This window comes from Vibrio sp. Y20_XG_PY13 (assembly GCF_024181925.1).
GTDB classification, from domain to species: Bacteria; Pseudomonadota; Gammaproteobacteria; order Enterobacterales; family Vibrionaceae; genus Vibrio; species Vibrio parahaemolyticus.
This window is the reverse complement of sequence record NZ_JAMZAL010000002.1, coordinates 1-57,671: the sequence shown is the minus strand read 5'-3', so window position 1 is coordinate 57,671 and position 57,671 is coordinate 1. Positions and strand designations below refer to the sequence as shown.

At 43.8% G+C, this 57,671-nt stretch carries 46 protein-coding genes and 1 pseudogene; 22 read left to right on the top strand and 25 right to left on the bottom strand.

Annotation, left to right across the window (positions count from 1 at the left end; genetic code table 11):
- Positions 1–73 precede the first annotated feature (73 nt).
- The 5 genes from NL646_RS05440 (at position 74) to NL646_RS05420 (ending at position 5,473) form a co-directional block, all read left to right on the top strand.
- Positions 74–1,588, top strand: coding sequence for a hypothetical protein (locus NL646_RS05440; protein WP_079857513.1), 1,515 nt, complete (start codon positions 74–76; stop codon positions 1,586–1,588).
- 1 nt (position 1,589) lies between these two features.
- The gene (locus tag NL646_RS05435; RefSeq protein WP_005477634.1) at positions 1,590–1,934 is read left to right on the top strand and encodes a DUF2523 family protein; all 345 of its coding nucleotides are present in this window, start codon (positions 1,590–1,592) and stop codon (positions 1,932–1,934) included.
- A gap of 4 nt (positions 1,935–1,938) precedes the next feature.
- Entirely contained in the window at positions 1,939–3,324 is a 1,386-nt protein-coding gene (locus tag NL646_RS05430; protein WP_253663950.1) for a zonular occludens toxin domain-containing protein, read from the top strand.
- 685 nt (positions 3,325–4,009) lie between these two features.
- Entirely contained in the window at positions 4,010–4,624 is a 615-nt protein-coding gene (locus tag NL646_RS05425) for a hypothetical protein (RefSeq protein ID WP_031419348.1), read from the top strand.
- Positions 4,625–4,768: 144 nt separating this feature from the next.
- A complete protein-coding gene (locus NL646_RS05420; RefSeq protein ID WP_031419346.1) occupies positions 4,769–5,473 on the top strand; it encodes a phospholipase D family protein in 705 nt (234 codons plus the stop codon).
- A gap of 33 nt (positions 5,474–5,506) precedes the next feature.
- Here NL646_RS05420 and NL646_RS05415 read toward each other — a convergent pair whose 3' ends face one another.
- From NL646_RS05415 to matP, 5 genes are all read right to left on the bottom strand, one after another.
- Positions 5,507–5,872, bottom strand: coding sequence for a regulator (locus NL646_RS05415; protein WP_253663949.1), 366 nt, complete (start codon positions 5,870–5,872; stop codon positions 5,507–5,509).
- Positions 5,850–6,050 (bottom strand): DUF3693 domain-containing protein, encoded by a 201-nt coding sequence (locus NL646_RS23350; protein ID WP_322114523.1) that lies wholly within the window; start codon positions 6,048–6,050, stop codon positions 5,850–5,852. The genes NL646_RS05415 and NL646_RS23350 overlap by 23 nt, the downstream gene beginning before the upstream one ends.
- A gap of 85 nt (positions 6,051–6,135) precedes the next feature.
- On the bottom strand, positions 6,136–6,459 hold the full coding sequence (locus NL646_RS05410; protein WP_025517180.1) for a hypothetical protein: 324 nt from the start codon (positions 6,457–6,459) through the stop codon (positions 6,136–6,138).
- A gap of 112 nt (positions 6,460–6,571) precedes the next feature.
- Positions 6,572–6,883 carry a DUF3634 family protein gene (locus tag NL646_RS05405; RefSeq protein ID WP_005494983.1) on the bottom strand — a complete coding sequence of 104 codons (312 nt, stop codon included), beginning with the start codon at positions 6,881–6,883 and terminating at the stop codon, positions 6,572–6,574.
- A gap of 10 nt (positions 6,884–6,893) precedes the next feature.
- Entirely contained in the window at positions 6,894–7,343 is a 450-nt protein-coding gene (gene matP / locus NL646_RS05400; protein WP_253663948.1) for a macrodomain Ter protein MatP, read from the bottom strand.
- 210 nt (positions 7,344–7,553) lie between these two features.
- Between matP and NL646_RS05395 the strand changes: the two genes are divergently transcribed.
- Positions 7,554–9,191 carry a Lon protease family protein gene (locus NL646_RS05395; RefSeq protein ID WP_025499821.1) on the top strand — a complete coding sequence of 546 codons (1,638 nt, stop codon included), beginning with the start codon at positions 7,554–7,556 and terminating at the stop codon, positions 9,189–9,191.
- Positions 9,192–9,261: 70 nt separating this feature from the next.
- Positions 9,262–9,780 carry a bifunctional 3-hydroxydecanoyl-ACP dehydratase/trans-2-decenoyl-ACP isomerase gene (gene fabA / locus NL646_RS05390; protein WP_005390081.1) on the top strand — a complete coding sequence of 173 codons (519 nt, stop codon included), beginning with the start codon at positions 9,262–9,264 and terminating at the stop codon, positions 9,778–9,780.
- A gap of 113 nt (positions 9,781–9,893) precedes the next feature.
- Here fabA and rmf read toward each other — a convergent pair whose 3' ends face one another.
- The 14 genes from rmf to NL646_RS05320 all read right to left on the bottom strand — a co-directional run bounded on the left by rmf (position 9,894) and on the right by NL646_RS05320 (position 31,038).
- Positions 9,894–10,067 carry a ribosome modulation factor gene (rmf, locus tag NL646_RS05385; RefSeq protein WP_005494976.1) on the bottom strand — a complete coding sequence of 58 codons (174 nt, stop codon included), beginning with the start codon at positions 10,065–10,067 and terminating at the stop codon, positions 9,894–9,896.
- 171 nt (positions 10,068–10,238) lie between these two features.
- Positions 10,239–11,963: a DUF3466 family protein gene (locus tag NL646_RS05380; RefSeq protein ID WP_140166409.1), complete on the bottom strand. Its 1,725-nt coding sequence runs from the start codon at positions 11,961–11,963 to the stop codon at positions 10,239–10,241.
- Positions 11,964–11,970: 7 nt separating this feature from the next.
- A complete protein-coding gene (locus tag NL646_RS05375) occupies positions 11,971–13,890 on the bottom strand; it encodes an ABC transporter ATP-binding protein (protein ID WP_253663947.1) in 1,920 nt (639 codons plus the stop codon).
- A complete protein-coding gene (locus NL646_RS05370; protein ID WP_031792309.1) occupies positions 13,868–14,110 on the bottom strand; it encodes a glutaredoxin family protein in 243 nt (80 codons plus the stop codon). Before NL646_RS05370 ends, NL646_RS05375 begins: the two co-directional genes overlap by 23 nt.
- A 28-nt stretch (positions 14,111–14,138) precedes the next feature.
- Positions 14,139–16,262: a bifunctional 23S rRNA (guanine(2069)-N(7))-methyltransferase RlmK/23S rRNA (guanine(2445)-N(2))-methyltransferase RlmL gene (gene rlmKL, locus NL646_RS05365; protein WP_230768193.1), complete on the bottom strand. Its 2,124-nt coding sequence runs from the start codon at positions 16,260–16,262 to the stop codon at positions 14,139–14,141.
- A 496-nt stretch (positions 16,263–16,758) separates the two neighbouring features.
- Complete coding sequence (locus NL646_RS05360) at positions 16,759–17,301, bottom strand: cell division protein ZapC (RefSeq protein WP_005494967.1); 543 nt, start codon at positions 17,299–17,301, stop codon at positions 16,759–16,761.
- Positions 17,302–17,469: 168 nt separating this feature from the next.
- Positions 17,470–18,480 (bottom strand): quinone-dependent dihydroorotate dehydrogenase, encoded by a 1,011-nt coding sequence (gene pyrD, locus NL646_RS05355; RefSeq protein WP_253663946.1) that lies wholly within the window; start codon positions 18,478–18,480, stop codon positions 17,470–17,472.
- 308 nt (positions 18,481–18,788) lie between these two features.
- A complete protein-coding gene (locus tag NL646_RS05350; protein WP_253663945.1) occupies positions 18,789–23,630 on the bottom strand; it encodes an NAD-glutamate dehydrogenase in 4,842 nt (1,613 codons plus the stop codon).
- Between the two features lie 201 nt (positions 23,631–23,831).
- The gene (locus tag NL646_RS05345) at positions 23,832–24,050 is read right to left on the bottom strand and encodes a DUF2835 domain-containing protein (protein WP_077280458.1); all 219 of its coding nucleotides are present in this window, start codon (positions 24,048–24,050) and stop codon (positions 23,832–23,834) included.
- A 65-nt stretch (positions 24,051–24,115) separates the two neighbouring features.
- Positions 24,116–26,722 carry an aminopeptidase N gene (gene pepN, locus NL646_RS05340; RefSeq protein WP_253663944.1) on the bottom strand — a complete coding sequence of 869 codons (2,607 nt, stop codon included), beginning with the start codon at positions 26,720–26,722 and terminating at the stop codon, positions 24,116–24,118.
- Between the two features lie 231 nt (positions 26,723–26,953).
- Positions 26,954–27,619, bottom strand: coding sequence for a hypothetical protein (locus tag NL646_RS05335; protein ID WP_021448557.1), 666 nt, complete (start codon positions 27,617–27,619; stop codon positions 26,954–26,956).
- Between the two features lie 194 nt (positions 27,620–27,813).
- Positions 27,814–29,820 (bottom strand): carboxy terminal-processing peptidase, encoded by a 2,007-nt coding sequence (gene prc, locus NL646_RS05330; RefSeq protein ID WP_025633050.1) that lies wholly within the window; start codon positions 29,818–29,820, stop codon positions 27,814–27,816.
- A 17-nt stretch (positions 29,821–29,837) separates the two neighbouring features.
- Positions 29,838–30,467, bottom strand: coding sequence for an RNA chaperone ProQ (proQ, locus tag NL646_RS05325; protein ID WP_005458274.1), 630 nt, complete (start codon positions 30,465–30,467; stop codon positions 29,838–29,840).
- A 97-nt stretch (positions 30,468–30,564) separates the two neighbouring features.
- Complete coding sequence (locus NL646_RS05320) at positions 30,565–31,038, bottom strand: GAF domain-containing protein (RefSeq protein ID WP_005494950.1); 474 nt, start codon at positions 31,036–31,038, stop codon at positions 30,565–30,567.
- 92 nt (positions 31,039–31,130) lie between these two features.
- On the opposite strand from NL646_RS05320, the gene NL646_RS05315 reads away from it, so the two are divergent.
- From NL646_RS05315 to rsmF, 4 genes are all read left to right on the top strand, one after another.
- Positions 31,131–32,927, top strand: coding sequence for an ABC transporter ATP-binding protein (locus NL646_RS05315; protein ID WP_253663943.1), 1,797 nt, complete (start codon positions 31,131–31,133; stop codon positions 32,925–32,927).
- 24 nt (positions 32,928–32,951) lie between these two features.
- Positions 32,952–34,199: a paraquat-inducible protein A gene (locus NL646_RS05310; protein ID WP_005486416.1), complete on the top strand. Its 1,248-nt coding sequence runs from the start codon at positions 32,952–32,954 to the stop codon at positions 34,197–34,199.
- Complete coding sequence (mam7, locus tag NL646_RS05305) at positions 34,192–36,840, top strand: MCE family putative adhesion factor MAM7 (protein ID WP_015296763.1); 2,649 nt, start codon at positions 34,192–34,194, stop codon at positions 36,838–36,840. The genes NL646_RS05310 and mam7 overlap by 8 nt, the downstream gene beginning before the upstream one ends.
- A gap of 130 nt (positions 36,841–36,970) precedes the next feature.
- Positions 36,971–38,407, top strand: a complete 1,437-nt coding sequence (gene rsmF, locus NL646_RS05300) for a 16S rRNA (cytosine(1407)-C(5))-methyltransferase RsmF (protein WP_253663942.1) — start codon at positions 36,971–36,973, stop codon at positions 38,405–38,407.
- Between the two features lie 282 nt (positions 38,408–38,689).
- On the opposite strand, the gene NL646_RS05295 is transcribed toward rsmF, so the two are convergent.
- Entirely contained in the window at positions 38,690–39,523 is an 834-nt protein-coding gene (locus NL646_RS05295) for a S1 RNA-binding domain-containing protein (protein ID WP_005494938.1), read from the bottom strand.
- A 191-nt stretch (positions 39,524–39,714) separates the two neighbouring features.
- Here NL646_RS05295 and NL646_RS05290 point away from each other — a divergent pair, with 191 nt between their 5' ends.
- Positions 39,715–41,067 carry a hypothetical protein gene (locus NL646_RS05290; RefSeq protein WP_005457111.1) on the top strand — a complete coding sequence of 451 codons (1,353 nt, stop codon included), beginning with the start codon at positions 39,715–39,717 and terminating at the stop codon, positions 41,065–41,067.
- A gap of 17 nt (positions 41,068–41,084) precedes the next feature.
- Here the strand turns inward: NL646_RS05290 and NL646_RS05285 are convergent, their stop codons facing one another.
- The gene (locus tag NL646_RS05285) at positions 41,085–41,582 is read right to left on the bottom strand and encodes a DUF4442 domain-containing protein (RefSeq protein WP_005457113.1); all 498 of its coding nucleotides are present in this window, start codon (positions 41,580–41,582) and stop codon (positions 41,085–41,087) included.
- Between the two features lie 382 nt (positions 41,583–41,964).
- Here NL646_RS05285 and NL646_RS05280 point away from each other — a divergent pair, with 382 nt between their 5' ends.
- On the top strand, positions 41,965–43,017 hold the full coding sequence (locus tag NL646_RS05280) for a 3-deoxy-7-phosphoheptulonate synthase (RefSeq protein ID WP_005457114.1): 1,053 nt from the start codon (positions 41,965–41,967) through the stop codon (positions 43,015–43,017).
- A gap of 34 nt (positions 43,018–43,051) precedes the next feature.
- Complete coding sequence (locus tag NL646_RS05275; RefSeq protein WP_005457116.1) at positions 43,052–43,534, top strand: YajQ family cyclic di-GMP-binding protein; 483 nt, start codon at positions 43,052–43,054, stop codon at positions 43,532–43,534.
- A 128-nt stretch (positions 43,535–43,662) separates the two neighbouring features.
- On the opposite strand, the gene NL646_RS05270 is transcribed toward NL646_RS05275, so the two are convergent.
- The gene (locus NL646_RS05270) at positions 43,663–44,583 is read right to left on the bottom strand and encodes a bifunctional precorrin-2 dehydrogenase/sirohydrochlorin ferrochelatase (protein ID WP_015296766.1); all 921 of its coding nucleotides are present in this window, start codon (positions 44,581–44,583) and stop codon (positions 43,663–43,665) included.
- A gap of 461 nt (positions 44,584–45,044) precedes the next feature.
- On the opposite strand from NL646_RS05270, the gene NL646_RS05265 reads away from it, so the two are divergent.
- The 5 genes from NL646_RS05265 to NL646_RS05245 all read left to right on the top strand — a co-directional run bounded on the left by NL646_RS05265 (position 45,045) and on the right by NL646_RS05245 (position 50,299).
- Complete coding sequence (locus tag NL646_RS05265; protein ID WP_005457119.1) at positions 45,045–46,073, top strand: amino acid ABC transporter substrate-binding protein; 1,029 nt, start codon at positions 45,045–45,047, stop codon at positions 46,071–46,073.
- Positions 46,074–46,301: 228 nt separating this feature from the next.
- On the top strand, positions 46,302–47,507 hold the full coding sequence (locus tag NL646_RS05260; protein WP_253663941.1) for an amino acid ABC transporter permease: 1,206 nt from the start codon (positions 46,302–46,304) through the stop codon (positions 47,505–47,507).
- 1 nt (position 47,508) lies between these two features.
- Positions 47,509–48,606 (top strand): amino acid ABC transporter permease, encoded by a 1,098-nt coding sequence (locus tag NL646_RS05255; protein ID WP_015296768.1) that lies wholly within the window; start codon positions 47,509–47,511, stop codon positions 48,604–48,606.
- A gap of 23 nt (positions 48,607–48,629) precedes the next feature.
- Positions 48,630–49,379 (top strand): amino acid ABC transporter ATP-binding protein, encoded by a 750-nt coding sequence (locus NL646_RS05250; RefSeq protein ID WP_005457131.1) that lies wholly within the window; start codon positions 48,630–48,632, stop codon positions 49,377–49,379.
- Between the two features lie 251 nt (positions 49,380–49,630).
- Positions 49,631–50,299 carry a Bax inhibitor-1/YccA family protein gene (locus tag NL646_RS05245; RefSeq protein ID WP_005494926.1) on the top strand — a complete coding sequence of 223 codons (669 nt, stop codon included), beginning with the start codon at positions 49,631–49,633 and terminating at the stop codon, positions 50,297–50,299.
- 86 nt (positions 50,300–50,385) lie between these two features.
- On the opposite strand, the gene NL646_RS05240 is transcribed toward NL646_RS05245, so the two are convergent.
- Positions 50,386–50,760: a hypothetical protein gene (locus NL646_RS05240; RefSeq protein WP_015296770.1), complete on the bottom strand. Its 375-nt coding sequence runs from the start codon at positions 50,758–50,760 to the stop codon at positions 50,386–50,388.
- Positions 50,761–51,168: 408 nt separating this feature from the next.
- Between NL646_RS05240 and NL646_RS05235 the strand changes: the two genes are divergently transcribed.
- Complete coding sequence (locus NL646_RS05235; RefSeq protein ID WP_005377396.1) at positions 51,169–51,498, top strand: TusE/DsrC/DsvC family sulfur relay protein; 330 nt, start codon at positions 51,169–51,171, stop codon at positions 51,496–51,498.
- Between the two features lie 2 nt (positions 51,499–51,500).
- On the opposite strand, the gene yccX is transcribed toward NL646_RS05235, so the two are convergent.
- Positions 51,501–51,773, bottom strand: a complete 273-nt coding sequence (yccX, locus tag NL646_RS05230) for an acylphosphatase (protein WP_005486991.1) — start codon at positions 51,771–51,773, stop codon at positions 51,501–51,503.
- A gap of 91 nt (positions 51,774–51,864) precedes the next feature.
- Here yccX and NL646_RS05225 point away from each other — a divergent pair, with 91 nt between their 5' ends.
- The gene (locus NL646_RS05225) at positions 51,865–53,268 is read left to right on the top strand and encodes a methyl-accepting chemotaxis protein (protein WP_005490568.1); all 1,404 of its coding nucleotides are present in this window, start codon (positions 51,865–51,867) and stop codon (positions 53,266–53,268) included.
- 183 nt (positions 53,269–53,451) lie between these two features.
- Entirely contained in the window at positions 53,452–54,645 is a 1,194-nt protein-coding gene (locus NL646_RS05220; RefSeq protein ID WP_023667224.1) for a class I SAM-dependent methyltransferase, read from the top strand.
- A 57-nt stretch (positions 54,646–54,702) separates the two neighbouring features.
- On the opposite strand, the pseudogene NL646_RS05215 reads toward NL646_RS05220, so the two are convergent.
- Positions 54,703–57,671: pseudogene (locus tag NL646_RS05215) on the bottom strand (Calx-beta domain-containing protein); the annotation flags it as partial.

The window sequence follows — 57,671 nt, the reverse complement described above, 5'->3', positions numbered from 1 at the left end:
CTTTGTGAGTGGCATCAATACTCACTAATCAACGGATAAGGGAGCTTCGGCTCCCTTTTTTAATGGTGCAAATGTGAATAAGTCACTCTTTTTACTTTTGTTTTCGTGCTTGTTCTTATCACTTAATGCAAGCGCGGCTCAACCAACCTATAAGGTTTCAGACGTTTCAGCTTATCCCGATTGTAAGTTGCTATTGGGTATGAGAGTTAACCCTGCCTCTTATGTCTCTTGTTATGAGAATAAGTTTGTTAACTACAAGGATTTTTCTACTAAGTCCTGTTATTTGAGGCATGGCAAATACGTTGTAGATATTATGTGTCACACAACCAGTGCTTCTTGGCCTCTTTATCATGCTGCCGGATTCTTTCAAAATTCAGCTCAATGTCCACCTGACTATGAAAAAGTAGAAGACGAGTACGTCGTGTCGTGTGAACCCATCGTTCCTGCTTGTGAGTATGGAGAGAATCCTGATGGCTCATGCATGGATGCTTGTCAGTTCAAACAGTCCATTGGCGATACGGTGAAATTGTATTGGCACCCTGCTGTCTACGGCGAACTGGTGACGGGCGCGTGTTACGGTGACTACGGTGCCACTCGATGCGAAATGACCAAAAACGAATCCACCATTATTTGTACTGGCGTTCCTGATGGACAGTACACGCCCGACTCTCAATGCTCTCTGCGCTTTGCTTACACTGGACGTCAGTGTGAAGGTGGCACACTTTTCTGGGGCGTGAATGGGCCAGACGAGCCAATCATTCCACCGGATACGCCAGAAGACCCAACCCATGACCCTGACGACCCAACAGGCGAGATTGAAGACCCAAGTGTCCTACCCGATGATTCAACCAACACGGTCAATCCCGGTGTCGTTGATGATAAACCGGACGTAGAAGACCCTGACACGGATGAATCGACAGACACGGCAGTCCTTTCTGCTATTAAAGGGCTTAACGTGGATGTGAACAAAGGCATTCATGATCTTAACGTCGATATCAACCAGTCACACGCTGATATCACCAACGCGGTTATTGATGTGAAAGGCTCTTTGGTCGATAACACCCAAGCCATTCAAGAGCAGCAAATCAATGACAACAAAATTTATAACAACACCAAGGCACTCATCCAACAGGCCAACGGCGATATCACTACGGCGGTGAACAACAATACCAACGCCACTATTGGTATTCGTGACGATTTAAAAGGGCTTGGTGATTCTGTGGGCGAACTCGATAGCAGCTTAAATGCGATTGAGGGTCTATTGACTGGCTCAGAGTTTGGTACACCTACGGGTACCGCTATCACTGGCGAAATCTTCACGGCAGAAGACTTTGCCAACCTGCAAACCACGATAGATGAAAAAGCCGAATCCATTCAAGGCTATGTGGATGACATCAAAGGCTTAATCACTATCGGCACCAACTTCAATAACGGCACATTGAGTGACAAGTCTTTCAATATCAAAGGCGCAACCGTTGAATCAGGACTACAGCGTTTTGATGCGGTATCGGGCTACGTGCGCCCTGTCGTGCTGTTCATTTGTGCCTTAATCGCCCTTTGGGTTCTGTTTGGTAATCGGAGTAAATAACATGGAATACATCTACTCAGCATTAGAGTTTATTGCCAACATTGGGCAAACCTTTCTCGACTTCTTTGATGTGGCGATTGAATGGATAAAGAACGCATTTGAATATGGTGCGATGTGGCTTATCTCAGTATGGCTCGATATCAAGATTGCCTCGATACAAATTGCACTCAAGATTGCGCAGCTGCTGCTCGAAGAATATGGCGTCTATACGCTTGTCGAAGACCGCTTTAATGCGCTTCCTTCTGACGTCCGTTATATCTTGACCGAATACGGCGTCACCTCTGGATTACGTGTCATCTTTGATGCGTTCGCTACGTCTTTAGTTATGCGTTTCTTTAACTGGTGATTGAATGGCTACTTCATTTCGATACGGTCACGGTGGCTCTTACAAATCGGCTTGCGCCGTGTGGTTTGACTTACTGCCTGCACTGCGTGAAGGTCGAATTTGCATTACCAACATTCATGGCATGCAGCCACTTGAAGTGATTGAACAACGCCTTGGTGAGAAGTTTCCTGATACAGCTCGGCTCATTCGCATTAGCTCTCGCAATCCTGAAGGCTTCGAGCTTTGGAAATACTTTTTCTGTTGGGCGCCCATTGGGGCGTTCATCCTCATTGATGAGTGTCAGCAAATCTTCTCGGTCAATGCAGGTTTCAAAATGGCGAACATACACAAGCGCCCTTTCACTGACTTTGAGCCTCACTTACCGGAAGGATTTTCCGAGCTGTTTCACTCTCGTTGGCTAACGATTGATACATCCAGTTTGGACAATGGCGAGATAGACGATTGCCAACGCACACGTTTTGATGAGCAAGGACGCATCATCTATCCCGAGAACTTTAACAACGCCTTTATGGAGCACCGGCACTACAACTGGGACATTGTGTTGCTTACGCCTGACTTTGCTCAAATCCCGAAAGAGTTAAAAGGTGTTGCGGAGTTGGCCAAGCAACATAAGGGAAAAGATGGGATCTTCTTTTCCAACCGCAAACCGCGCATCTTGGAACATGACCCGACTCGAACGGTCACCAAACCAAGCAAAGACGATGTGGTTTATAACCTCAAGGTGCCGCTTGATGTCCACCTACTCTACGCCTCGACCGTCACGGGGCAAATCACCAAATCGGGACTTGGAAAGAACATCTTTCTTAATCCGAAATTCTTAGCAGCTATGGCACTGGTCGTGCTTTCATTTGGGTACTTAGTTTATGCGCTTATTGGTATGGTTTCTGATTCTGAGACGACAACTGCGGAAGGAACGCAGCTTCATCAAACTTCGCAGCAAAGTGGCGTTTCGACTTCGCAAGGTCAAGCACGTCCTGGTCAAAGTGGTTCGCCTGGTTCTGTCATGGGTTCTAGTGGTTCTGGCTGTACGGGTTCTGGTTGCGGGAATGAGTCTTATCATGACGTAGGCACTGTTCCGGCTTGGTTCCCACTGGCGAACTCAGAAAGCATCTATGTCTCTGCGGTGGAGCGTTGGCACAAAGCCACCTCGATACACGTCAACGTGCATTTTGAGGTTGTCACACCGCGCGGTGTGACTTACCTCGATGACGGATTCCTAAATAAGTTGGGCGTCAAGATGGAATATCTGGACGATTGCCTCGTCCAGCTGTCTCGCGGTGCATCCAATTTCTATGTCACGTGTTCGCCGTATGAGCAATATGTACAACGGCAAGAGCAAGATATTGAACTCAAACCCGTTGGCGGTTTGTTTAGTGGAGACGAAACCTAATGAATGAATACGTAACGCATGGACAGCTCGTTGAAATCATCGAGTTGTTTGATCATCTCTCGATAGTGAATGCAGTCATAGTAGTGCTCGTGTATGACCTTTCCAGATACCTCCTAGGCAAACTGGTCGACTACTTCAATTAAAGGCACGGTGCCAGCCCCGCAGGGATAAGGAGTTGCGGAGCGACGACGAGGCACCAAGCCGCCCACCTTAGCAAAACCTAGCCTCATCACTTAATCGGCGCGGTTAGCAGCCCAAAGCCACTTGGATGCTGCCGCCCTCCTTCCTGCTAGACCAGCCTTGCAGAGACTAGCCACACCAAAGGCGCGTTAACCTACTGGAACGCTGCATACTCACAACGCCAAAGCTTTGCGAGTGTCGAGCAATGCTTATTCTTCTTTTCTGGGTTCTCTCCGACGGACGCGCGGAGCAAGTGAGGACGGGCTAGGACGATTGCGCGACGTGCGGCGGGAGGTCAAACCCCCGAATCTGTATTACGGGGGTAAATTCCACCAAGCCTCAACAGTTTTGATGGATCGTTAGAATCCAATAATTTACTTGGTTATTATGCAAGTAAATTATGTTATTGAAACTATCTAGGTTGTAATGATTTAGACCTTAAGATAGTTTCATAAAAGATCACAGAAAATCATTAGATTATCCCCCCATTTATAAGGAGAGTGTTTTGACCATTTTTTACGACCCACCATATGATTCGCCGATTGAAGACACATTCGCCAAGTTTGCTTCAAAGTACTTAAAGCAAGAATTAGAAATGGACTCTCAGGTTGTGGTTAAAACAATCTGCGGAACATTCAGATTAGATTTCGTAGTAACTGATGGTAAAGGGAGAAAAACTGCTATTGAATGCGATGGCAAAGAGTTTCATGAGGGTAGCAGGGATGAATGGCGAGACGCGATGATTCTAGGCTCTACTGATATTGAAGAAATTTATCGAATCAGAGGTAGTGAAATTAATTTTTCTATAGAAGATGTATTTTATATTTTGTCCATATGGAGTCCTTGGTTATTTGATGAAAGACAAGCATATAACATGGGTTGTATTGCCACAGAGGAACTAACTAAAAGTTCGCCATTACCTACAGATAGTACTTTTTCGCTTAATTATATAGATGATAACAATCAAATGAGCTGTTTCTATATCGTAAAGAGGCATAAAAATATACCTAAAGGAAATCGACAGTTCTGGCAAAAAGCATTTGAATATGCTCAACATGTTGGTGGTGGTGACTTAGATGATGTAATCGCAAAATTTAGATCATCTTACTTAAATGGATAACAAATCTTAGTCTTTGCTATACACGCAACAAGCGCTTCGAGAGGAACTTCCAACACTTGGCATTTTTCTACTTATTTTATCTTGATCCCATTAGCTCTTAATCGTAGCCTGTGTGCGCTAGGTTTTATATGTCAAGGATATGAAATGGCTAAGTTTTTAAATACAAGTGCTACAAACTACTATCTCGAAGAACTTATCAAGAACGCATCGGAAAGGCTGATTCTTATTAGCCCTTTCCTCAAGCTTAATGATCGCATTCGAGAGCTTTTGGAAGACAAAGACCGATTAAAAATCGACATTAGAATTGTCTATGGTAAAAGCGAACTACAACCTGATGAGATTAACTGGCTGAAAGGTCTCTCCTTTGTGCGCACCAGCTTTTGTAAAAACCTCCATGCAAAGTGCTACATGAATGAAAGTGCCTGTATCATTACAAGTTTAAACCTCTATGAGTTCAGCCAAGTAAACAATAACGAAATGGGTATCTTCATTGATCGTGACGAAGACCCGAATGTCTACAAAGATTCCTATGAGGAAGCGCAACGTATTATTCGTATTAGCGATGAGGTTCGCATTTCGTTAGAGAAGATTACATCATCTGTCAATGATCCTGCTAAAAGTGAAGATTCACAACCAGAACAAGCCAAACTGACTTCATCCAAGCTAGCCAAGAAGCACAAAATTAAAACAGATGACTTCCTTCAGATGTGTGTAAACAAGGGCTACTTATCTTTTGATGATGGAAAACATTCTTTAACCGAAGAAGGGAAATCGTTGGGTGGTGAGTTCAAGTACAGTAAACGTTTTGGCCCTTACTTTATCTGGCCAGAGTCATTAGAGGTTGAATAGAAAAATAAGGCTCCTGTTGGAGCCTTAAATAAATTACACGATTTTCTTTAGTACTCTTGCATACTTCAATATTTGGTGAGCAACTTTTATATCATTCGATGCACCTAACTCAAGTAAAGCAACCCCAATCAATATTTGTTGCGCAGTAACCAACTGTCCTGTTGGAAGCTCTAATCGATCATGCCTCATTACGAAGTTTTCCCAATCTTCACAACTGCTCAGTTCCCTGCCCTTATTCATCCTCATTAAGCGTTTACACTCTGGCGGAATGGATTTCCCCTTATCCCATTCTTTGACCGTCCTCACAGTTTTTAAACAAAGTTTGGCAGCTTCTTCGACGGTTAAACCACATTCAAATTCACGAAAAATATAGTTTTTAGTCATTTCGTGATACTTCATTGAATTGTCCCTCAAAAGAGAGACATTTTATAGGATACGCATATGCAATCGCATTCAACATAAGCGCCCATAATGCGTACTGATATAGTGATTCTTTAGGACTTGCAATCACCAAGGCCAATTCAGCACAAGTTATTGAAATGCTTGACAATCCAAGTATATCAAATTTTTTGGCAATTCATTCCCATGCTACTTCTATCTACGGATTATAGAAAACCAATTGATTTGCGGTAACTCGGTCTTGCTTACTTTAAACTGAAGGTTCACGAACCAGTTGTTATATGTATGCGGATATATTTTTCAGGATATTTGTAACGATATCGCTTACCGGTTTTTAAGTTTGAACGAGCAAAACGGCAAACTGTTGTATCTCCGCTTCCAGTAACTCGTTTTACTATTGCTACTTTTCCTTTATGTTCCATTTCAATCATTAAATCGCAATAACCATCATATTGGTCGAACTGCTTATCGACTTTCTTTTGTAGCGTCGATTTGATTTTCTTAGCCACTGGATTTGTTTCTGAATCATCGGCCAATGTTGATGTTGTGGGTAACAATAATAAAAATAAAGTGACAACGTATCGCATTCGTAAGTCCATTTTCGATAAATGGACTGATTGTAATTTTTTATGCGTCAAATGCTAAAACGGGACGCAATTTTGCGTCCCGTTTAACGTAGATAAGTAATTGATATGTCGGCTAAGCTTGTTTCTTGCCTTTATTGGCTTTGAAACCTTGATGAGGAAAAACATTTCGAATTCGTTGTTGAACTTTCTTTGGTACGTCTTTAGAAAAGACCAGCCTCATTCCGGAGCGTTGGTTGTACACTTTGAGTTCACCAGTAAATGGATCATGTTCGCCAATATCTTGTAAGTTATGTTTAAAAGATGGAGGTATATGCCCTTTTACCTTGCTCAAGTGGCCGTCATCAAAACTCACTTTTAACACGGGTCTATCCACGGCGATCAACCAGAATATGACGATTGCAGCAATTAATATCACATATAGCATCTAACACTCCTTAGCTGGATAGTAGCTTACTCAAGTCTTCTTTGATGGACGTAACTTTCTGGCTTGCTTTTTCACTTCTTGAGGCTTCTGAAAGTAGATATTCAATGGCATCAGACAGCGTACACCCCAGTTCATTGGCTCGATTAGATAATTTTTCCCAAACACGGTAATCAAGATCGATCGATTTCTTTTTGGTGTGAACTTGTTCTGAGTTGAAGTGGCGCTTTCGTTTTGCGCGAATTGCCTGCTTGAGTTTGTTCTCTAGCTCTTCAGACATGTGTTTTTCAATCCAAGCTAGCACTAATGTAGGTTCGTGCTCTATGCGTCGTAACTCGGCGACAGCTGCATCAGCTTCACTTGTATCAATATGTCTGGTAATCGCTTCACCATCTTTCCATTTTTTGATTAGATACTTCCACTTCCATCCACATTCTAAATTTTCAAGTTGCTGATATTTCATTCTTTCTGACTCATAAAGCTAACCTGGTGACAGCGTAACCCAGTTATAGTTATTCATCAATGAAAACTCTTTGAAGTATCGATGTTGATCACTCATTTGTCCAAATGATACTCAACGAGTTATTTACATTTACAACTACACCAATTGGCACTAGGGAGTTCAGAGCCCTTTCGTTATAATGACCGCAATATTGAATAATGATGAAATTAAATGAATCAACTTAATTGGAAAGACGTGACTCCTTCGTTCGAACAGTACGAAGACATTTTAAAATCTGCCTCCTCTCTACCTAAGAAGAAGTTCGTAGAACTTCAACCAAGACTCCTCGCTACTGTTGAACGATTCAAAAAAATCAAAGGCTTGACTCGAGTTTTGGTAATAAACTGTGCAGATAATACGGTTTATCGTAAGTTTATTTGTGACGTGGTCACTGATGGTTTAGAGCCTACAATAATGACAGAGTCTTTGGACGCAAAGCTCTTGTTTGATCGCTACAGTGTTGATTTAAAAGGCGATGTTGTAGTTGAAGCTGGATTACTTTCCAAGGCTAACGGCGGGTATTTGATTTTACCAGCGAACCTCATTTTGGCGAATCCCGGATATTGGCCGAGCATTAAGTCTGCCATTCAAGGAAAGCCAGTAAAACCCTTGAATGTAAGCCCTACTCGACTACCTATTTTAACGGCCGATGAAAAAGAATTTGACGTTAAGATTATTGTTACTGGCGATCGTAATCAATTGGCCGACCTTGAGTATGTTGACGAAGATTTTTCAACCGGCCTAACGATGTATACCGAAGTTGAAGAAGATATCCACTTATCTGCAAGTAACTTAGAGTTGTATGTAGGTTTGGTGAATTGGATTTGTTCGGAGTACGGTTTCCCATCGTTGGATGAAGGTGCTTTTCAACGGTTACTATTAGCAGGCATGCGTTTAACTGAGGACCAACATTATTTGCCTTTAGGTGTGATGTGGCATTGCCAACTACTTAGCCTAGCTGCTCAGTTTAGCGATCAAAATATCATTGATTATGTGGCGATAGATAAAGCCATCGACGATAAATATTATCGAGAGTCTTACCTTCCTCAACGTGCAGTTTATGACATTCTTGATGGTCAGGTCATCATTGAGACTACTGGTGAACAAGTCGGCCAAATTAACGGACTCACGGTTATTGATATGGCCGGGCATCCTGTCTCTTATGGCGAGCCAGCGCGAATTTCATGTGTTATTCACTTTGGAGATGGTGACATTTCCGATGTTGAGCGCAAAGCTGAACTTGGAGGAAATCTTCATGCGAAAGGCATGATGATCATGCAAGCATTTCTAAGCTCTGCTTTGAATTTGGATGAGCCACTGCCTTACTCTGCGTCTATTGTTTTCGAGCAGTCCTATAGTGAAGTGGATGGTGATAGTGCTTCATTGGCAGAGTTATGTTGTTTGGTAAGTGCACTGTCTGAATCACCGGTTAATCAACAAATCGCGGTGACTGGCGCGGTGGACCAATTTGGTCGAGTACAAGCAGTAGGCGGTTTAAATGAGAAGATCGAAGGTTTTTATCAAGTTTGTAAACACCAAGGCTTCACTGGTCATCAAGGCGTTATTATGCCTAAATCGAACTTGAAGCACCTTGCTTTACATAAAGATGTCATAGAAAGCATTAAGAATGGTGAGTTCCATATTTGGTCGGTTTCTACCGTTGATGAAGCAATACCAATTCTAATGGGCAAATCATTCAGAGGCGAAGATGATAGCGTCATCGGCAAGATCGCCGAACGTATTGAAAATTTTGAAAGACATGAGCATCCAGAAGGAATTGTGCAGCGCATCAAAAACTGGTTTGTCTAGTACTGATCGGAGTTGTTTAGCGTACACGTGTTCACTAACATGCATCTGTCAAAAATTGGAGTAATTGATAATGCAAAACAAACGTGATTCTTACAACCGTGATGATCTTCTTGCTTCTAGCCAAGGCGAGCTTTTTGGTCCGGGTTACCCACAACTTCCTGCACCAAACATGCTAATGATGGACCGAGTTACTAAAATGTCTGAAACAGAAGGTGATTTTGGTAAAGGTTTAATTCTTGCAGAGTTGGATATTACTCCAGATCTTTGGTTCTTTGATTGTCACTTCCCTGGTGACCCAGTAATGCCAGGCTGTCTCGGTCTAGATGCCATGTGGCAGCTAGTGGGCTTCTTCTTAGGTTGGGTCGGCGGCAAAGGCAAAGGTCGAGCTCTTGGCGTTGGTGAAGTGAAGTTTACTGGCCAAATTCTGCCAACTGCTAAGAAAGTAACGTACGAAATTCATATGAAGCGCGTTGTAAACCGTAAACTAGTGATGGGTTTAGCAGACGGCCGCGTATGCGTTGACGGCAAAGAAATTTATGTTGCGAAGGATCTTAAAGTTGGCTTATTCCAAGATACTTCGAGCTTCTAGTTACCCTTCTCTATAAATTTTTAAGGCCCCTATCTGGGGCTTTTTTATACTTAGTAATTACGAGAAAAGGCTCTCTACGAGCCCTTTCGAATCCTTCTGTTGTATGTGGAGAGTTATTTATAGAGACCAGATTGTTTTTCATCTCTGGCATCACGCCAACCACCTAACCAATACGACCGAGCGTCTACTTGTTGATACGGGCAAGCCTCTTGAGACCTTCCATTCAACCCAGCTTTATAGCCTTGAGATTGAGCTCGTTCTAGGCGATCACGCTTTTGTCTCTTCATAGTTAATTCCTCATACAGGTCCATTTACTAACGTACAGCTGTTATTGTGAAACTTTGGTGGAGTTTTTATGACTCCACTTATAAGAATCGATCAAATTGCGCGATTTCTCAAGGCATAAAAAAAGCAGAGACTTAATTCTGTGAGCCTCTGCTTGAATTAAAAATTACTGACTATTTTCTACGGAACCCAAACAAACCAAGCATGGTCAAAGCTAACCAACCAAGGCCTGCGCCTTGACGTTCAGCGCTGTCTGATTCCACGCTTCGCGCTATGATATCTTCTTTCGTTTGGTTAGGAATTGGCATTAATTTCACTGCAACAATTTCTTCAGTACCATTACAAGAAGCGTTATGCGCTGTAGAGTTATACCCGCCTGCACATTTCATAGCAGTAGCCGATATTACACCTGCATCATTAATATCTGTTGCATCAATAATACGGAATGCGTTATTTGCCTCTGAATATTCGCCACCGTTTGTCAATGTATCTAGGAACCACGCTTTACCATCAAACAGTGTTTCAGCTCTCACATTGTTTGCATCATCTTGGATGTATGGATAAATGAAACCACGCTTACGACGAGGTTTGCCATCATCTTCACGGGTAGATTCCGCATCTAACTGACCCACAATTTCGTTGTAAGCGTTGATACCACCCATTTTACCGCCCGCACCGTTGAAGAAGATGCCCGTCGTTGGGTAAATAGCACTGAGAGATGCAGAGCGAACATCATCAACAATAAACAAACGATTTGGCGCAGAACCCGTTGGCATCAAATACCCACCGGAACGTTTTGCTTCACCGATAGCTACGAAGTTTGAGTTTACATCAGTAAGTCGGGAGTTGAGGTGAACTGTTTCATCGCCCTCTTTTTGTCTCGCTCCTGCAACCACTTTGCTTTCCCAGGTGACGTTGGCAATGGAGGTTTCCGATTCTAACTTGCCAACAAATACGGTCGCGTTTAGATAATTATCATTGGCATATGTGTTGTAACCAACACCATACACGGTCGTACCATCTACTACGAGATCACGCATGCTCCCTTGAGCAAGTCTTTCGCCGTCTTTTGACGTCCCACTTTGCCAAGGAACTTCACTGATAACTTTAGTTTGATCCCAAATAGCGGCTTTGGAGGTATGGTGAGTGCCATTAGTATTACTTGCAGTTCTGGATACGCTTCCAACCGTAAATACACCATCCGTATTCCATGCGTGGCTTTCTACTACACTCGCTTCGCTATCTCCAGTAACAATATTTGGAAGAACGGGAGCTACGATGGTATTGCGCGTTTTTAAAGAAGATGAGTCTTCTTTGATACTCTGGTTACCGACAGCCTTACCGTCAGCTGTTAGGCTATTGATGATATTGTTGTATTCGTTTACGTAAGCACTACCGTCATTTTCGACAAATGCTTTAGCATTTGGGGTGAAATCTCTACTTAGCTCTTTACTCCATGGAGTCCAGTTTACTGAAGCCCATGATTCACAGGTAGAATAGCGAAGTTGGTTAAAACAGTAGCGCTCAAAGTCCTTATACTCTTGGATGTAGTAAAACCCTGCATCCATCGCAAAAGGGATTTCTTCGCGGTAGCTATTACCATCAACTTCTTGGCTTGCAGATATTGGTGTCGTACGAGTTTCAATAGCAAGCTTAAATTGCTCTGGAGTGCAGTTTGCCGTCGCATCAAAGCAACCTAGGGCAAATGGAGAGTCTGTTGACGCATCGATTACATCACCCTGTTGAATGGCAACACCATAAGCGGTTTGATAATCAACAACATCGCCGTTCACTTCTGGCGATACTTCGATGACTTGATACAATGCTGCGTTTGCGTTCATTGCGGTACCCACCATCAAAGCGACAGCGGTTAACTTGAATTTGTTACTACAATTCATTGAATTCTTAACTATCCTGTTGCATTGCTTCGAGTTCTTCCCATCTCTCGAATGCGATTTCTAACTCCTGCTCTAAAGCAGCAAGTTGTTCCAATACCGGTTGAGTCTGCTCGACTGGCTTAGCGAAAAACTCAGGGTCATTCACTTGTTCTTGCAGAGTTTCAATATCCGATTCTAACTGTTCTAGCTTAGCTGGAAGAGCTTCTAATTCTCTTTGCAGCTTATACGATAACTTCTTAGAGTTGTTCTTAGGTTGAGTTGTTTTGGGAGTTTCCTCAACCACTTTCTCTTTTTTCGCTGGTTTTTCCGTCGAAAAACGAACGGCAAGTGCTTGATCACGTTGCTGCTTCGCATCGTGATAACCACCCACGAACTCTTCGATTACACCGTCACCTTCAAAAATCCAGCTAGTCGTTACTGTATTATCAACAAACTCACGGTCGTGACTTACTAACAGTAACGTACCCTGATAATTGGCAAGCATTTCTTCTAAAAGTTCCAACGTTTCTATATCCAAATCGTTGGTTGGCTCATCAAGAATAAGTAAGTTATTAGGTTTCAGTAAGATACGAGCGAGCAACAATCGGTTTTTTTCTCCGCCAGATAAGGCTTTAACTGGCGTGCGAGCGCGCTTTGGTGCAAACAGAAAATCTTGAAGATAGCTTAAAGCGTGACGCTGACGACCACCTACCATTACTTCCTGCCTACCGTCCGCTAAGTTGTCGATAACAGTTTTCTCAGGATCGAGGATCTCTCGGTATTGATCGAAGTAAGCGACTTCAAGCTTGGTACCACAATGTAAGCGACCCGATTGAGCTTCTAGTTGCCCAAGCAATAACTTCAGTACGGTACTTTTACCACAACCATTTGGACCAATAAGGGCAATACGATCGCCGCGCATGATGTTGAAGCTGAAGTTATCAACAATTTGCTTACCGTCGTAAGCAAAAGACACATTCTCTGCTTCAAAGACGATTTTGCCTGAGCGTGACGCATCATCGATATTGAGATTAACTTTACCCTGCACTTCTCTGCGGTCGCGACGCTCTTCACGAAGTTTCTTAAGTGCTCGTACGCGTCCTTCATTACGAGTACGACGCGCTTTAATACCTTGGCGAATCCACACTTCTTCTTGAGCCAGTTTCTTGTCGAACTCAGCGTTTTGCATATCTTCAACACGAAGCATCTCTTCTTTCTCAAGCAAGTAATTGTCGTAATCACCAGGGAAAGAGGAAAGTTGCCCGCGGTCTAAGTCGACAATGCGGGTCGCCATAGATTTAATGAATGCGCGGTCGTGGGAAATGAAGATAATCGAGCCTTTGAAATCTTTCAGGAAGTTCTCTAGCCATTCAATGGTTGTGACGTCCAAATGGTTGGTTGGTTCGTCAAGTAGTAATACATCAGGGTCACAAACTAGAGCGCGAGCTAATGCCGCCTTGCGTTGCCAGCCGCCAGATAAGTCACGAAGTAATGTGTCTGGACTTAACTTTAGGGCACTAAGTACGTTTTTAACTCGGTCATCAAAACGCCACGCATTTGAATGATCCAATTGTTCTTGAGTTTTTGCTAAGCGGTTGATGTTCTTTTCGCTTGGGTCTTGCGCAACAAGATCAAGAAGATCATGGTAGATCTTAAGCTGTTCGCCAATTTCCGCTAAGCCGCCAGAGACATACTCATAAACAGTACCTTCTTGGTTGCGCGGTGGATCTTGCTCCAAACGAGAAACAACAACGTCTTGTGTTATTTGAATTTTGCCGTCGTCCAGTAAGATATCGCCAGCAAGTACTTTCATCAACGTTGACTTACCGGCACCGTTTCGCCCGACTAAACAAACACGCTCATTTTCCTGCAAAGCAAACTCTGCGCGGTCTAATAGCGGATGATCACCGAAAGCAAGTTGCGCGTTATGAATGGTAAGTAATGCCATTATTTTCCAACCAATTTTTGAGTTCATCTAAATCGAACGGCCAGTTCAACTCAGAATCTTGATATTTTAATACGGGAATCGTTACGCCGTAACGAGAAAACAGTTCATCATCGAATGCGATATCGATAATATCTGCTTGTTCCGCCAGGCCGACCTGGCTTACTAGAGCAAATGCCATCTCACAAAGATGGCACCCCTCTGTGCTATACAATGTCAGCACTTATACGTCCTTATACTCAATCGTTTCTTTACTCTGCGTGTGTCACTAGCCAGCAGTTATGGATGTGTTTGTTTCGAGAAAAATCCAAAGGCAGAGTTTGCGATGAAATATTCTGAGCTTTTAGTCCTAGCTCAGCCAACCCTTCTTCATCCATCTTAAAGTGACGTTTATTGTTCGAGAACACAATCGTACCGCCTGCTCGTAACAAACGTTTCAAGTTCGTCATTAGCTTGATATGGTCACGTTGCACGTCGAATGACGTTTCCATACGTTTTGAGTTTGAAAACGTCGGTGGATCAATAAAGATAAGGTCGTATTCGCCTTTTGCATTTTCAAGCCACTGCAGACAATCAGCTTGCTCAAAGCGATGTTGGCGTCCAATACAACCATTCAACTGCATATTGTCTTTTGCCCAGTTCAGGTAAGTGTTTGACATGTCTACTGTCGTTGTTGAACGAGCTCCGCCAACTGCCGCGTGTACTGTTGCACTACCTGTGTAAGCAAATAGGTTCAAAAAATCTTTGCCTTGAGCCATTTCGCCTAAGCGACGACGTGTGATCTTATGATCTAGGAATAGTCCCGTATCAAGATAGTCGTGCAAATTCACGATCAGCTTCACGCCGTACTCGTTCACCTCTAACGTTTCAGATACCTGACCCAACTTTTGATATTGGCTGCGACCTTTCTGCTTTTCACGAACTTTAAGGACAACTTTGTTCGCTTCTACGCCTGTCACTTGAATCGTTGCACGAATGATATCCGTCAAACGGCGTTTCGCTTTCTCTTCAGGGATATTTTTAGGTGCTGCGTATTCTTGAATCACGATTTGATCGCCATATACGTCAATCGCTACGTTATATTCAGGAAGGTCTGCGTCATAGATGCGGTAGCAATCTAATTTTTCTTTACGAGCCCATTTGCCAATTTTGCCAATGTTTTTCTTCAAACGGTTTGAAAAATCAGGAGCGATTTGAGTATTGGTATCTGCACCTTTTACTTCATCGGCACTACGTTCTGCGATGCTGTAGTTTTTTTGGTGACACGGTAACGCACCATTGTTTAATTTGAATTGCTTATCTGCACGCATGCGAAGACAGCTCAGCAACTCATCTGAACTAGAGAAAATAGACGCTTTGCAGCCACCAAATTCTGCTTTCAATTGGCCACCAAACGCGGTGTAAAGCGCAATCAGACCTGGCTCTGTACCCAAACGTTCGCCGTAAGGTGGGTTAGATACAATCACACCATTTTCAAAACCTGCAGGTCGCGTAATAGTTGCCGCATCGCCTTGAGCAAACTCAATCAGTTCCTCAACCCCTGCTCTGCGAGCGTTCTCTTGTGCAACTTTGATCACTTTAGGGTCGTTATCGAAGCCAAAAAACTTAGCGTCAACTTTCTTGACGCCGCGTCTAGCCTGAACGTTTGCTTCTGATTTGATTTCAGCCCATGTATCTGGCTCAAAGTCTTCAAGTGATTCAAAGCACCATTGCTTTCGTTTTACACCAGGAGCCATATTTGCAGCCATCATTGCCGCTTCAATCAGCAACGTACCAGAACCACACATTGGATCGAGAAGTGGCTGATGACCGTCCCAACCACAACGCATAATGATCGCCGCTGCTAATGTTTCGCGAAGTGGTGCTCGGCCAGATTCCGGACGGTAGCCACGTTGATGAAGGCCACTGCCTACCATATCAACACCTAAGATAGCTTTATCTTTGTGAAGGCGAACATGAACGCGAATATCAGGACGTTCTTTGCTGATGTTTGGTCGAGGTAAGCCTTTCTTCTCAAAGCAATCAACGATGCCATCTTTTACTTTCATCGCGCCGTACTGACTGTTGCGGATCTCGCGGTTGGTACCGTTAAAGTCCACAACGAAACGCTTAGAACTGTGGAATTGATTCACCCAGTTAATTGACGAAGTAGATAGGTATAGATCCATGTCGTCGTTACAAGTGAATTCAGATAAAACACGTACAAATCGTGATGCCAAGCGGCTCCACAAACAACAACGATAGATTTGCTCATTCGTGGCTTTAAATTTTACGCCCGCCTGTACTGGTTTCGCGTTTTCAATGCCTAGTTTAGTCAGTTCTTCAACAAGCAGGTTTTCCATGCCGTTTGAAGTTACCGCGAGATATTGATTCATAGTGTTCTTTCGTTAATAAAAAATGGCCTTAATTATACCTGACTTTACGATCAATGCCTCGTTTTTAAAGGCGTTTTTAGTTTCACCAGAGCAAACAATCACCAATCACTTGATCTGAAACTTCCTACATTTCGAGCTGAGCATTTCTTTTCCCATTCTTTTAGCTAACCAAAAACCTTACCTTAAAGAAGAAGTGAATACTTATTTACCTTAAAATTGGTATATACCAATAGTAAAATTATGTTGTAATTTACTTACCAATTGCATCTATTGGGGAAGAAATGGGGGAATGTTAGGCGATAAGTTGCCTAATATTAGTGATCGCTAAGATTAAAAAAGTGGAATAAAAGTGACCAGCTTCATAGTTATGTGCTTAACAACGCAGTGATTTCAGCCGATTAATAAAGGTATTTGAAAGGAGAAGGATAAAAAAAATCGACCTGAGGCGGTCGATTAAGGCAAACAAAGGAACGAAATAAAGAAAACTTAAAGAGGTTTAACCCACCATAGCCATTGGAGCCATGACAAATAAATGATTCGCACAAACCATTCTGTCGTGCATAACTTTTATTGGTTGTCCAAACTGCAGCGTTTTATGGCCATCCAGAATGAACTCTTCTTGACCGACATACGCGCATAAGCTTGAAGCTTCGCCAGGTTCTAAAACGATGAAAACCCCTTCAGAATAGCGGTTAGATAGAAATACCATGTCCCCTTCTTCTGGTTCGTGCCCTGTTGATTGAGCATCGAAGAACCAACTCTTAGGCTGGACTGGTTTATGGAAGCGTTTCGCAGCTACACAGTAAAGTGTTAGCTCGGCCTGACGGTACTCATTGATATCGAGACAGCGAATGCGTTCATTAAACGTTTGAAACGCACTAGCATCGTCGACTGTAAATTCGTTTTTTGAGAAGGCACAGTTGACCAACAGCTTACGGGATAGATTGGTTTGGAAAATCATTTCCTCCCCCAGATCCAGCATTAAGCAAGCTTTGTGCTCGTCAAAATACCAATTCCATTTGTCGCTGGGTTTAAGCATTATTCCGTTCTCTCTTGACTAGTGAATCAATGGTAAAGAGGTAAGACGCTTAATTACCTACTCATGATTTTTTAAATTTTACAAACGAACGGACAAAAAAAAAGAGGAAACGAGTTCCTCTTTTTTCTGAAATAAGCGTTGAATTCTCAGCGATTTATTTGATGAGTGCTACAGATTTTTAACAATATCGCGTACTAGGCCAGGACCATGGTAGATAAAGCCAGTGTAAACTTGTACGAGTTGAGCGCCTGCCATCATTTTCTCTTTTGCAGCAACATAAGAGTCAATGCCGCCAACACCGATGATAGGAAGTTTGTCACCCAATGCTTCGTGCAATTTGCGAACAACTTCTGTTGAACGAGATTGCACCGGACGACCGCTTAAACCACCCGCTTCATTTGCGTGTTTCATACCTTCAACTACTGTTCGATCCAGTGTAGTGTTTGTTGCAATAACACCATCGATATTGTTTTTCAGTAGTGATTCACAAATCTGAGTGATTTCATCATCGCTCAAATCAGGGGCAATCTTAAGTGCTAGTGGAACGTACTTGCCGTGTTTTTCTGCAAGCTCTGATTGTTTCACTTTAAGCTCTGATAGTAACTCGTCGAGTGCTTCACCGTATTGTAGAGAGCGAAGCCCCGGAGTGTTTGGAGAAGAAATGTTTACAGCGATGTAACCAGCGTATTCGTACACTTTCTCCATACAAATCAAGTAGTCCTCTGCCCCGTTCTCGATTGGTGTATCTTTGTTTTTACCAATGTTGATACCAAGAACACAGTTGAACTTTGCTTTTTTCACATTCTCAACCAGATGATCCACACCTAAGTTGTTAAAGCCCATTCGGTTGATGATGCCTTCGGCTTCAACCAAGCGGAACAAACGCGGTTTGTCATTACCTGGCTGAGGACGAGGAGTCACTGTGCCAACTTCAACAAAGCCAAATCCCATCGCATCGAATGCTTCAATACATTCCCCGTTTTTATCCAAACCAGCAGCAAGACCCACTGGGTTACGGAATGTTAACCCCATGCATTCTACTGGACGGTTAGGTAATTGCTGACGATAGAAAAGATCGAGTGGTGTGCCGTTAAAGCGTTGGAAGTTCTTGATTGCAAGATCATGTGCCTTTTCGGCATCAAGTTGGAAAAAGCCAGTTCTGGCTAGACGGTAAAGCATTGTGCCTCCGAAAGAAAAAAGCCCCGTGTAAACGGGTCAATATTATTTACTGTTTTTTATTGTAATTCAATGAAAATGAACGAATTAAGTAAAATTGCATCTTGATTTAGAAGTTTTTTCATAAAAACAAAGAATTAGCGTTTTTTTGCTGCATTGAAATATTCAGTTTCCAATGGAAAAGTAATCGATTTCAGCAGAAGTTAAGTTTTAAAATTTAGTTACAATGTCACGTTAATGACCGGAATTTGGTGTTTGCGGATACAAAAAAGCCTCGCATTTACGAGGCTTTTTCTAATAAGTTAACTCACCTACTCGTTTGAAGAGCAATTCAAATTAAGCAGTACCAGTTCACGAAGAGCTACCGAGAATTTGGCAAATTCATGTACAGAACCGACTTTGAACTCATTAAGGATGCTTTCCCAACGATGAAGTGATTGTTCGTTTGCTTCCATCCACTCTTCAAGCGCTTGCATTACATCAAGATCTTCGTTTGCACACGCACAGTTAAGAACTTGCGCTGTCAACTGACGTTGTTGCCAATCTAGGTCTTCACGGAATGCCGCGCGAGCTAGAGCTTGCCAGTTGTTGTCGACAGCTTGGCTATTGATTTGTTTCAAGAACCAGTGCAACGACAAGCGATCGCCAAGGTTGAAGTATAGCTTCGATGCTTGTTCAACCGTTTTACCAGTTTCACTTGCAACCGATGAAATATCCAGTGCCGATTGAAGGCTCGATAGACGTGCTACTTGATGGGCCAGTTTTTCTTCTACCCCACGCTCCATCCATGTTTGAGCCAACTCATTGTGCTCTTCCACTTCAGATTCAACCAGCATGCTATCAAGAGTTTCAGTAATGACATTCACATCTTGTTTGTAGATTGCAATCAACTCACCAACGGTAGATTTACCGCTGCGATTACGCAGTAACCAACGAGCAATACGACGTAGTGCGCGGCGTACGTAGAACATGATCTCGTACTGTGCATCTGCCGTTGCAACGTTGTCTAACGCGCGAGTTTGCTTAAGAATTTCAGCAAGATCAAATATTTCACGAGCTGCACTATAAGCATTTGCAATATCAACAACACTTGCGCCCGTTTCTTCTTGAAGACGAGTGACGAAGTTACAGCCCATTTCGTTAACCATTTGGTTTGCTAGCGCAGTCGCGATAATTTCTGCACGTAGCGGATGGTTAACCATTTGATCTTTATAGTTACGGCGTAACTCACTTGGGAAGTACTCAACCAGCTGTTTCGCATGGAATTCATCATTTGCAATGTCATCCGTCACGAGTTGCTGTTTCAGAACCATTTTGCCGTAAGCGACAAGCACCGATAGCTCAGGACGAGTAAGACCTAGGCCCTGTTTTTCGCGTTCAAGCAACGTTTCATCATCAGGAATGTACTCAAGTGCACGGTCCAAGTACCCTGCTTTTTCCATTGTGTGGATGAAACGAATCTGTTCTTTAACGATGCCAACGCCTTGTTGCTCTGTCACTGAAATGGACTCAGATTGACGGTATGCGTCATCCAGAACGATTTCACCAACCTCTTCTTCCATAGATTCAAGAATTTGGTTGCGTTGTTTAACGGTAAGATCGCCATTTGAAACCAGTCCGTTCAAAAAGATCTTAATGTTTACTTCGTTATCCGAGCAGTCTACACCGCCAACATTGTCAACAAAGTCGGTGTTAACTCGACCACCGTTTAGTGCGTACTCGATACGACCAAGCTGTGTCATACCTAAGTTACCACCTTCACCAACCACTTTTGCGCGCAGCTCACGACCATCAATACGAAGCAGGTCATTTGCGCGATCACCAACGTCTGTATGTGTTTCAGTCGAAGCTTTAACGTAAGTACCGATACCACCGTTCCAAAGTAGATCCACTTTCATTTTTAGGATCATTTTAATCAGATCGTTTGGTGCTACGGATGCCTTCTTGGTACCCAACATTTTTTGGATTTCAGGCGTTAGTTGGATCGATTTCGCACGACGTGAGAACACGCCACCACCTTGCGAGATCAACTCGGCGTTGTAATCTTCCCAACTTGATCTTGGAAGATTAAACAAGCGGTTACGCTCTTCCCAGCTGGTGGCTGAATCTGGGTTTGGATCAATAAAGATGTGCATGTGGTTAAACGCAGCTTGTAAACGAATGTGCTTAGATAGCAGCATACCGTTACCAAACACATCACCAGCCATATCGCCTACACCGATTGCGGTAAAGTCAGTCGTTTGACAGTTGATGCCCATTTCACGGAAATGACGTTTAACTGATTCCCAACCACCTTTTGCAGTGATACCCATTGCTTTGTGGTCGTAACCGTTTGAACCACCTGAAGCAAACGCATCGCCAAGCCAGAAGTTGTATTCTGCTGAGACTGAGTTCGCCAAGTCAGAGAATGTCGCCGTGCCTTTGTCGGCAGCAACCACTAGGTATGGGTCATCTTCATCGTGACGAATTACGTTTTGTGGTGGAATCACCTCGCCTTCAATGATGTTGTCAGAAACATCAAGCAACGCGCGAATGAACTGTTTATAGCAGCGTTGACCTTCTGCAAAGATTTCATCACGCGTGGTCAGAGACGGTTGACGCTTACAAACGAAACCACCTTTCGCCCCAACTGGAACAATAACGGTGTTCTTAACTTGCTGAGCTTTTACAAGACCAAGAATTTCTGTACGGAAATCTTCTTGACGATCTGACCAACGTAAGCCACCACGTGCAACTTTACCGCCACGAAGGTGAACACCCTCAATGTCTGGCGCGTAGACGAAAATCTCAAAAGCAGGAACTGGCTGAGGAATCTCTGGGATTTCGCTTGGTTTCATCTTCAAAGATAGCCAAGGCTTCGACTGCTTGTTTTCGTCCAACTGGTAGTAGTTAGTACGCAGCGTTACCATGATCATATCCATGTAACGACGAATAATACGATCATCATCTAGGCTTTCTACACGATCCAGTTGTTCAGTCAGCTTCTTAATCAGATCACTTTGGCCTTTTTCGCTGCCTTTATGTTTTGGATCGAAACGTTTAGCAAATAGGTTAACCAAGCCAGTAGCTAAATCAGGGTAATGGCTTAGTGTATCTTCAATGTATTGTTGGCTGAATGGGAAACCAACTTGACGCATGTAGCGCGCGTAAGCACGTAGAATCGAGATTTCACGACCAGATAACGAAGCACCCAGTACCAAACGGTTGAAACCGTCACTTTCTAGATCCCCTGCCCAAATCGCTGCAAATGCTTGTTGGAAACGATCACGAGCTTCGCGAAGATCAACGGTTTTTTCGCTCTTATGCAGCATTGAGAAATCTAGGATCCAGAATATCTGGCCATTGTTTTTCTCGATCTCGTAAGGAGATTCACCAATCACGCGTAGACCCAAGTTTTCCAACATTGGCATTACGTCTGATAGATGGATTGGCTCGTCACGATGGTAAAGTTTTAAGCGAACCGCTTTCGAGTCCGTTGCAACTTCCTGCGGACGGTAGAAAAGCATGCCAAGTTTGTTGTCGTCACTCAGTGCTTCAAGGCGCTCAATGTCTGCCACTGCAGAACCAGGCATCATGTCTTCTTTGTATGAACGAGGGAACGCGCTCATGTACTCTTTCGATAGTGGTAGACCTTTGCTTTCACCAAAGTTAGCAATGATCGACTCTTTTAATCTGTCGTCCCAAGAGGTAGAAACTTCCATTAAATTCTGCTCGATTTTTTTCACGTCTACATCAATGTTGTTATTGTCTACACGAACAATGTAATGCGTTCTTGCCAATGGGCTTTCAGAGAAGAACGTCGTGAATTCAACTTCTTGTTCACAGCCAAAATACTGCTTAAGAATGCGTTGAGTTTGGCGGCGGAGTTCTGTGTTGTAACGGTCTTTCGTTACGTACACCATGCAGCTGAAGAAACGACCGAACGGGTCTTTGCGTACGAACAAACGTAGCAAGTCACGGTCTTGCATTTGTACTACGCCCATGCCGACTTCAAGCAAATCTTCTTCGTTCGCTTGTAGCAGTTCATCACGTGGGTAGTTTTCAAGAATATTATGCAGCGCTTTGTAGGAGTATGAGCCGCGGCGGTAACCACTTGCTTCTAAGATACGATCTACTTTTTCTCGAATTAGAGGAATGCTGTGAACAGCTTGGTTGTATACCGCGGATGTGTACAAACCAGTGAAGCGGTGCTCGCCAATTACTTTGCCATTTTCATCAAACTTTTTGATGCCGATGTAGTCAGTGTAAGCAGGACGGTGGATACGAGACGCTTGATTGCCTTTCGTAATGATCAAAGCGTAAGGTTTTTTCGCTTCTAGTCTTGCAGAATCAGACAATTCAGACAACTTAACGCTGCGAATGCGCTTTTCATCAGCAAACAGACCTAGGCCTTTTTCTTTTGCTGGTCGTAGTTCCGTATCACCGTTTATTTCCGCTAAGTCATAATCTTTGTAACCCATAAAGGTAAAGTTATGATCACCAAGCCAACGTAAAAATGCGATGGTTTCATCCAAACGATCGGTTTTCATCGAAACACGATCTTTGTTTTTTTCAAGATCATCTGTAACGATCTTGAGTTTGTCGACCATTGGCTGCCAGTCATTAACGACTAAGCGTGTATCAGACAGGATGTTCAATAACTCTTCTTTAAGAGCTTGCATCTCTTCTTTACTTGTTAGGCGGTCAACTTCGATGTGGAATAGTGATTGAAGAACACCACCCTCACCGTTCACTTCTGTTACTTGACCTTTTTTATCACGCTCTAGCTGAGTTGGATTATTGAGCATTAAATGGCAAACAAGATCTAAGCGCGCTAGCGCCATCTTGATTGAATCCACTAAGAATGGACTATCTGGAACAACAACTTCTACGATTGTATGTGTGGATTGCCAGCCTTGACGACTTACGGTCGGGTTAAACACGCGGACCGAGATATCTTCTGGTTTTTTTTCGTTTATGTGGTGCCAGAGGCTGACAACAGCACCATAGAGGTCGGATTCGTTTCGCTGAATCAAGTCATCATCAGCAATGTTACTAAATAAGTGTTGAGCAAGTTTGGTTACAAGCGTTTGGTGAGAAAGCTCGAGTTTGTCTTGAATCAGTTGGTAAACCTTTTCAAGCAGAACCGGCACTACATTTTCACGCGCGGTCATATTCACACTCCACATTAGAATTGTTGTTTTGTAGGGGGACTTAGTAACAGGGTTGTTACCCTAGAAACTAAGCATAGGTAATGCATGCACTCATTGTAAAAGCATAATTACAAATGTTTAACAACTATTCGCTGTGGTAGGAGGTGAAATGTCTGATTCTGTGACTAAGATTCCTATTTAACTCTCTGCAAATACAAAGCATCACAGAGTTTCTAACTTTAGAAACTTGTTATTTTGGTCAGTTGTTAGCCTAAATCGCCCTCTCACTCCTAATTGGCTAAGAAATGGTCTAAATTTGGCTGCAGGAAGTTGTAGCCTTAAGCCGTTGTTTGTTATGACTTGAACGGAACTTGCGGCTCCCGAGTAATGGGACAGAAATTTTTGATAAGGAATATTCAGCGTAAAGTAATAGTGCTTCATGAACTAGAAACGTTGCAGTAGATACAATTAGGGTGGTCATTGCGACCACCCTATTATTTTGGCGACTATTCGTCTAGTGCTTTAGTCACTTTTTCAAACAGATCTTTGGCAAGGTTATCCATTGCTTTTAGTTTTTCAAGTTCTGCACGAATCATCGCTTGGCGAGCTTCATCGTATTTACGGAACTTCAGCAGAGGATCAATCATGCGAGATGCAACTTGAGGGTTGGAGTCGTTCAACTGACGAAGAATTTCACCGGCAAATTGGTAACCAGAACCCGATTTGTCGTGGAAACGAACTGGGTTTGCAGCCAAGAACGAGCCAATTAAGCTGCGCGTGCGGTTCGGGTTCTTCAAGCTGAACGCTTCGTGATTCATGGTTGCTTTCACTTTTTCAAGTACATCTTCTGCTGGGTTAGTCCCCTGCAGTGCAAACCATTTATCCATAACTAAACCGTCATGTTTCCACTTATCGCTGTAATCAGCCATCAGCTCTTCACGACATTCCAGTTGAGCACTATTCGCTGCACTCATAGCTGCAATGGTATCGGTCATGTTATTGGCAGCTTCATACTGCGCTTTAACTAACGTGTTACCTTTGTCTGTATGAGCTAAGAACTGAAGACATTGATTACGCAAAGCACGTTTGCCGATTGCTGCATGGTCGATGGTGTATTCGGCTTGTTTTAGCGTGTGGTAAGTGGCACTTAGTTCATCTTCCAATGCGGCAGAAAGTGACACTGTAATGCTATTTAAAACCGTATCAACTGCATCTACATCAATCTGTTTGTACCAGCCTGTGATTTCATTGATAGATGGCAATGAGAAGACTTGAGCGATAAATGCAGGCTCTAAGTTTTCATCCAATAATACGCCGCGGAATGCATCGATAAGATCTTCTGAAAGTTGAACCTCACTGCCCGTTTGGACATTGGTGACATTTTGTCGAATGTACTTCGCTAATAGCATTTGGCTTGCATCCCAACGAGCAAAATCGTTGGTTGCGTGCTTCATTAGGAAGATCAGTTCAGCGTCGCTGTAATCGTATTCCAATTTAACTGGCGCAGAGAACTCGCGTAACAATGAAGGCACTGGTTGCTCTGCGACATTCTCGAACACAAATGTTTGTTTATCTTGCTTGATGTCCAAAACATTGTGAACTGATTCTCCGTTAATGATCAGTGGGATAACCTGACCTTTCGAATCATAAAGCTCGATATCGAATGGAATGTGCAGTGCTTGTTTTTCTGCTTGGTCTTGCGTTGCTTCTGTAAATTGCTCAACTGTTAGCGCGTAAGTTTTGGCTTCAGCGTTGTATTCGCTGTTTACACGAAGTGTTGGCGTACCAGATTGGCTATACCATAGACGGAATTGCTTAAGGTCAACGCCCGTTGCATCTTCCATTGCAGAAACGAAGTCTTCACATGTTGCCGCTGTACCGTCGTGACGCTCAAAGTAAAGCTTCATACCTTTTTGGAAGCCTTCCTCGCCAAGCAAAGTGTGGTACATACGAATCACTTCACTGCCCTTTTCATAAACGGTCAACGTATAAAAGTTATTCATTTCAATAACTTTGTCAGGACGAATTGGGTGTGACATTGGGCTTGCATCTTCAGCAAACTGAGGGCCACGAATAATGCGCACATTGTCGATTCGATTTACCGCACGTGAACCTAAGTCAGAAGAAAACTCTTGATCACGGAACACCGTCAAACCTTCTTTTAGGCTCAGCTGGAACCAATCGCGGCAAGTCACGCGGTTGCCTGTCCAGTTATGGAAGTATTCATGGCCAATCACAGCTTCAATACCCAAGTAATCTCGGTCTGTCGCCGTTTGGTCATTCGCCAGAACAAACTTAGAGTTAAAGATATTTAGGCCTTTGTTTTCCATTGCGCCCATGTTGAAGAAATCAACCGCCACGATCATATAAATATCGAGGTCGTATTCTAGACCAAAGCGTTCTTCGTCCCACTTCATTGAGTTGATTAGCGATGTCATCGCGTGACCCGCTCGGTCTAAGTTGCCTTTATCGACAAAGATTTCTAGGTCAACGTTGCGACCAGACATTGTGGTGTATTTATCGCGAAGAACATCAAAGTCACCAGCGACAAGCGCAAATAGATAAGCTGGTTTTGGATGTGGATCTTGCCATTGCACCCAATGACGACCGTTCTCTGCTTCGCCTTGTGCAATACGGTTACCATTGCTGAGCAAGTATGGATATGTTGCTTTATCTGCAATGACTTTGGTTGTGTATTTTGCCAGTACGTCTGGGCGATCTAAGTAATACGTGATGCGGCGGAAGCCTTCTGCTTCACACTGTGTACAGAATGCACCACCAGATTTGTACAGACCTTCAAGTGCGGTATTGGCTTCAGGATCAATTTTAGTGATGATTTCAAGTTCAAACTCAGCAGGTAAGTCAGACAGTACTAGGGACGCCTCTTTTACTTCATGATGCGCCCAATCTTCGCCGTTCACCTTAACTGAACGAAGCTCTAACCCTTCACCATCCAGTTCTAGAGTCGTTGATTCACCCTTTTGAACTACTTTTGATAGTGCAGTAACGATGGTGTCGTTGTCGTAAAGATCAAACGTAAGATCAATATCAGTAATTGTGTGGGATGGCGCTTGATAATCTTTACGATATTTCGCCTGGGGAGCTTGAGACATGTCCATAAATCCTTGTATGTCGAACTACAAAAATACCAGTTTACAGGTCTCAAACCCTTTAACTGGTATCACGATATAAGCTATTTGTATGGGTTGTGGTATCAGAATACAAGTCTTTCTATAAAAAAACGGAGCTTTTTGATGGTTAGCTCCGCTTTCTGATTAACATTTACTCAACATTACAAGTTTGCCGTATGAATACTCATTTATAGAATCAACAATATGAATGACTCATTGTGTGACTCGGTTGAGTACGGCATACATATCACCACTACTATCTTGGATGGTGAGCTCATTTTCTTTAAGTTTGTACGTTGTGCCCTGCTCGCCGTTTTCATACAAAAGAACTAAATACTCGTCTTCAGTGTAAAACACGCCTTGTTTAACGGACTCTTCACCTGCTTCGTTTGAGACACGGAACAAGAACACGAAGTCAGGCTGCAAAATCAGATCCATGTGGTTAATGTTATTTGCCATCAATCCATCGCCAGAGACATGAGAGCTTGACCAAATACCGGCTAGAGCGTTCGATAACCCTTTAGTAAAAGTGACACCGTTTAAATCCAAGGTATTGTGATTGTTTCGGTAAGCGTAAATTTGGGGCTCATCGGTATTCAATCCAAGAACAATTGTGTCTTCATTGGCGTTATACATTCCTTCCCAATGATCGACAGAATAATCTTTTTTCTGAATATCTATGGAGAATGTGTAATCAGAGCCTAAAGAAAGTTTGATCGCTCGGAAGTTTTCAGCCGATTCGTCAGGCCTCGGATTCATTAAATACCAATCCCCAATCAGAAACGGCGTATCAAAGTGACTAAGATCGTCTTCCTTTGTGTTTTCTCCAGCGAACACGCTTAAGCAGCAAAAGCTAAGCAAAATAAAGAACCATTTCATATCGGCATCCTTATCGTTTTCTTTTAGCTTAGGCATTGGTGCTCTATTTCGCGAAATATTTGATCTATATCACGTAAATTATTGCAGTAAAATAAGCGCACAACCGACTTTGTGCCGTCAACTTTGCAGGTTAAAAGGCATAAAAAAAGAGCGAACCCTTAGGACTCGCCCTTTTTGTACTGAATTGCCAGTGCTTATGACTGTTTTGGTGCTTTAAGCATATCAACCATAATCGCAACAGATTCATCTAAATAAACATCAGGTGCTTCGTAGTCTTTAGGCACATCATCCAAAGATTTGAATGTTTTCTTACCCAAAGCCGTTTGACGTTCATTAATACGTTTCAAACGTAATGCTTCTGCTTTATCTGACTCGTCTTTGCGGACTTTCTCGTTTAGAGACAACATGTTGTCGTCTTTTTCTTTACGATACTTCTCAATGTCTTCGTTAATGAAGCGGAATTCCATCTCATCAGCGATTCGCTTATTGTGAAGTTCTGTCAAGTTTGCAATCAACTTGTCGTTATCTGGGAATGTCTGATAAGTCGCCTTATCGATGCTATCCCAAGGCAGAGCATTGTCTTCAACACTTTCACCGGTTTCACTCGGATCAATTGGTGTTGGGTACGCAATGTCTGGCGCTACACCACGGTTCTGAGTACTTCCGCCATCGATGCGGTAGAACTTTTGAATCGTATATTGAACATAACCGAGCTCTTTATCGAAAAGATCGTAGATATGATTCAATGAACGATGCTGCTGAACCGTACCTTTACCAAACGAGTTTTCGCCAAGAATGACGGCGCGGTTGTAGTCTTGCATTGCAGCTGCGAAAATTTCAGATGCCGATGCACTGTAGCGGTTGATTAATACCGTCAAAGGACCATCGTAACTTACCAGTCCGTCGGTATCGGCGTTGACTTTGATGCGGCCATAGCTGTCGCGCACTTGTACGACTGGGCCCTCTTTAATGAAGAGGCCAGTAAGTGCTGTTGCTTCAGTAAGAGCACCACCACCGTTGTTACGTAAATCAACGATAATACCGTCAACATTCTTCGCTTTTAGGTCAGTAAGTAACTTGTCTGTGTCTTGTGAAAGACCGACGTAGAAACTTGGTACTTCAAGAACACCAATCTTCTTGCCGTCTTTCTCAATGATCTCAGACTTAACCGCTCGGTCTTCTAAACGAACTTTGTCGCGCACAATTGTGACAATGTAACTCTTTGCGTCATTACCTTCTGGCAAGATTTGTAGATTAACCTTTGTTCCTTTAGGACCTTTGATTAATTGAACTACATCATCCAGACGCCAGCCAATCACATCGACAATTTCTTCACCGTCTTGACCAACACCAATGATGCGGTCCCCTTCACCAAGTTGCTTACTCTTAGACGCAGGGCCACCAACTACCAATGAACGAATAATAGTGTAGTCATCTGTCATTTGCAGAACGGCACCAATCCCTTCAAGAGACAGGTTCATTTCTGATTGGAATTGCTCGGCGTTGCGAGGAGAAAGGTAACTAGTATGAGGATCGACCTGTCTTGCGAAGGCGTTCATATAAAGCTGGAACGCGTCTTCATTGTTGGTCTGTGTGATACGCTTCATCGCGTTGTTATAACGCTTCTCTAAAACTTCTTTAATTTCAGGCCATTCTTTGCCCGTCAGTTTTAGATTCAAAGCGTCATATTTCACGCGTTTGCGCCACAACTCATTAAGCTCAGCTTCATCCTTTGGCCATGCGGCTTCTGAGCGATCTAGTTCAATCTCGTCTGCGTTATCAAACTTGATCTCTTTGTCGAGCAAAGTCATCGCGTAGGCGAAACGTTCAAAACGTTTTTGCATGGAGAGATTGTAAACATCAAAAGCAATCTTGTTGTTACCAGCTTTAAGCTGATCATCAAGTTCAATTGACCAATCTTTGAAGGAATCGATATCCGCTTGAGTGAAAATATTTCTATTGTAATCAAGCATTTCTACATAGCGTTCAAAGATCGCTTTAGAGAAATCATCGTTTAGATTGAAATGCTTATAATGAGAGCGGGTAAATCGAGAGGTGACTCGTTTGCTGGCTGTTTCGTGCTGAACTTCAGGAGCGAGAACCGGCAAGTCATCTTTATGTAGTTTGGCTTCGAGAGCCTGAGCTGATGCTGCTAGCCATAAGCTAGCAGCAATCAGGGTCACTTTTGAACGGCAATTCATGCGTAGGAGTATCTCCCTTATGCGCGCAAGTGCTCCGCTTTTACAACCATTTGTAGGCCGTTAGCAAGTTGAACACGTACATCATCCTTATTGATCTCAACAATGGTCGCTGCCATGTTTCCTTTGCCCATGTTCACGTTTACTGCATTGCCTACTGTGATTTCATCAGCATTTAGAGCGCGCGTTTCTACAGGCTTAGTTGGTTTTTGTACTTTTGGTTTGTTAGTACGGCGAGGCTGTTGAGGCTTTTTATTAGCCGCTGGTTTTGCTTTCGCCTTACCCTCTTCACGAGCTTTCTGTGCTTGTTCTTTACGACGAGCTTGAACTTTCGCTTTGCTTTCAGCAAGTGTCGCTTTAGCGTGTTCTACGTGTTCTTCTTCTAGTTCACCACAAGGGTTGCCATCTAGGTCAACACGTACCGCACCTGGTTTTACACCGTGTAGGTAACGCCATGATGAAGTGTACTGTCTTAACGCTGCACGAAGCTGAGTTTTGCTTACTTTTTCGTCTTCATTTAGACGTTCCGCAAGATCTTGAAAAATACCAATTTTCAGAGGTTTTGCTTCACCTTCTAAAGTAAAGCACTTAGGGAAACATTCAGCAATATATGCGATAACTTCTTTGCTGTTTTTTAACTTTTCAGTCATGAGGGTTCCTGATTTGAGCGGATTTCCGCGAAGCATTAAGAAAAATATTCTCGTATTATAGTGACATGCCAAGGAAAAACCACACTCGTGGGCTAATTTATGCGTCGTTCGCGTGTGAATTAAGCAGCTTTTCTACTTCTGACATAAAATGAGTGAGACCTTCCTCGTCTGTTTCATTGAATCGACCGATACTTGGGCTATCGATATCCAATACGCCAGCAACTTTTCCATTGATTGAAAACGGAATCACAATTTCAGAATTACTCGCGGCATCACATGCGATATGACCTTCAAATTCGTGAACGTCGTATACTCTTTGAGTAGTATTTGTTTTTGCAGCTGTACCACAAACGCCTCGTCCCATTGGGATACGAACGCAAGCTGGTTTGCCTTGGAATGGGCCTAATACAAGCTCATCCCCTTTTGTTAGGTAGAAGCCCGCCCAATTGAGGTCTTCAAGCTCCATAAATAGCAAAGAGCTCAGGTTCGCCAAGTTAGCGATAAAGTCTGGCTCAGATTCAATTAGGGCTACTGCTTGTTTGGTGAGTCGTTGGTATTGTTCTATGTTCATATTAACTTCCTACTTATTATTAAAGCTTCCATTCTCTTGGTATGGCGCTAAAATGCTGACCTACTTTAAAATAGGACTTATTCTCAATTACAATGATTCCGAAAAATGACACTATTAGCCGTTCTTGGTTGATAACACAAGTTAAAAAGCACAAGTCCAAGCTGATTTTAGCGAACTTGATTGCTATTGTGGCGACCTTGATTAGTGTTCCAATCCCTCTTCTTATGCCATTAATGGTTGATGAAGTGCTATTGGACAAACCTGCCTCTGGTCTTGCTGCCATGAACGCTGTGCTTCCTGAAGCGTGGCATACCCCAACTGGATATATCTTTTTTACGCTTTTTTTAGTTGTGCTCATGCGCGCAGCCAGCCAAGCGTTGAACATTGTTCAAAGTCGTCAATTCACACTGGTATCGAAAACCATTACGTTTGAGATGCGCAGTAAAATGATCGACAAATTGGGTCGAATCAGTATTCGTCAGTACGAAACCAAAGGCAGTGGAGGGATTAACGCCCACCTTATTACTGATATAGAAACCATCGATCAATTTGTTGGTTCGACACTCGCAAAGTTTGTTATCAGCTTTTTGACCGTAATAGGCACCGCTATCGTTCTGCTTTGGCTAGATTGGCGTCTGGGCTTATTTATTCTACTCGTAAACCCTATTGTCATTTATTTCTCTCGCAAACTTGGCAGTATGGTCAAGCATCTCAAGCGTAAAGAAAACCACTCGTTCGAAATGTTCCAAAATCGACTGGTAGAAACGTTGGATGGTATTTACCAGCTGCGCGCTGCCAATAAAGAGCGCGAATTTCTTCAGCAGCTAAAAGAGAGCGCCAATCAAGTCCGCGTCGATGCTGACAAATACGCCTGGCAATCAGAAGCGGCTGGTCGAGTTTCTTTCTTGCTCTTCTTAATCGGTTTTGAATTATTCCGTGCGGTTGCCATGTTAATGGTGATGTTTAGTGACCTAACAATTGGCCAAATTTTCGCTGTATTTGGTTATCTATGGTTTATGTTGTCCCCTGTTCAAGAGCTTCTTGGAATACAATTCTCTTGGTATAGCGCAAAAGCTGCATTGAAACGTATTAACGACCTTCTAGAGTTGGAAGAAGAAGATAGACCTGTCTCGAAGGTGAATCCTTTCAACGAAACACGCGAAGTCGATGTAAAAATCGAGCATGTGGATTTCTCATATAATAATGAGAACAAAGTGTTGGATGACCTGTCGTTACATATTCCAGCGGGCAAAAAAGTTGCGTTAGTGGGCGCGAGCGGCGGTGGTAAATCAACACTGATTCAACTGCTAATTGGTGTTTACCGACAGAACGCAGGTAGCATTCGTTTTAATGATGAGTTAACAGAAGATATTGGTTTTGAAGCGATCCGCGACAAAATTGCCGTGGTATTACAGCAACCTATACTATTTAACGACACCTTGAGGCATAATCTGACGCTCGGTGGTCACTTTGATGAAATGTCTTTGTGGAGAGCGCTCGAAGTTGCTCAATTACAAGATGTGATTTCTCAACTTAACCACGGTTTGGATACGCAAATTGGACGCAACGGGATTCGTTTATCCGGCGGACAACGCCAACGCCTAGCGATTGCACGTATGGTGTTAAGCAATCCTCAATTTGTTATTTTAGATGAAGCCACGTCTGCGCTCGATACTGCAACAGAAGCTGCACTACATAAAGCGCTAACAGAATTCCTACGTGGTCGAACAACCTTAATCGTCGCGCACCGTCTATCGGCAGTAAAACAAGCAGATTTGATCTATGTGCTTGAAGATGGGAAAGTGACACAAACAGGAACCCATGGTGAGCTCGTTGAGCAAGAAGGCTTATATCAAACCTTGTACGGGGGCATTCAGTCCCAAGCTTAAACCCTTCTTATTAGAGAGGTCTTTATGACCTCTCTGTCTAAGCATGCCATGCAACCCAATAGTGTGCGTTTATGCCAAGGTTGCGAACTCCCTGTCGATATTGTCGATTTACCTAACGGTAAAAATGCACATTGCCCACGCTGTGGCACGCAATTATATCGCGGAGGCAGCCCTAGCCTTTCTGGTAATTTAGCGGTCGCGATAACCTGTATCCTGCTATTTATTCCGTCGCACTTCTTTAACTTCATTAGCATCAGGCTTTTTGGTGTGATGATTCCCGCGACCTTACCCTCAGGGATGATCACCTTGATGGAAGAAGGCTTTGTTCTTCTTTCATTGTTAATTCTATTTTGTAGCTCACTTGCCCCATTGACCGTATGTGTCTCGGTTGTGACTGCACATATCTCATTGCATCAAAGATGGTTTAAGGGGCTGCGCGTCTCACTGTGGCTGATTCAACATTTGAAACATTGGGTAATGCTGGATGTGTTTTTGGTCAGCATTGCGATCTCTTGTTTTAAGCTTCAAGACTATTCAGATATTTTTGTTGGCCCCGGATTGATTGGCTTGGTCTTGCTACAAATATTTACTGTTCTTCTGGTATCTCGCATCAGCGTTCGTCGTTATTGGGAAGCTTGGAAACCAGAAAACACGTACTCTTTCGAACACAAAGATGTGCATTGTCACGAGTGTCATCTCTCTCAACCTGAAGGTGAGCGTTGCCGACGTTGTCATCATGAGCTCTATCATCGTAAGCCAAACTCGATTCAAAAAACGTGGGCTTACCTAGTCGCGGCCACTATCGCGATTTTTCCTGCTAACCTTATTCCTATTTCGATTTTGATAACCAACGGTCAACGCCTTGAAGATACGATTTTCTCTGGTGTTGCGTCTTTGGTCAGAAGCGGAATGTATGGTATCGCCATTATTATTTTTGTTGCCAGTATCGTTGTGCCAGTCGTTAAGATCCTCGGCCTTGCCTATATTATGCTGTGCATCAAATTCAAGCGTTCGGTGTTTCGAAGACAACGAATGATGGTTTACTTTGCAGTAAAGTGGATCGGTAAATGGTCTGTCATGGACTTGTTTGTTATTTCTATCATGATGACCTTGGTCGATCGCGGTCAAATACTCGACTTTACGCCAGGTTACGGCGCGGTCGCGTTTGGTTTAGTCGTTGTGCTGACAATGTTAGCCGCAGAGAGTATTGACCCAAGGCTAATCTGGGATGAAGCCCCAAAACAATCAGAAAAAGAGTCAATTAATGAGTGATCAGAACAATTCTCAAACATCGTATGTGCCTGATGTTAAGAGGAGCAAAGGCATATCTCCACTTTGGCTACTGCCAATTTTGACGATGGTGCTCGCCGGCTGGCTTGTGGTGAAATCCATCCATGATGCGGGGCAACGAGTACAGATTTACTTCTCCGACGCTGCTGGTTTGGTGGCGGGACGCACAACTATCCGTTACCAAGGTTTGGAAGTCGGTATGGTGCGTGACATTAATTTGTCCGAAGATCTCGGCAGCATTTACGTGGATGCAGACATCTACCCTGAAGCAACGAAGTTACTTAACGATAAAACGCGTTTTTGGCTCGTTAAACCAACCGCGAGTTTAACTGGGGTGTCGGGCTTGGATGCGCTTGTTTCTGGTAACTACATCTCTATCCAACCGGGGGACGGTCAAGAATTTGAGACCACATTTCACGCTCTCGATTCGGCGCCAACGGACCTACGTGTTTCACAGGGTTTGAACATCAAGCTTAAAAGCCGAGACTTAGGCGGCGTGTCGATTGGATCTCAGATTGTCTACAAGAAAATTCCTATCGGTGCGGTTTACAGCTACCAACTGGATGAAGATGCAAAATCCATTACTATTCAAGCTAATATCCAAGAGCAATATCGACACATCATCAATGACCGCAGCCGCTTTTGGAACGTCAGCGGCATTGGCGCCAGTATTGGTTTTGAAGGTGTTGACGTACGCTTAGAAAGCATGAGCGCCCTACTTGGTGGCGCTATCGCGGTTGACTCCCCGGACGATGGCGAACCAGTGGAAGAAAATACCGAGTTCCGCTTATATAAAGATTTGAAAACAGCAGGTCGAGGCATTGCGATCAAAATTGCTCTACCTGACGACAATAAAGTCAGCAGCGAAGGCGCACCAATCATGTACCGTGGCATTGAAATTGGTCAGGTCACCGACTTAAGCCTTTCTGAAGGACGAGAAGTCATTTTGGCGTCAGCAGCAATTCAGCCTGCTTTCAGTGACATGCTTACCACTGGCACTCGCTTTGTTTTGGAAGAAGCGAAAGTGTCGTTGTCTGGTGTCGAAAACATTGCAAACCTAGTTAGAGGAAACTTCCTCACTATCGTTCCTGGTGACGGCGAACGCTCTCGCCGCTTCACTGCAATTCGCAAAAACGTATTTAATCAACAGCAAGAAAAGTCTATCGCGATTCGCCTAATTTCTGACAATTCATTTGGTTTAGATAGCGGAGCGAACGTGCTCTATAAAGGTATTGTGGTCGGTTCCATCATCAACGTTGGTTTAGTTGATGAGAAAAAACAAGCGAAGCACGAAGTCTTTATGGATGTGCTGATTGATCACGAATACAAGCATCTTATTAAATCAAATAACCGTTTTTACGTGACTGGTAGCGCTTCTGCAGAGCTTACTGAGTCTGGGTTGAGCGTCACTGTTCCGCCAGCAAAACAACTACTGACCGGTTCTATCAGTTTCGTCAGTGAAGGTTCTGAGTCAATTCAGAAAGAATACCAACTGTTCCAGAACGAATCGTTAGCAGAACTCGCGCAGTACAACAAAACTGGCTCGAAAACATTAATGCTGTTTGCTTCAGAGCTACCACCAATTTCGAAAGGCAGCCCTCTACTCTATCGAAATCTGCCGGTCGGTAACGTCTCGGACTTTCATCTCGTCGATGGTGGCGTATTGATTAAAGCAACGATTGAAAATCGCTTTGCTTATCTGGTCACCCCACAAACCGTTTTTTGGAATCGTTCAGGTATCGAAATTGATGCCTCACTTTCTGGCGTTAGCGTTAAAGCACATCCACTAAAATCTCTGATTGAAGGTGGAATTGCTTTTGATTCCGTGCCTGGCGTGGAAAACAAAGTCGGAGAACGTTGGAAGCTTTACGCTGATCAGCAAAAAGCGCGCAAATTTGGTCGAGTCATTTCGCTAGAAACCGACGGCACGCAAGAAGTGCTTAAAGGTATGCCGATTGAATACCAAGGCGTGAAGGTAGGTGAAGTGACGCTTGTCGTACCGAATTTCCGTCGCAATCTGGTTGAAGTCACCGCCCGAATTTTACCGGAATACGTGGCAAATATCGCGGTAGAAGGCACGCATTTTTGGCTAACTGAACCTGAAATTGGCCTTGGCGGCGTGAAAAACTTAGGTGCGCTGGTTTCAAAATCTATCAGCGTTGAACCGGGTAATGGTAAGGCGAAGTTCGATTTCCCATTAGAAAAAGGGTTTGACCGTGTAGAAGGCGTCATGTTTACCCTGCAAAGTGAACAACGCGGTTCGGTTCAAGTCGGTACTCCTGTTCTCTACCGCCAAATGGAAGTTGGTCAAGTTACCGATGTTCGCTTGGGCGAGTTCGCTGATCGCGTGGTTTCCACCATCAAGATCAAACCTGAATACGCGTATTTAGTGCGTCAAAACAGCGTGTTCTGGAATGTGTCTGGTGTGGATGTTTCTATCGGTATTACTGGTGCGAACATCAAAGCAGGTACGATTGATAGCCTTGTGCGTGGTGGCATTGCGTTTTCAACGCCAGAGCAATCACAAATTCCACCAGCAGCAAAACGTGGTCACTCTTTCTATCTTTACCCACGTGCCGATGAAAGTTGGGTTCAATGGAGAACGCCTATTCCTAAGCCCTAAGGCGGGATATTGATTCGATGTAAAGAGCAGCAATCGCTGCTCTTTTTTATGGTCGTTAACCTTGTCACTATTCGTTTCTGCGTCGCTTTCGTATATTATTTGCGACAAATTCTGCAAACGAGATTCCACATTGCATCCTAATGTTTACATCCCAGACGCGTTTCTGGAAAAAATCCAAACTATCCTTCCTGCGAACCTCAACATGGAAGATTTCATCTCTGCATGTCAAAGGCCTCTTCGCAAAAGTATCCGCGTAAACACGCTCAAAATGAGTGTGGAAGACTTTGTTAAGCGCGCGGAAGACAAAGGATGGACATTGTCACCCGTCCCTTGGTGTGACACTGGTTTTTGGATTGAAGCCGACGAGTCGGTTGTACCATTAGGCAACACAGCAGAACACATGTCTGGCTTATTCTACATTCAAGAAGCCAGCTCGATGATGCCTGTATCTGCCCTATTCATGAATGACGAATCTTACGATGCGGTACTAGATACCGCTGCTGCACCAGGTTCAAAAACCACGCAGATCGCCGCATTAATGAAAAATGAAGGTGTACTTGTCGCGAACGAGTACGCTGCAAGCCGCGTAAAAGTTCTGCATGCCAACATCGAACGCTGTGGTGTACGCAATGCCGCTTTGAGCAACTTTGATGGCCGCGTTTTTGGTGGTTGGTTACCTGAACAATTTGATGCTGTATTGCTTGATGCCCCTTGTTCTGGCGAAGGCACAGTTCGTAAAGATGAAGATGCCATGAAGAACTGGACACAAGCGTCCGTTCTAGAAATCGCAGATACGCAAAAAGATCTCATTGAAAGCGCATTCCACGCACTTAAGCCTGGTGGTGTGCTAGTTTACTCAACGTGTACGTTAAGTACCGAGGAAAACCAGCAAGTTTGCCATCACTTAAAAGAAACCTTTGGTGAAGCGGTTGAGTTTGAGAGTCTGGATGGATTATTTGAAAATGCCAACGCCGCATTAACAGAAGAAGGCTTCTTACACATCTTCCCTCAGGTTTATGACTGTGAAGGCTTCTTTGTTGCGCGTATTCGCAAACACCATTCTGTAGAGGCGCCACAAGTGAAAAAGCGCATGGGCAAATTCCCGTTCGTAAAAGCGTCGAAGAAAGAATCAGAAGAGATTTCAAAGCAACTACACAACACATTGGATATTGAGTTGCCTTCCGAAAGTACGGTTTGGCTCCGAGATAAAGACGTTTGGCTATTCCCAGATGCGCTTGAGCCTATGATTGGCGAATTACGTTTTTCTCGCATGGGCATTAAAATCGCTGAAGCACATAAAAATGGCTACCGTTGGCAACACCAAGTCGCTACCGCGCTGGCGACGGGTGCTGAAAGCAACGCTATTGAGCTAACGATTGAAGAAGCACGTGAATGGTACATGGGCCGTGATGTTCGTCCTCAAATCATTCCAGAAGGATTGAAAACGGGTAAAGGCGAAGTGCTAGTTAAGTACCAAGGTGCGATTATCGGTTTAGGTAAGTGGGTCAGTAACCGCATTAAAAATGGTCTTCCTCGTGAGTTAGTACGAGATAAGAACTTATTTTAAAGAAATGACGAACCATAAATAAATGAAAAGCCATCGTATTTGCGATGGCTTTTTAGTTCGTAAGTATGAAAGCTCGTAGGGCTGCTAGCGATTCAAGCTCGCTGTACTAAACTGAAGATATCAAAGTAACGCTTTGATACGGCATTTCTCTCTACGTTAGCCACCCAATAAATGGTTGACGAAAGTTTAGCGCAGGCTCTGTAGAGCCGTTTCCCCTAGGCCCAAAAAATGGAAGAGTTTGGGCCGTTTTTTTGGCTGCTTTCTAGCGTTTAAGCAGATAAGTTAAGCGAGACGAATACCGTCTTTCTCAATAACAATCTTCCCTTGTTTGTACAAACCGCCGATGGTCTTTTTGTACGTGCCTTTACTTGTACGGAAAGCATCAAAAATCGCTTCTGGCGAAGACTTATCGTTCAGAGGAAGGAAACCGCCCTTCTTCTCCAAGAGATCAATAATCTTGCTTGAAAGATCATCCATCTTCGCCACGCCGACTTTTTGTAGAGATAAGTCAATTTTGCCATCTTCACGGATTTGCTTGATGTAACCTTTCAGTTTTTTACCGATAAACAGCTTACCAAATACATCAGAAGGGAAAATCATGCCCCAGTGTTTGCCGTTTACAATCGCTTTGTAACCAAGTTGGCTGCGTTCTGCGATAATCAGATCAACTTCTTCGTTTACTTCGTAGTTTGCTGGCGTTTTATCAAGCCACTTGTTGAACTTCGTCGTACCAACAATACGTCCCGACGCTTTATCGGTGTAAACATAAACCAGAATGTTTTGACCCGCAGTAAAGCGAGCTCGTTGCTCACTAAATGGGATAAGAAGGTCTTTCTCTTTAATGCCCCAGTTTACGAATGCACCCGTTTGATTGATGCCTTCGATTTTCATCAAGCCCCACTCGCCTACTTGAGCGATTGGCTTGTCAATGGTCGCAGCAAGTTGGCTTTCTGAGTCAAAGTACAAAAATACTTCGATGTGATCGCCAAGTTCAGTGCCTTCAGGTACATGTTTGTTAGGCAGCAGAACAGAGCCGTAATCGTCACCATCCAGAAATACGCCAAAATCAGCCTTTTTAATGACTTCTAAGCTGTTAATTTGACCAATTTTAATCATTGATATTGTCTCTCTTAAAATTTACACGGAATTATACCTAAACTAACAAGAAAATCAGAGAGAAAAGCAAACCTCTCTGTTATGCTGTCTGCTCGGCTATTTGCCCCAGTCACTCTCTTAGCAATCTCGACCTTACACGCTCAACTACATTACGTAAGGCTAGAGTGCTTTAGCAAAGTCAGGAGCTTTCTTTGGTCACCGTCGATAAACAAGACTCAGTAACATTAAAAATTAGCCACGCGCTCGCAGAAAGCAAAAGTGTCGACCTAGATATTTACTTCTTTGTGCCTGGTGAGCTTGGTTTAAACGCCGACATCATCAGTGAATCCGAATTTTATTACACTTCTATCACTCAGCAACGTGCTTATTACAGTACAGAAATTCTATTGCCGCTTGTTCACAGCCGATTAGCGAAGCGCGGACGTCTTTCTAATCAGCAATACCGCGTAAGTTTGAGTTTATTCGCCTACCAGTACGTTATCGCATTAGATAAAGCAGTGGCGAGTTTAAATAAGCACGAGAGCAACTCCGTTACAGAAGATGAAGTGGACGAAGTCATTGAGTTGACGCTTGAGATCTTAAAACGCTTGAGACGCTCTATCCCTTATGAAGAAAACTTAAAGCGTTACTACGTTAATATTGATAACTATTTGTCGTGGTATACCGAGCAAAAGTTTTTGTCTCTCGTTGCTCATCTTCCTCGAGAAGGCGATTACAGCACCATTAAACAGCGTTTGATTACTCTGTGTGAGAAAGAACAAGCGCATCGCAAGCTAAACAAATACAACTCTCCACGCGTGGTTGAAGACGTGACGCGTCTTTCAAACAAAATGCGTTTGTTAAGACGTCTGATTGAACACCCTATTGTTTTGCGTGAGCAAACTATCTCCATGGGTAACAACATCAAGCGAGCGATTAAAGGGATTGCGACGGGCTTGGTTATGGTCGTAGTGACATCGACCGTTATTCTAGCCCGAGACTACCTTGGCGAGATCTCTGCATCTTTCATTATAGCGATGTCTTTTATCTATGCTTTACGCGAAATTTTTAAAGATGATCTGCGTGATGCAATGTGGCGTTGGATTCGTAAAGGCAAACCTAAGTGGCGTAAAAAGTACATCGACCCGACGACGAAGAAAGTCGTCGGTAAAAAATTAGAATGGCTTGATTATAAAACGCTATCGAGCTTGCCAGACAAGATTCAACAGATTCGAAAAAAACGCGTCGTTCAAAGAGAAGAACAAATTCTTCACTACCATGAAAAAACAGAAATGGCGACGTCGCTCTTTTTAAGTGGTTACGAACAGACTCGAGAAACGTTGAACATCAGTTTGCGCCCGATCATCCGCCTAATGGATAAGAGCTCAAACCGCGTTTATCGTCTAAATGAAGGGCAAGTGACCAAAGAGTCTGTAGAGAAACGTCATTTACTCAATGTGATCGTCAAAGAAGACAACCACACTGATGCGCCCGTTTACTACCGTTGGAAAGTCGTGCTAAACCGCTCGAAAATAGTCTCTATCGAGAAAATCGAGCTCAATTAAAAAACGGATTCAAACTATTAAGCAGCCTTCTTTGTATGTTGAGCTGCTTTTTTTATGGATAGAGTAAGCGCAAACTCTGCCATCGGCTCCTGCCCATGTAGGCTCGGACACAGTGCGATGATCTTCACATCACGATTAACACGTTCTCCAGTAGCAATGGTATGGTCTAGCATCTCATCAATGACATGGCCGTCATTACAAACGAAATGAACATCCGCTTCTGGACGTTTTAAAAACTCCGCTTTCACTCCTTTAAATGCTAAAGAAATCGCCTCGCCTTTTTCCTGAGCTTTGCTCATCGCAAGAAAACCACCAGCCACATCAGCACCAACGGCTAATGCACCAAAATACATACTGTTTAGGTGATTCTTTGTTCGTCGTCGAAGTGGAATGCGCACTTCAACGTGCTTACTATCAATGGCGATAATTTTTGGGTGACACAGCCAAATCAGAGGCACTTTCGAAAATCCAAAGAGATTGAGATACAAATTTGCGCGACGTACTGCTGATAACATGTTGGTCTCCTTACCAAACTACTCTGACCAGTTAATCAACGAACGAAATGGATGTCAAAGAAATGTTAACAAAAGCTAGATCTAGACAGTTATTGAGCATACTTTCAGTGACAGCGTCACCTCGCTCGAATAGAGAAGCATGAGGTTCGTCGCACTAAACTCGCTTGACCGAAGGTGAGATAGAAGAAAAGGTTATAAATTCAAATGTATATATATTGATTTAATGATCAAGTTTTGTCATTTATACATAAGTCATTTAAATGAATACCAACACCTTTGTATACAATTCGGTATTTCCTGGGGAAGATTCCCGTGAAACGGTTTATTCCTGCCTGTAATTCCGTTATCTTTACCCCTTCGCAATAGAGAATAAAGCTATAACATGCCTATAAAAACAGATGAATTGAGAACCCAACCTTTGGGTCCAATGCCTACCCCAGCGGAGCTAGGTAGTGTACATCCGATCACGGATGACGTTGCAGATCGCATCGCTCAATCTCGTCGTCAGATTGAAAACATTTTAACAGGTGAAGACGATCGCCTTCTTGCTATCGTTGGTCCATGTTCTGTTCACGATACTGAAGCCGCAATTGATTACGCGAAACGCCTGAGTGAAATCCAAGATAAGTACAAAGACGAGCTATTTATCGTTATGCGTACTTACTTTGAAAAGCCTCGTACAGTAGTTGGTTGGAAAGGTCTTATCACCGACCCTAACCTAGACGGTTCTTACGCGCTTGAAGCTGGCCTTCACAAAGCTCGTAAACTGCTACTGGATATCAACAAGCTTGGTCTTGCGACTGCTACTGAGTTTCTTGATATGATCACTGGCCAATACATTGCGGATTTGATCACTTGGGGCGCAATTGGCGCACGTACGACAGAATCTCAAATTCACCGTGAAATGGCATCAGCGCTATCTTGCCCTGTTGGCTTTAAAAATGGCACAAACGGTAATGTGAAAATCGCGATTGATGCGATTCGTGCCTCTCAAGCTTCACACTACTTCTACTCGCCAGATAAGAATGGTCGTATGACGGTGTACCGCACAAGTGGCAACCCATTCGGTCATATTATTTTGCGTGGCGGCGAAAAAGGTCCAAACTTTGACGAAGCGTCTGTGAAGCAAGCGTGTGATTCACTTGCTGAGTTTGGTTTACCTGAGCGTCTTATTGTAGACTTCAGCCATGCAAACTGTCAGAAGCAGCACCGAAAACAGCTTGATGTTGCAAGTGACATTTGTACTCAAATTAAGTCAGGCAGCACTCGCATTGCGGGTATCATGGCGGAAAGCTTCATTATGGAAGGCAACCAGCCAATGACTGACATTAACAACCTAACTTACGGTCAATCAATTACTGACCCTTGTTTAGGTTGGGACGATACAGTAACGATGCTAGATATGCTGGCAGAAGCTGTAAAATCCACTAAGTAATTCATCCATATAACAAGATAATCAAGGAATCTTCATGCCATCGTTTGATATTGTTTCAGAAATCGATACCGTTGAACTACGTAACGCCGTTGATAACGCTAACCGTGAACTGTCTACTCGTTTCGATTTCCGCAACGTAAATGCGAGCTTTGAGCTAGTAGAAGAAAACGTAAAAGTGTCTGCGGAAGGTGACTTCCAGCTTAAGCAAATGCGCGACATCCTACGTGGCCACTTGGCAAAACGTAATGTTGATGCAAATGCAATGGACGCTCAAAACCCAGAAGTAACGGGTAAAAACTGGCATCAAAACATCCTGTTCCGCCAAGGTATCGATACACCGACAGCGAAAAAACTGGTTAAGCTAATCAAAGATGCGAAGCTAAAAGTACAAGCGTCTATCCAGGGCGACAAAGTACGTGTAACTGGTAAGAAACGTGATGACCTGCAAGCAACTATCGCAGCAATCCGTGAAGCGGAGCTAGGCCAACCGTTCCAGTTTAACAACTTCCGTGATTAATATGTTTTGCTAATTGGTATTCCATACCAGTTAGAAGAAGCAAAATAAAAGCGCCGACGTATTTTTCGTCGGCGCTTTTTTTATTGTCAGTATTTGGGAGAGCGTTGTTTTTGCTAAAGCGCCACAAACTAAATCACAAGATCTTGCCCTTGCAGCAACATGAATTCGCTTGTGCCTTGAGGAATGAACACGCACACGCGTAAGTTGTCTTTTTTCGCTTTGGCTAACTTATCAGACAGTTCTGCCGCATTTGAAAAGGCCTCACGTTCGGCATCTCTTCTTACCAGCTCCATTGCGTCTGATTCACACTTAGTCGAATACAGCGCGAGTTCGGCTTGCTGCATGTAGCGAACAGCTTTGATTGGCAGCATTTCGACGTCTTTTCCGAGATGAATCCAAGTACAGCTGCCCTTCTCATCCAATGGGTTTGCCATCGTTGCCTGATAGATCGTTTCAAGCTCGCGGTTATTACGCGCGTTTTCAACATCAGGGTTAGAGAAAAATTGCTCCCAGAACTTACGGCGTAAATCGACACTTGGTAACGCTTCTTTGATCGAATTACGTTTCGAGTTGGCAAACTCGGCCATCAAGCCCATGTTCTGAGGAAGAATCGCTTCAAGCTTTTCACGAATATTGCGAATCAGTACCGGAGACGCTCCACCACTTGAAATTGCAATCTGGATTCTGCCACGGTTGATCATTGAAGGTGTGATGAAGTCACAGTACGGTTTGTCGTCTACGACGTTGACCAAAATGCCAAGCTCTTTGGCATTTTTATACACCTGGTGATTCAACTCTGGGTTATCAGTGGTGGCCCACACTTGCACAAAACGTTTTGTGACAAGGTCACTTGAATAAAAGCGCTGTACCCAATGGATTTGGTGCTCATCGGCAAGCCTTGATAAAAACTCAACCAAAGTTGGAGAAACAATGGTGACATTCGCCCCAGCCTTGAGTAGCGCTTCCACTTTACGGCTCGCCACTTCTCCACCACCAACAACAAGTACTGGTTTATTCACTAAATCTAAGAACAGAGGAAAATATCGCATTTCAATCCATGATTACTCTTATTTGCTATTGCTACTCATGCTACCAAAAATGGGGCAAACACATCACCCTGTTTCGACATCACAAATAATTTTTGTTCAAATTTTTGCGTAACTCAGTCGAGCTAGGCTAATGATAGATTTAATAACAACTTTTTATTCTCTCATTTTATTCACTCTTCTATTGATTGTTCTGATGCACCAAATTGACCGAGTTTTGCACTATTTACAAACAATTAACATTTCGTCATTCTAATTCTCAAGGAGCTTTGGAAGTTCTCTCAAAACTCTATTTAAATTATATATTTGAGAATTAACAGATCCTTTCCTACGCTTATAACTGGTTGATTTATCGATTGCCGTTTCTTCGAAAATCAACCACGTAGGACAATAAATACTAATAAATTGGACAAGTTATTTCAGGTCACTCCTGATTAAACATGGATCATACAGGAAGGATACAAATGGCAAACAAACTAACAATTCTTGCTTCCGTCGTAGCGGCTTCTACTGCCATGATGGCGACATCAGCACAAGCAGCAGACACGACTCTGGACAAAGTCACAAAACAAGGTTTCCTTACTTGTGGCGTAAGTACCGGTCTACCTGGTTTCTCAAACCCTAACTCAAAAGGTGAATGGGAAGGTATCGACGTAGAATATTGCCAAGCACTGGCTGCAGCCGTTCTTGGGGATAAAACGAAAGTTAAATATGTACCCCTAACCGCGAAAGAACGTTTCACTGCACTTCAATCGGGTGAAATCGATGTGCTTTCTCGTAACACTACCTGGACACTACACCGAGATACTGCGCTTGGTCTAAACTTTGTTGGCGTTAACTACTATGACGGTCAAGGTTTCATGGTCAAGAAAGATCTTGGCATTTCTAGCGCTAAAGAGCTTGATGGTGCGTCAGTTTGCGTACAGTCAGGTACAACAACCGAACTCAATTTAGCGGATTACTTCCGCAACAGTGGTATGTCGTACAAACCTGTGGTGTTTGATACGGCGGCGCAAACCTCAAAAGGTTTCGATGCCGGACGCTGTGACGTGCTAACGACTGACCAATCGGGTCTGTACGCACTTCGTTTGAATCTGAAAGATCCTTCTTCTGCAGCGGTTCTTCCTGAAATCATTTCTAAAGAGCCACTTGGCCCTGTGGTTCGTCAAGGCGACGATCAGTGGTTCAACATCGCTAAGTGGACGTTAGCAGCAATGGTGAATGCGGAAGAATACGGCATTACCTCTAAGAATGCGGATGAGATGTTGAAATCTCAAGATCCAAACATCAAACGTATTTTGGGTGTTGATGGTCCGAAAGGTAAAGGCCTTGGCATTCGTGATGATTGGGGTTACCAAGTCGTCAAACAAGTGGGTAACTACGGCGAAAGCTTTGAGCGCACAGTCGGTAAAGGTTCGCCTTTAGAGATCGCTCGTGGTGTTAACGCACTTTGGAATGCCGGCGGCTTCATGTACGCGCCACCAATCCGTTAGAAACGAGTTAATCAGGGCGGTTCATGCCGCCCTTTTTCTTGAATATATCAATCTGGATGAGTAAGGATCGCTCATTGGCTGGAATAAGCCTTGGTCAGTATGATATGGGTTTGGGCGAGTAACTCGCGCTACAAATCTATTGCAAGCTAACACTAGGCTAAGCCTTTAGGGACAACCACTTATTTATACAGAGTGATATCTATAACTAAGGTTTGAGGTTATCGCTGTATGAAACCGACTAAAGATACATCGCCAAGTACGATGTCCAAACCGAGCGGAAGCAAGAGCTTGATTTATAATCCTGCCTTTCGTTCTGCTATTTTCCAGATCATTGCTATAGCTGCACTGGTATTTTTCTTTTATACCATCATCAACAATGCGTTAAATAACCTCGATGCTCGGGGCATCGCAACAGGCTTTGGTTTCCTGAACCAAGAAGCTGGTTTTGGTATCGGGTTAACTCTCATTGAGTATAACGAAACGTATTCTTACGGCAGAACGTTTATCGTGGGTCTTTTGAATACAGCATTAGTCTCTGTGCTTGGTATTATTCTCGCCACCACGATTGGTTTTACGATGGGTGTAGCGCGTCTCTCAACAAACTGGTTGGTTAGCCGTTTAGCTGCGGTTTACATTGAGACGTTTCGAAATATCCCCCTTCTTCTGCAAATCTTTTTCTGGTATTTCGCAGTACTGCAAGCATTACCATCCGCAAGACAGAGTTTGAGCCTTGGCGAAGCTATCTTCTTAAACGTGCGTGGGCTTTATTTTCCTGCGCCTGTGTTTAATGAAGGCAGTGGTGTTGTAATTGCTGCGTTTGTTATCGGGCTTGTCGCAACGCTCTCTATCTCTATTTGGGCTAGAAACAAACAACGCCTAACAGGCCAACAAACCCCGATGGGACGAATTGGTTTAGGGCTTCTTGTTGGCTTGCCTCTGCTGGTTTACTTCGTTTCCGGTATGCCAATCTCTCTGGAATACCCAGAGCTGAAAGGTTTCAACTTCAAAGGTGGGATCAGCATCATTCCTGAGCTGGCAGCTTTGTTATTGGCGTTAAGTGTTTACACCGCAGCCTTTATTGCGGAAATCGTACGCTCCGGTATCAACGCGGTGAGTCATGGTCAAACAGAGGCCGCGATGTCACTTGGTTTGCCTCGTGCGAAAACGCTCAAGCTGGTTGTTATCCCTCAAGCTTTGAGAATCATCATTCCTCCACTTACAAGCCAATACTTGAACCTAACGAAAAACTCTTCGTTGGCAATGGCAATTGGTTATCCGGATCTGGTTTCTGTGTTTGCTGGTACAACCTTGAATCAGACAGGACAAGCCATTGAGATCATCGCGATGACAATGGGCGTTTATCTAACGTTGAGCTTGCTCACGTCTGCGTTGATGAACTTGTACAACCGCAAAGTTGCGCTGGTGGAGAGATAATATGAGTACACATCAATTTCAGCCCGATCTCCCGCCACCATCAAATACCGTCGGCGTGGTTGGGTGGTTACGCAAGAATTTGTTTAATGGCCCAGTCAACTCCATTGTCACGCTTATTCTTGCTTATATCGTTTTTAATGCGCTTTGGCACATTGTCGATTGGGCATTCATTAATGCTGACTGGATAGGCTCAACGCGTGATGACTGTAACCGAGAAGGTGCATGCTGGGTGTTCATCAGTGTTCGCTGGGAGCAGTTCATGTACGGCTTTTACCCAGAAGCAGAACTTTGGCGCCCTCGCCTGTTTTACATCACGCTCGCGATTTTCACTGTGCTTCTTGCCTATGAAAAAACACCAAAACGTTTATGGATTTGGCTGTTCTTTGTCAACATCTATCCGTTTATCGTTGCTGCGCTTCTCTACGGTGGCGTGTTTGGCTTGGAAGTGGTTGAAACGCACAAATGGGGCGGATTGTTGGTCACATTGATCATCGCACTTGTTGGTATTGTAGTTTCATTACCGATCGGTGTCGCACTTGCTCTAGGTCGACGCTCTGATATGCCCATCATACGCAGCATCTGTACGATTTACATTGAAGTATGGCGTGGCGTTCCACTGATTACCGTACTATTCATGGCGTCCGTTATGTTACCACTGTTCTTAGCTGAAGGTTCCGAAACGGATAAACTTATTCGTGCCTTAATTGGTGTGGTCATGTTCAGTGCAGCTTACATGGCAGAAGTGGTACGAGGTGGTTTGCAAGCCATTCCAAAAGGACAATATGAAGCTGCCGATGCGTTAGGTTTGAGTTATTGGAAGAAAACAGGCCTGATCATTTTGCCACAGGCACTCAAGATCACGATTCCTTCCATCGTAAACACATTCATTGGCCTATTTAAAGACACCAGTCTGGTACTGATCATCGGTATGTTCGATGTACTCGGTATTGGACAAGCAGCAAACACCGACCCCGAATGGCTCGGCTTTGCTACCGAAAGTTATGTATTTGTCGCGTTAGTGTTCTGGGTATTTTGTTTTGGTATGTCACGTTACTCAATATGGCTCGAAAACAAACTTCATACCGGTCACAAACGATAACTCATCAAGATCAAGGACGTATTATGACGCAACAACAAGACTATATGATCCAGTTGAAGGACATGAACAAATGGTATGGTGAGTTTCACGTACTAAAAAACATCAACTTAAATGTAAAGAAAGGCGAAAAAATCGTTATCTGTGGCCCTTCAGGTTCAGGGAAATCGACCATGATTCGCTGTATCAATCGCCTTGAAGAACATCAAGCAGGCAGCATTTTTGTTTCTGGGACAGAGCTTACGGAAGACTTGAAAAACATCGAAGCCGTGCGACGTGAAGTTGGAATGTGCTTCCAACACTTTAACCTCTTTCCACACTTAACGGTCCTGGAAAACTGTACACTTGCGCCTATTTGGGTGAAAAAGATGCCGAAAGAGGAAGCGGAAGCGGTTGCGATGAAATATCTCAAACGCGTTAAAATCCCAGACCAAGCCGATAAATACCCAGGTCAGTTATCTGGTGGTCAGCAACAGCGTGTAGCGATTGCCCGCTCATTGTGTATGAGTCCTAAAGTCATGCTGTTTGATGAGCCAACCTCCGCGCTCGACCCTGAAATGGTGCGTGAAGTGTTGGACGTTATGGTCGAATTGGCGGAAGAAGGCATGACCATGCTGTGTGTAACCCATGAAATGGGCTTTGCTAAAGAAGTCGCCGATCGCGTGATATTTATGGACGCAGGAGAAATCATAGAAGAGAACAACCCGGTCGACTTCTTTGAGAATCCTCAATCGGATCGCACGCAAAACTTCTTAGCGCAAATCCTGCATCATTAATCATCAACGCAGATAACGCTTTAAAAGCACTGATTTCGAATGAAGTCAGTGCTTTTTGTCATTTACATCACCAATCGTTGTGAGCACCAACGCAAAAATTCTTGGTGGTAATATTGTGTTACAAGTTGCCAAATACATAACATCTTATTTCCATTATCATTTTATCTAGGATATGCATGGAAAGGGCTTGATTTTTTGAACTTTCAGCCCCATAAATGTACCAATAGTAAACTCCCTTATTGAGGATAATTATGAACAGTCCAATGTTTACTCGTTCAACAAGTGTTCCTAATACACTTGAAACTAACAAAGTACTGAAAAACACTTACTTCCTATTGTCGATGACACTGATGACAAGTGCTATCGCAGCAGTCGCGACTATGGCAATGCAAATTTCACCAATCATGGCGATTGTGATGCAGCTTGCCGCGATTGGTATTTTGTTCTTTGTTATGCCAAAGGCAATCAACTCATCATCTGGTATCGTTTGGACATTCGTTTTCACGACTCTAATGGGTGGTGCTTTAGGTCCAATGCTTAACTACTACGCATCAATTCCAAACGGTCCTACTATCATTGCTCAAGCGCTAGGTTTGACTGGTATGGTGTTCCTTGGCCTATCGGCTTACACCATTTCAAGCAAGAAAGATTTCTCTTTCATGCGCAACTTCCTGATGGCTGGTTTGATCATTGTGATCGTTGCAGCGCTGATTAACATCTTCGTTGGTTCAACAATGGCTCACCTAGTAATCAGCAGTGTTTCTGCACTCGTGTTCTCTGGTTTCATCCTATTCGATACAAGTCGTATCGTTCGTGGCGAAGAAACAAACTACATCAGTGCAACAATTTCGATGTACCTAAACATCCTTAACTTGTTCACTAGCCTACTAAGCATTCTAGGCATCATGAACGACGATTAATCGTTTCTCGTTAAGTAGAATCAAAAAGCCCGAAGGTAATTCCTTCGGGCTTTTTCTTTGTGTGTAAATCAGTGTATTACACCGTATTACACCTGCTCTACAGACAACTCGATAACTTCGTCTGCTTCTGGATTTTCTCTAAAGCGTCTCACTTTGATCGTTTCCTCTCCTAACATGATTTGTTTGGCGATTCGGTGCATACCATCAAAGACTCGGTAGTCACTAGTTAAGATCACGGGATACGATACATCGGCATTGTTGATACGTTGGCAATGTTTCGCGATTTCACGACAGGTTGGCTGCGGCCCTTCATCACTAAACCAGGTCACCTCATTCGGACCTTTAATGTCATCAATGGAAATTTCTTCTACGGGTAAGGATTCTGCAAGCTTCCAAATACGCTCAATAGACCAAGTGGATTTTACGTTGTCATTAATCTCAATGTAACGTTGTGTCGACATGACTGACTCCTTGTCATGAGTTTTGTTTCTAACCTGAGCACAGGTCGGTTATCAAACCCAGAGAATATCGACCCAAAGGAATAAACACAACGTCGTAACCGACTCATCCTTAAACAAAATTTCATTAATTAGACAGCTGACTATCAAAAAACGATAATGAAAATGAATAAACCCGAATACAAATGCAAATGTCTTGGTATTACCCCGGTAAACTTTTTAACAAGCTGAATAATTTATTATTTTTCTGCATAGTAGTGAGTTTTGGACACATCATCAGCATCCATTAAAGCCCTGCTACTTTGTATGCTTTTGCTTCGCTCAGTACGACTTCAGGATTCTTTTGTTGAGAACTTCCTAACGTGTGCGCTAATCTATAAACATCCATGTTCACTTAACGGATAAGACGTTATGTTCGTTTACAACGGCAAAGAAATTGAAACTGATGCTCAAGGCTACCTACTGGATCATACTCAGTGGGAAGAAGGCATGATTGAGCTTTTAGCAAAAGAAGAAGACATCGAACTTACTGATGCTCATTTAGAAGTTGTGCATTTTGTGCGCGACTTTTATGAAGAGTTTAATACCTCTCCAGCAGTGCGAATGCTTGTCAAAGCAATGGAAAAGGCGCACGGCCCAGAAAAAGGCAACAGCAAATATTTGTTCAAGCTGTTCAAAAAAGGCCCAGCAAAACAAGCAACAAAGCTAGCAGGTTTACCTAAACCAGCTAAGTGCCTGTAATATTATAGAATTTTAAATCCGCGGAATGGTTTGTACGATACGCTCTCTCGCGTAACGCTTTCTACTGTCGCCGTCCGCGGACCTTCTTGTAACCATTCACAAAACTGGTCAATTTTCTCTTTAGGCCCACAAGCCATCACTTCTACATCGCCATTGTTCAAGTTCTTCGCGTAGCCCGTTAAACCAAGCTTTAAACCTTGGTGCGAAGTATGGTAACGAAAGCCAACCCCTTGAACGTGACCTTTAACTATAAATCTCTCACACTTTACGTTCATCTTTGTACCGCATCTGATTATTGAGTGATATATTCGTTTTGTCTTATTCACCCCACTAAGGATAGTGGGTTTTCGTATGGTTATAATAATTATGAAAGAAATTCCTTTCCGCTGGATTGATAAGTATCTCATTCACTTAAAGATTCAAGAAAAGTTCTACTTGCTCTTCATTCTCCCTCTTCTTGCTCTAGTCATTCTTACTCTCGTCCTCAATAGCGCGGCTAATTCTCTGATCTCAGGTATGTATCAGGAAGAGTTGATGCTCATGAAAGGGTTGATAGAGGCTGGTAATCTTTCTCAAGCTCAAGTAGCAAATCTTATTGCGGGTTCAGAGACAGTCTCTATTGGTACAGGACCGCAATCTGTATCGGTATTGAATGGCGCATTCAGTTTGGTTGCGAATCATGAGCTTTCTCTGTGGACTGCCCTATCAATGACTCAAGTGAGCATCATCTGCGTGAGCTTGTTTGTTCTCGCGTTAGGTGTTTACTACATCATGACGTTCATCGGTGGCGCAATGTTCACCATGAACAAGGCGCTAAACACGCTTGCTGATGGCGACCTAACCGCGCGGATGAATTTCTTCCCTGTTCGTGATGAGTTCAGTGAAATCGCCATCACGATTGATAAAGTCGCGGAGCGTGAACAAAAAATGGTTCAATCCATCCAAGAGTCTGTCGCTCTTATGCAGCAAATCAGCTCGGACTTGAATCAATCGATTCACCACAGTTCTGAAATTTCTGCGACGCAACAAGAACACCTCAACTCTCTTGCAAGTGCAACGGAGCAGATGGCTTCAACGATTCGTGAAGTTGCGACACTGGCTCACGACTCAAGCACACAGACGGATGATGCACGTAGTGTGGCTCAATCAGGCCAAGTGAAAGTCGAAAACACGCTTCACTCGATTTCAAATCTGTCGAATGAGATTCAATCTGCTTCTCAAGCGGTTGAAGAGCTAGATGCAAATGCAGCGCAAATTGATGAAGTCGTGACAACAATCAACGGCATCTCTGAGCAAACTAACCTACTCGCCTTGAACGCTGCAATTGAAGCGGCTCGTGCAGGTGAACAAGGTCGTGGCTTTGCGGTTGTTGCTGATGAAGTCCGTGCTCTTGCAGGCCGTACTCAGCAAGCAACTGTTGAAATCCAAGCGATGATTGAATCGTTACAGCGTAACAGCCAATCCCTCACCAAACTCATGGAAGTTACGGTAAACAATGCCAACGAAGGTCAAAACCTGATGGCAGAAGTAAACCAAGAGATTGGCTCGCTTGCCGATAAAAACCAAACCATCTCAGACAGCAGTATTCAAATTGCGACTGCGGCTGAGGAACAAGGTGTCGTTGCAGATAACATCGCCGCAAGTGTCGAAGAAATCCGAGTTCAAGCAGATAATGTGTGCAATATGATCAGCACGACCTCGCAAAACGTCGAACAGTTGCGTAAGCAAAGCGATACGATGGAATCTCTCCTCACAGGTTTGAGAGCATAAGCAAATATCAGTTTATCAGGGCCACGCAAGTGGCCCTTTTTTATGCCTGCTAACAGCTATGCCGACGATAATGACTAACGATACCTACCGTTTAGTAAATGACTGGATTGTTGAGGGATATTGCTTTTGCCCTCAACATCCCGGACAATACGCCCCTTTCAAAATTCAACAAGAGCAAATGAAATGACAGCTGCTATCTATTTGGTTAAAGGTCGTGAGAAATCGGTTAAGCGCAAGCACCCTTGGATCTTCTCTCGAGGCATCGGTAAAGTTGAGGGCGAACCCGCTCTTGGCGAAACAGTTGATGTGTTCACTCACGACGGTAAATGGCTAGCAAAAGCGGCATATTCTCCAGAATCTCAAATCCGCGCTCGTATTTGGAGTTTTGAAAAAGAAGAAATCAACAAAGCGTTTTTCGTGAAGCGTTTTCAAAATGCTCAACTTCTTCGTGAAGACGTGATTGAACGTGATGGTTTAACGGGTTACCGACTCATCGCCGCTGAATCTGACGGCTTGCCGGGCGTGACGATTGACCGCTACCAAAACTTCTTCGTATGTCAATTGCTCAGCGCAGGCGCAGAATACAACAAGCAAGCGATTGTAGATGCATTGGTTGAATGCTTCTCTGATTGCAATGTCTACGAACGCTCTGACGTAGCAGTACGTAAGAAAGAAGGTTTGAAAGAGACCACTGGCGTATTGCACGGTGAAGAGCCTCCAAAATCTGTCGTCATCGAAGAAAACGGCGTGAAAATCAGTGTCGACATTGTAGGTGGACATAAAACAGGCTTCTACCTAGACCAGCGTGACAGTCGTCAACAAGCGATGAAGTACGTTAAAGATAAAGAAGTACTGAACTGCTTCTCTTACACGGGTGGCTTTGGTCTTTACGCACTGAAAGGCGGCGCAAAACGCGTAATTAATGCGGATGTATCTCAGCCAGCATTGGACACAGCAAAATACAATGCAGAGCTGAACGAGTTTGATATCTCGAAAAAGCGCGCTGTTTTCTTAAACGCAGATGTATTTAAACTGCTTCGTGAATACCGTGACCAAGGTACTCAGTTTGATGTGGTTATCATGGATCCACCTAAGTTTGCAGAAAGCAAAGCGCAACTAAATGGCGCATGTCGTGGTTACAAAGACATCAATATGTTGGCGATGCAAATTCTAAAACCTGGTGGCACGCTACTGACCTACTCTTGCTCTGGCTTAATGGACCAAGTTTTGTTCCAAAAAATCATTGCTGACGCAGCGGTAGACGCAAACCGCCAAGTGAAATTTGTTGAGCGCTTTGAACAAGCCGCAGATCACCCAACCGATACGGCATACCCAGAAGGTTTCTACCTAAAAGGCTTTGCTTGTAAAGTGCTTTAATCGCTCTTTGGCGATTATCGGAACGATATAAAAAACGGAGCTTTCGCTCCGTTTTTCTTATTCTCTCAACTGTTCGAGATTACTGATTAAGCTGTTGGCGATATCTGCGGCCGATGCGCCATCGAAATTAACTTCTAACTGTTGACCATCTTTATTAATCGTCAATGTCGAGTTACCTCCACTTTCAGTCACTTCTACGGTTATATCATCTACGCGTCCTCGGTAGTCTCCAGAACCAAGATCATCAAGCAATGTGGAAATGTCAGTACCCGTCATATCATCAAATACATCGGTAAAATCAAGCTGATCACCATCACTGAAATCCGTCACGGTATCAGTTGCGGACTGCATTTCTGTCCACTTGAAGACGTCATCACCTTCACCGCCCGTTAAGATATCATTGCCTAAACCACCGATGATCATGTCATTACCGTCGGTACCAACCAGAATATCGTCTCCATCTGTACCCATGATGAGATTCAGCTCAGAATTTAATGCCATGGTTTGATAACCTAGCGCCGTGACAGCATCTACAGTGACGTTCTCGAATTCAACCGCTACCGTTGCTTCGTTACTAATTGCACCATCAGTGTCGATAGCTTGATAGGTAAAGTCATCGTTAACGTCAGTAAAACTGGTAATTTCAGTCCCAACTAAGGTAAAGCTCGCTTTATTACTCGAACTATCTGTCTCTGGTGTTAGTCGGATTTCATCAAAACTACCATTCGCTAATGAAACTGTGATGGATCCTTCATGGTTACTGGTATAGTTAATATCCGTTGAATAAAACTGCTGAACATCAACAAGAGCACCATTCAGGAAGATGTATGCTGTTAACCATGCACCACCATTGTTGAAACGGTCATTCAGACTGGCCAAATTCAGTTTCGCTTCGTTTGCAGATAAATCTTCATCTAACTCTAACGTAATATATTCACCAGTACTGATTTCATCACCCTGTCCCGTTTCATTCGGAGAAACAACAACTAACCCTACTTGTTGATTAGCAAAATCGACTGAGATCTGAGCGTCGGAATCAAAGATGATACTGTTACCAACAGTAATTATCTGACCTCCAGTGAACGTTAAGTTCGAGTTAGGAGGAGTATAGGAATCAACCAAGATATCTTTACCTTGGTCTTCAAGAAGGTCTGCTGAGTCAAAGCTCTGTTCTTCAAAGAAGTCATCAGTCAAACGGTACTTAACCTCTGTGTTTTCAGGGAACTGAGTGGTTTCATCTATAATGACTTCCTGACCATTACCATCCACATAATACAACTCTCCGTGTTCAGGGAGGTCAACAACCTGTATTAGAATATCACCATCATTGGCCGCAACTGCATCATCTTCAATGTCTTCAACTCGTTGTTCATTGGTGCTAGTTAGCCCATCGAACTCTACATCCTGAACAGGGAAAATGCCTTCTTGGACATTGAGGGAAATGATGAAATCACGAGCGATTGGTGGCGTATTCGGCTCATCATTATCGATGATGGTCGTATCAACATACGCATTAGTGAGGTCAAGCGCCTCGAAAATAGGATTGTCGTCACCATCGACAATACTAGCCACACTAACTCGATAGACTTCATCCGGCTCGTCATCGGAATCATCGACAGTGTCAATGGTAAACGTCGCACTAAGACCATCCGCCCCAATAATCGCTTGGGTGGTTTCGGTGATGTCATCACCGGATGCAGTGGTGTAGCTGTAAGCTAAGGTCACGATGCTACCGACTGGCGCCGGATCGCTCAGTGTCACGGTGTAGTCTGTGGTGGTATCGCCTTCTACAACATTCGCTGGACCTGTCATGGTGACGGTGACCGTATCTTCCGGACCTGGATCCGTCTCATCACTGATGGTGGTGTCGACGAACGCATTATCGAGGTTCAACGCTTCGAAGATTGGATTGCTGTCGCTATCAACAATACCCGACACGCTGACACGGAATACTTCATCGCCTTCGGCATAAACATCGTCCACCGTATCGATGGTAAACGTGGCGGTCACACCATCGGCACCAATAATCGCTTGGGCGGTTTCGGTGATATCATCACCCGATGCAGTAGTGTAGCTATAAGCTAAAGTCACGATGCTACCGACTGGCGCCGGATCGCTCAGTGTCACGGTGTAGTCTGTGGTGGTGTCACCTTCTACGACATTCGCTGGACCGGTCATGGTGACGGTGACCGTATCTTCCGGACCCGGATCCGTTTCATCACTGATGGTGGTGTCGACGAACGCATTATCGAGGTTCAACGCTTCGAAGATAGGATTGCTGTCGCTATCGACAATACCCGACACGCTGACGCGGAACACTTCATCGCCTTCGGCATACACATCGTCCACGGTATCGATGGTAAATGTGGCGGTTACGCCATCGGCACCAATAATCGCTTGGGCGGTTTCGGTGATATCATCACCCGATGCAGTAGTGTAGCTATAAGCTAAAGTCACGATGCTACCGACTGGCGCCGGATCGCTCAGTGTCACGGTGTAGTCTGTGGTGGTGTCACCTTCTACGACATTCGCTGGACCGGTCATGGTGACGGTGACCGTATCTTCCGGACCCGGATCCGTTTCATCACTGATGGTGGTGTCGACGAACGCATTATCGAGGTTCAACGCTTCGAAGATAGGATTGCTGTCGCTATCGACAATACCCGACACGCTGACGCGGAACACTTCATCGCCTTCGGCATACACATCGTCCACGGTATCGATGGTAAATGTGGCGGTTACGCCATCGGCACCAATAATCGCTTGGGTGGTTTCGGTGATGTCATCACCCGATGCAGTAGTATAGCTATAAGCGAGCGTGACAATGCTACCCACAGGAGCCGGATCGCTCAGTGTCACGGTGTAGTCTGTGGTGGTGTCACCCTCCACGACATTCGCTGGACCGGTCATGGTCACGGTAACCGTATCTTCTGGACCTGGATCAGTTTCATCGCTGATGGTGGTGTCGACAAAGGCATTATCGAGGTTCAACGCTTCGAAGATTGGATTGCTGTCGCTATCGACAA

Excerpts from the sequence above, each read along its gene's own strand:
- rlmKL (WP_230768193.1), bottom strand. The coding sequence starts at position 16,262 with ATGAATCAATATCTCGCGGTAACTTCAAACGGCATGGAAAACCTGCTT.
- NL646_RS05345 (WP_077280458.1), bottom strand. The coding sequence starts at position 24,050 with ATGAAGCACTATTACTTTACGCTGAATATTCCTTATCAAAAATTTCTG.
- prc (WP_025633050.1), bottom strand. The coding sequence starts at position 29,820 with ATGAATTGCCGTTCAAAAGTGACCCTGATTGCTGCTAGCTTATGGCTA.
- NL646_RS05315 (WP_253663943.1), top strand. The coding sequence starts at position 31,131 with ATGATTCCGAAAAATGACACTATTAGCCGTTCTTGGTTGATAACACAA.
- NL646_RS05335 (WP_021448557.1), bottom strand. The coding sequence starts at position 27,619 with ATGAAATGGTTCTTTATTTTGCTTAGCTTTTGCTGCTTAAGCGTGTTC.
- NL646_RS05395 (WP_025499821.1), top strand. The coding sequence starts at position 7,554 with ATGAATCAACTTAATTGGAAAGACGTGACTCCTTCGTTCGAACAGTAC.
- NL646_RS05380 (WP_140166409.1), bottom strand. The coding sequence starts at position 11,963 with ATGAATTGTAGTAACAAATTCAAGTTAACCGCTGTCGCTTTGATGGTG.
- NL646_RS05260 (WP_253663941.1), top strand. The coding sequence starts at position 46,302 with ATGAAACCGACTAAAGATACATCGCCAAGTACGATGTCCAAACCGAGC.
- NL646_RS05255 (WP_015296768.1), top strand. The coding sequence starts at position 47,509 with ATGAGTACACATCAATTTCAGCCCGATCTCCCGCCACCATCAAATACC.
- NL646_RS05265 (WP_005457119.1), top strand. The coding sequence starts at position 45,045 with ATGGCAAACAAACTAACAATTCTTGCTTCCGTCGTAGCGGCTTCTACT.
- pepN (WP_253663944.1), bottom strand. The coding sequence starts at position 26,722 with ATGTCTCAAGCTCCCCAGGCGAAATATCGTAAAGATTATCAAGCGCCA.
- mam7 (WP_015296763.1), top strand. The coding sequence starts at position 34,192 with ATGAGTGATCAGAACAATTCTCAAACATCGTATGTGCCTGATGTTAAG.
- NL646_RS05295 (WP_005494938.1), bottom strand. The coding sequence starts at position 39,523 with ATGATTAAAATTGGTCAAATTAACAGCTTAGAAGTCATTAAAAAGGCT.
- NL646_RS05250 (WP_005457131.1), top strand. The coding sequence starts at position 48,630 with ATGACGCAACAACAAGACTATATGATCCAGTTGAAGGACATGAACAAA.
- proQ (WP_005458274.1), bottom strand. The coding sequence starts at position 30,467 with ATGACTGAAAAGTTAAAAAACAGCAAAGAAGTTATCGCATATATTGCT.
- NL646_RS05280 (WP_005457114.1), top strand. The coding sequence starts at position 41,965 with ATGCCTATAAAAACAGATGAATTGAGAACCCAACCTTTGGGTCCAATG.
- NL646_RS05310 (WP_005486416.1), top strand. The coding sequence starts at position 32,952 with ATGACCTCTCTGTCTAAGCATGCCATGCAACCCAATAGTGTGCGTTTA.
- NL646_RS05235 (WP_005377396.1), top strand. The coding sequence starts at position 51,169 with ATGTTCGTTTACAACGGCAAAGAAATTGAAACTGATGCTCAAGGCTAC.
- rmf (WP_005494976.1), bottom strand. The coding sequence starts at position 10,067 with ATGAAGAGACAAAAGCGTGATCGCCTAGAACGAGCTCAATCTCAAGGC.
- fabA (WP_005390081.1), top strand. The coding sequence starts at position 9,262 with ATGCAAAACAAACGTGATTCTTACAACCGTGATGATCTTCTTGCTTCT.
- NL646_RS05435 (WP_005477634.1), top strand. The coding sequence starts at position 1,590 with ATGGAATACATCTACTCAGCATTAGAGTTTATTGCCAACATTGGGCAA.
- NL646_RS05430 (WP_253663950.1), top strand. The coding sequence starts at position 1,939 with ATGGCTACTTCATTTCGATACGGTCACGGTGGCTCTTACAAATCGGCT.
- NL646_RS05405 (WP_005494983.1), bottom strand. The coding sequence starts at position 6,883 with ATGCTATATGTGATATTAATTGCTGCAATCGTCATATTCTGGTTGATC.
- NL646_RS05275 (WP_005457116.1), top strand. The coding sequence starts at position 43,052 with ATGCCATCGTTTGATATTGTTTCAGAAATCGATACCGTTGAACTACGT.
- NL646_RS05410 (WP_025517180.1), bottom strand. The coding sequence starts at position 6,459 with ATGCGATACGTTGTCACTTTATTTTTATTATTGTTACCCACAACATCA.
- yccX (WP_005486991.1), bottom strand. The coding sequence starts at position 51,773 with ATGAACGTAAAGTGTGAGAGATTTATAGTTAAAGGTCACGTTCAAGGG.
- pyrD (WP_253663946.1), bottom strand. The coding sequence starts at position 18,480 with ATGCTTTACCGTCTAGCCAGAACTGGCTTTTTCCAACTTGATGCCGAA.
- matP (WP_253663948.1), bottom strand. The coding sequence starts at position 7,343 with ATGAAATATCAGCAACTTGAAAATTTAGAATGTGGATGGAAGTGGAAG.
- NL646_RS05270 (WP_015296766.1), bottom strand. The coding sequence starts at position 44,583 with ATGCGATATTTTCCTCTGTTCTTAGATTTAGTGAATAAACCAGTACTT.
- NL646_RS05320 (WP_005494950.1), bottom strand. The coding sequence starts at position 31,038 with ATGAACATAGAACAATACCAACGACTCACCAAACAAGCAGTAGCCCTA.
- NL646_RS05375 (WP_253663947.1), bottom strand. The coding sequence starts at position 13,890 with ATGGCATTACTTACCATTCATAACGCGCAACTTGCTTTCGGTGATCAT.
- NL646_RS05420 (WP_031419346.1), top strand. The coding sequence starts at position 4,769 with ATGGCTAAGTTTTTAAATACAAGTGCTACAAACTACTATCTCGAAGAA.
- NL646_RS05350 (WP_253663945.1), bottom strand. The coding sequence starts at position 23,630 with ATGACCGCGCGTGAAAATGTAGTGCCGGTTCTGCTTGAAAAGGTTTAC.
- NL646_RS05240 (WP_015296770.1), bottom strand. The coding sequence starts at position 50,760 with ATGTCGACACAACGTTACATTGAGATTAATGACAACGTAAAATCCACT.
- NL646_RS05245 (WP_005494926.1), top strand. The coding sequence starts at position 49,631 with ATGAACAGTCCAATGTTTACTCGTTCAACAAGTGTTCCTAATACACTT.
- NL646_RS05360 (WP_005494967.1), bottom strand. The coding sequence starts at position 17,301 with ATGCTTAAACCCAGCGACAAATGGAATTGGTATTTTGACGAGCACAAA.
- NL646_RS05285 (WP_005457113.1), bottom strand. The coding sequence starts at position 41,582 with ATGTTATCAGCAGTACGTCGCGCAAATTTGTATCTCAATCTCTTTGGA.
- NL646_RS05225 (WP_005490568.1), top strand. The coding sequence starts at position 51,865 with ATGAAAGAAATTCCTTTCCGCTGGATTGATAAGTATCTCATTCACTTA.
- NL646_RS05415 (WP_253663949.1), bottom strand. The coding sequence starts at position 5,872 with ATGAAGTATCACGAAATGACTAAAAACTATATTTTTCGTGAATTTGAA.
- NL646_RS05220 (WP_023667224.1), top strand. The coding sequence starts at position 53,452 with ATGACAGCTGCTATCTATTTGGTTAAAGGTCGTGAGAAATCGGTTAAG.